The organism is Duganella sp. Dugasp78 (genome assembly GCF_059491455.1).
In genome coordinates this window covers 6,716,022-6,770,134 of record NZ_CP168506.1, presented here as the reverse complement: position 1 = coordinate 6,770,134, position 54,113 = coordinate 6,716,022, and the positions used below count along the sequence as shown (strand labels likewise).

Genomic DNA, 54,113 nt, shown 5'->3' with positions numbered 1-54,113 from the left:
TGGCTGGTGGCGCCGCCCGAGCATTAGAAAACGTTCTCTAGTTTTGCCGACTACAATAAAATACCGGCAACGCAAACTCGGGACGTTCACATGGTAAAGAAGTTGAAGGGCAATGAAGACCAGCAAACCGCCGACGTGGTCCGCATGTCCTCGCAGGAGATCTGGCAGGCCGGCCTGAGCGCCTTCGCCAAGGCGCAGGAAGAGGAGGGCAAGTTCTTTTCCATGCAGCTGTTCGAGGAGCGCGTGCTGCGCGCGCTGAGCTCGATCGGCGTGCCGACCGCCGCCGAGGTCGCGGCGCTGAACCGGCGTATCGATGAACTGACCCTGCAGGTGGCCGCGCTGCGTGCGGCGGAAAAGCTGAAGAATAGCCGGCGTTAGGCCGGTTTGGCCGTATCTTGCGGCATCAGCCCGGCATGTGCGCGTAAAAGCACGCACGGATGTTTCTAAGATTGTCTCATCGGTGTTATGCTTGCAGGAGAATAAACAGAGGTCTCCTTGCTATGCTACAAAAAGCACCCCGCCGTACCCGCGAACGCATACTCGAACTATCGCTGCGCTTGTTTAACGAATTCGGCGAACCCAACATCACCACCACGGTGATCGCCGAGGAGATGAATATCTCGCCGGGGAATCTGTACTACCATTTTCGTAACAAGGACGACATCGTCAACTCGATCTTCGTACAGTTCGAGGCCGAGATCGAGCGCATCCTGACCGTGCCCAACGGCCGCCGCTCGAACATCGAGGACGTCTGGCTGTACCTGCACCTGATGTTCGAACTGATCTGGCGCTACCGCTTTTTCTACCGTGACCTCAACGACCTGCTGTCGCGCAACCGCAAGCTGGAGCTGCACTTCAAGCAGATCCTGGCGCACAAGATCAAGGTCGCCAAGCAGCTGTGCGAAGACCTGCGCAGCGAAAAATCGCTGGAAGCCTCCGACACCGCCATCGACGCCATGGCCACCAATATGGTGGTGGTGGCCACGTATTGGCTGTCCTACGAATACGTGCGCAATCCGCGCAAATACAGCGAGCAGCAATCGATGGCCGACGCCCTGGCGCGCGGCTGCTACCAGGTGCTGTCGCAGATCGGTCCGTACCTGCGCAACGAAACCAGTTTGCTGTTCCAGAAACTGTCCGAAGAATATCTGAAAAAGCTCAAGTAGGCTGACGGAGACTGCCATGGCGTGGAACCCCTTTCCCTACCCTGATCCCGCATACCAGTACACGCCGGCCAGCCTGGAAGCAGCCTGGCCGGTGCTGCATGGCGGTGACCAGGAGCCGTTCCCGGCCCATCCCCTGCTGGTGCAGGCCTGGATCGCCTTCCACGCCGGCGAGTTCGAGCGGGCCGCGCGGCTGGGCCTGGACGTGGGCGTGAACGGCTACTCGGTGGCGCACAAGGCCATCTGCATCTACGCGCATTACCTGGAGCGCAGCCCGCAGAAAAAGCTGGCCACCTTCGAGTGCGTGGCCGAGCGCTGCGAACGCCAGCAGCTGGAGCAACCCGGCAACCCGTCCGGCTACTACTGGCATGCGTACGCGCTGGGCCAGTATTCGCAAGGGATCTCGGTGGTCAAGGCGCTGGCGCAGGGACTGGGCGCCAAGGTGCGCAACAGCCTGGACACGGCGATCCGCCTGGCGCCGCAGCGCGCCGACGCGCACATCGCGCTGGGCGTCTACCACGCCGAGATCCTCGACAAGGTGGGCGCCATGATCGGCGGCCTGACCTATGGCGTGAAAAAGGACGAATGTTATAAACAGTTTCAGCTCGCATTGACGCTGACGCCGGAGTCGGCGATTGCCCGGGTCCGCTATGCGCGTGCGATGATGATGCTGGAAGGTAAACGGAAGCAGGCCGAAGCACAGAGCCTGTGTGAGCAAGCAGCCCGCTGCCCCGTCCACGATGCGATGGAGCGGCTCGACTTGGACGCGGCCAAACGAGAACTGGAAGAGGAAAAACAGTAGTGAAAGCTATTTGCGTGTATTGCGGCGCCAACGCCGGTGTCAATCCTGTGTATGCCGAAGCGGCCCGCGCCCTGGGCCGGGCCCTGGTGGCGAACAACCTGTCGCTGGTCTACGGCGGCGGCAATGTGGGCCTGATGGGCACCATCGCCGATGAAGTGCTGCGCATGGGCGGCGAGGTGACGGGCGTGATCCCGACCGCGCTGGTGGAGCGGGAAGTGGGTCACACCGGCCTGACGCGCCAGTTCATCGTCAAGGACATGCATGAGCGCAAGGCCATGATGGCCGAGCTGGCCGACGGCTTCATCGCCATGCCGGGCGGCATGGGCACGCTGGAGGAGCTGTTTGAAATGCTGACCTGGTCGCAGCTGGGCATCCATGCCAAGCCGGTCGGGCTGCTGAACGTCGATGGCTTCTATGACGGCTTGACCGGGTTCATCCAGCACGCCAGCGCGCAGGGCTTCATCCGTCCGCAGCATGCGGCCCTGATGATGTCCGCGCCGGAGCCCGAGGCCTTGCTGCAGCTGCTGAAGGCGTAAGCCCGCGCGGAAAGATAAATATTTTTCCGGGACCGATCCGTTTTGTCGCGGTTCGTCGTCTTACAGAGTACAGGCCCGATTGGCGGGCCTGCCCAAGCTGAGAGACGAACCATGACTACCTTGATGATCCCCCTGACCGTCGACCCCGCCAACCAGAGCCAGGTGTTGGACATGTTGCGGGACAATATACACACCGTGATCCGCACGCTGGACGGCTGGATTTCCACCGACCTGGTCGCGAGCGCGGATGGCGCGCGCATCGTCATCCATTCCCAATGGCGCGACCCGGCCGCGGTCGCGGCGATGCGGGCCGACCCGCGCATGGTGGCCTACTATCCAAAACTCGCTGCCTTTGCTACGATCGACGCGATCATGGGCGACGTCGTCCATGCGGCCAAGGCTTAGACAGGCGCACCAGCTATGGACGATGTAGTGCTTGAAAAACTGCTCGGCGAAATGCGGCCCAGGCTGCATCGCTATTGCGCCCGCATGAGCGGGTCGGTGATGGACGTCGAGGACATCGTCCAGGATGCGCTGGCGAAGGCCTTTGCTGCCCGGGCATCCTTCGGCGGGCTGGAAAATCCCCAGGCCTGGCTGTACCGGATCGCCCACAACGCCGCACTGGATTTCCTGCGGCACCGCGCGCGCATCCCGCCGATGGAGGATGAAGAGGAACTCGCCGCCTTGTCATCGCCCGAAGCGCCCGACCCGGAGATCGCCGCGAGCTGCCTGCGCAGCTTCATGCGGCTGCCGCCGTTGCAGCGCAGCGCGGAGATATTGAAGGACGTGCTGGGCCACACACTGGAGGAGGCTGCTGCCATCGCCGGCTCCAGCGAGCCTGCCGTCAAGTCGGCGCTGCAGCGCGGGCGCGAACGGCTGCGCGCCGTTGCCGGCGAGCCCGCCTTGCCCGGCATCGATGACGCCACCGGCGCGCGTCTGCTGGCCTACGTGGATGGTTTCAAGACCGGCGACTTCGACACGGTGCGCGCAATGCTGGCCGAAGATGTGCAGCTGGAGCTGGTGACCAAGCTGCGCCGCAGCGGCAAGCACGACGTCGGCGACTACTTTGGCGCCTATGCCGCGGCCGTGCGCTGGGTGTTTGCCGCGGCCCTAGTGGAGGGCCGCGCCGGGATGCTGGTGTTCGACCGCGAGGTGGCGCTCGATACGCCGGCTTATTTCGTGGCGCTGGAATTCGCGGGCGGCCAGGTCGCCGGCATCCGCGACTTCCTGTATGCGCGCTACGCGATGGACGGGCTGGAGATTACGCCGCTTGACTCCAGAGACGATTGCCCGACTGGTCCAGCTCGGTGAGATAGAGGCGCAGGTCGAATTCGTATTGGTGGTAATTCGGCTCCATGTACGTGCACAGCTTGTAGAAGGCCTTGTCGTGCTGCTTCTCCTTGATGTGGGCCAGCTCGTGGACCGCTATCATGCGCAGAAACTCAATCGGCACTTCCTTGAACAGCGTCGCCACGCGGATCTCGTGCTTGGCCTTGAGCTTGCCGCCCTGGACCCGCGAGATGGAGGTGTGCAAGCCCAGCGCGTGATTGATCACGTGGATCTTGCTGTCGTACTCGACCTTGTTGATCGGCTCGGCGTTGCGCAAATGCTCATTTTTCAAATCCTGCACATACTGGTACAGTGCCTTGTCGGTGCGCAGCTCGTGCGCCTTGCTGTAGCGCTTGAGCAGCACTTCGCCCAGACGGTTCTGGGCCAGTAGTTGCGACACTTGCTGCTGGGTTTGCTCGGAATAGGCGCTGAGGTACTTCAGGGAGGACATGGCGGGGCACGGCGGGAAAGAATCGAGGCGTGACTGTACCACACACACCCGGCGGACCTCCTCATTTGAAAGGGCTAGCTATGCAGGTAACACGTATCGTGACCAATATCGCCACGGTGGACATCGAGGCCGCCAAGGCGTTTTATTCCGGCGTGCTGGGTTTGGCGGTGGTCATGGACCACGGCTGGATCGTGACCCTGGCGGGCGACGGGCAGGCCGCGCCGCAGATCAGCTTTGCGTCCGAAGGCGGGTCGGGCACGCCGGTGCCCGACCTGTCGATCGAGGTGGACGACCTGGAAGAAGTCCACCGGCGCCTCGTCGCCGCGCGCCTTCCGCTCGAATATGGCCCCGTCAGCGAGCCGTGGGGCGTGCGGCGCCTGTTCGTGCGCGATCCGTTTGGACGCTTGCTGAACATCCTCTCGCATGACTAGCCCAGCTGTTCCTCGATGGAGCGGGTCTTCGCGGTAACCGTGGCGCCGGTGTGCAGCGTGGCTTGCTTCTCGATCAGCATGAGCAGGCATTCCTGTTCCGCCACCGGATTGTGGCGCACGCCTTTCGGCACCACGTAGGCCTGACCCTCGGACAGTTCGACCGCGCCGTCGTCCAGCTCGATGCGCAGACTGCCTTTGAGGATGAAGAACAGTTCGTCTTCGGCGTCGTGGCTGTGCCAGGCCAGCGAGCCCAGCACTTTGGCGACCTTGACGTAGCTGTCATCCAGTTCGGCGATCACGCGCGGCGACCAGTGTTCGGTCAGCGCGGCGGCGCTGGCGGCGGGGGATATTGCTGGTTTCATGGCGGCTCCTGTGGGACGGTGGAGTCGCCACTGTAGCGGCTTGGGCGTGGCCGGTCTTGAACGTTTGTGCGCCAGGGAAGGTCATGCGCGCCGGTTCAGCCGCAACCAGCGGCCCGGCGCAATGCCGTAGGCGGCGACGAAATGACGGGTCAGGTGGGGCTGGTCGGCAAAGCCGGCGTGGGCCGCGCAGTCGGCCAGCGGCAGGCCTTGCAGCATGAGCCGGCGCGCCAGTTCAAGCCGGCGCAAGGTCAGGTAGCGGTGCGGGCTGGTGCCGAAAAAACGCCGGAAGTCGCGCGACAGGCTCCAGCGGTCGCGGCCGCTGGCTTGCGCCAGCTGGTCCAGCGTCAGCGGCGAGAGCAGGGCGTCGTGGATGTGTTCGCGGGCGACTTGGGCGGCGCGGAAGTCGCCGCCCGGCAGGTCGGGCTGGCCGGCCAGCTGGCGCAGCGCGGTGGCGATGTCGACCAGCGCATCGTCGCGCTCCAGCGAGCCGGGCGCGGCGTCGAAATTGTCCAGCAACCCGCGCGCCGCCCTGACCAGCCGGCGGTCGCCGGACACGCCGCCGTCGATGAACGGCAGCGGCGCGCCGCCCAGCACTTGTTGCAGCAAGGCCGGCGCCAGGTAGGCGATGCGGTAGTGGAAACCGTCGTCGGTGCCGGCCTGGCCGTCGTGCACTTCGTCGGGATGCAGCACCAGCGCCTGCCCGGACAGGCTGTGGCGCATGGCCGAGCGGTAACGGAAAGATTGTACGCCCGCCATAGTCAGGCCGATGGCGTAGCTGTCATGCCGGTGCGCCCCGTATGCCGCCCCTTGAAAGTAGGCCTCGACCAGGTCGACACCCTCGGATTGGGGCCCGCGCCGCAACCAGTCCGTGCCGTGACGCGGCGAGCCGTCGTTGAAGTACCCCATGTCAATTCCTTCCAAAATCGATGGCCATAGACCGCATAGTCATTTCTGCATAGCGCAGTATGCCCCACATCGCTATATAATCGAGTTTATTACGGATTTGTTGCTTAAAGGGAAGATGATGCGGGCGTTGAAACTTGGGGTGGTGCTGATGCTGGCGGCGACGGCCGCGTCGGCGACGGAGATCACGGTATCGGCCGCGGCCAGCCTGACCAATGCGTTCAAGGAAATCGGCGCGGCCTACGAGAGGGAGCATGCGGGCGACAAGCTGTTGTTCAACTTTGCCGCCTCCGATCCGCTGGTGCAGCAGATCGCCAAGGGGGCGCCGGTCGACGTGTTCGCCTCGGCCGACCAGGACGCGATGGACAAGGCCGACGGCCTGAAGCTGCTGGCCGCCGGCAGCCGCAGGAACTTCGCCCGCAACAGCTTGGTGCTGGTCACGCCGCTGGCCGCCACCTTGCCGATCAAGGGCATCGCCGACCTGCGGCAGGCCGCCGTCACCCGCGTGACGATGGGCAATCCGGCCAGCGTGCCGGTGGGCCGCTACACCCGGCATGCGCTGGAGCAGGCCAGGCTGTGGACGGCCGTCGAACCCAAGGCCATCTTCGGCACCTCGGTGCGCCAGAGCCTGGACTATGTGGCGCGCGGCGAAGTCGATGCCGGCTTCGTCTACGCCACCGACGCCGCCGTGATGAAGGACAAGGTGAGGGTGATCGCCGCCGTGCCGACCGATACCCCGGTCAGCTACCCGATCGCGGTGATCGCCGCCGGCCCGCAAGCGGCCGCCGGCCGCCGCTTCGCCGATTACGTGTTGTCGTCCAGCGGCCAGGCGATCCTGGCCAAGTACGGCTTCGGCCGTCCGTAAGCGGTGGATACGCTGCTTGCCGAACCGGCGTGGATCGCGCTGCGGCTGTCGCTGAAGGTGGCGTGCTGGGCGACCTTGCTGGACCTGGTGCTGGGCGTGGCGCTGGGCTACCTGCTGGCGCGCAAGCGCTTTCCGGGGCGCGAGCTGCTGGACGCGTTGCTGACCTTGCCGATGGTGATGCCGCCCACCGTGCTCGGCTACTACCTGCTGGTGGTGATCGGCCGTCATGGCGTGATCGGCGCGTGGTTGCAGCAGGCCTTTGGCATCAACCTGATTTTCACCTGGCAGGCGGCGGTGATCGCGGCGGCCGTGGTGGCGTTTCCGCTGGTGCTCAAGGGCGCGCGCGCGGCGTTCGAGGCGGTCGACACGCAACTGGAGCAGGCCGCCAGGGTGCTGGGCATTGCGCCGTTCGGCGTGTTCCTGCGCGTGACGCTGCCGCTGGCCTGGCGCGGCGTGCTGGGCGGCACCTTGCTGGCGTTCGCGCGCTCGATGGGCGAGTTCGGCGCGACGCTGATGGTGGCCGGCAGCATTCCCGGCAAGACGCAGACGCTGTCGATCGCCGTGTACGAGGCCGTACAGGCCGGGCAGGACGACAGCGCCAACCTGCTGGTGATCATCACATCCGTGGTCTGCATCGTGGTGCTGGTCGCGGCCAACAAACTGACGCCTAACCGCAATCCACAGGCCTGAACATGCAAATCCATATCGACATCGTCAAGACCCTGCGCTCCGGCGCGCGCACCTTCGAACTGCGTGCAAGGCTGGCATCGGACAGCCGGCGCATCGTCATCCACGGTCCGTCGGGCGCGGGCAAGAGCTTGCTGCTGAGGGCGGTGGCCGGCCTGATGACGCCGGACAGCGGCCGCATCGACGTGGCCGGCCGCAGCCTGTTCGACAGCGGCAAGGGCATCGACCTGCCGCCGCAGCAGCGGCAACTGGCCTATCTGTTCCAGGACTACGCGCTGTTCCCGCACCTGAACGTGCGGCAAAACATCGCCTTCGGCTTGCAGCGCGGCTGGCGCAATCCGCTGGCGCACGCGGATGGCGAGGCGATCCGCCACTGGCTGCAGGCTTTCGAACTGGAGCATGTGGCGCAGCAGTTCCCGCATGAACTGTCCGGTGGCCAGCGGCAGCGGGTGGCGCTGGCGCGCGCGCTGGCGCCGGAGCCGGCGGCGCTGCTGCTGGACGAACCGTTCGCGGCGCTGGACCCCGGCCTGCGCGAACGCATGCGCGGCGAGCTGGACGCGCTGCAGCGCCGCCTCGACATTCCGATGATACTGATCACCCACGATGCCGAAGACGTGCGCGCTTTCGGCGAACATGTGCTGCGCATGGAGGATGGCAACGTGGCCGACGTCAGGGCCCTGGAGCAGGTGGCGCGCAATGAAGACTGAAGCACACGGCATGGCATTGCAGGGCAATGTATGGCTGACCGTCGGCGGCCAGAAGCTGGGCGGGCAGGACCGGATGGCGCTGCTGGCGGCCATCGCGGAGCACGGCTCGATCACGGCGGCGGCCAAGGCGGTCGGCATGAGCTACAAGGGTGCGTGGGACGCCATCGAGGCCATGAACAACCTGGCCGGCGAGCCGCTGCTGGAGCGCGCGGCGGGCGGCAAGGGCGGCGGCGGCACGCGGCTGACGGCGCGCGGCGCGCAGCTGGTGGAAAATTTCCGCAAGATCGACGAGGAGCACCGCAAGTTCGTCGCGCATCTGAGCAGCCAGTCGCACGCGCTGGCCGACGATTTTTTGCTGATACAAAGGATGAAGATGAAGACCAGCGCGCGCAACCAGTTCGGCGGCAGGGTGGTGGCGTTGAAACAGGGCGCCGTGAACGACGAGGTGACGCTGGAGATCGCCGGCGGCGAGCGTATCGTCGCCACCATCACGCGCGACAGCTGCGACAGCCTGGGCCTGGTCATCGGCGCCGAGGCGTTCGCGCTGGTCAAGGCCTCGTCGGTGATCGTGGTGACGGAAATGGGCGAGGCCCGGTTTTCCGCGCGCAACCGCTTGTCCGGCAAGGTCACGCGCGTGGTGGTGGGCGCCGTCAACACCGAGGTCAGCATCGAATTGCCGGGCGGCGCCGCGATTGCCGCCATCGTCACCCGCGACAGCGGCGAAACGCTGACGCTGCAGGCGGGCATGGACGCCACCGCCATTTTCAAGGCGTCCAGCGTCATCCTCGGCACGCCGGCCTGATCAGGTATCGAACTGGGCGAAGCGCGCCGGTGTGAAGCATGTCCACGCACAGCGAGGGCGCCAGATGGACCGTGTGGCCCCCCCGGCTTGAGCGTGTTGCCGTGCGCGATATTGGCCCGATTGCGATACTACTTGTCTGTCGCCAGTTAGTCAGGATGTGAATTTTCTGGCAATCTAGGACTTTAGTCTATAGCAAGGAATTAGCATGACTGCAATCGATACCGAAGAAGTTCTGGCGCTGTTGCGCGAGGCCGGCGCCGATCTGTGCGAGACCTTCTGGCGTGACGAACCCGTGTTGGAGGTGGACGAGATGATGGTGGCGCTGCGCCGCATCGACGGCGCCGCCAACGCGCGGCTGAAACGGGCGCTGGGGCGCTTGTATCCCGCCATCGGCTGGATGGAGGACGAGATGGGCGGCACCGAGGCGGAGGATGCGGAAACCGCCGCCCTGGCCGAGCGCGGCGAGTACTGGATCTGCGCCGCCATCGACGGCGCGGACCAGTTCCTGCGCGCGATGCCGAGCTGGGCCATGTCGCTGACGCTGATGCGCGAAGGCGTGCCGGTGTTCAGCGCCATCTTCGACGCCGTGCATGACGAGATGTTCCATGCGGCCTGGGGCGAGGGCGCCTTCCGCAATGGCGAGCGCCTCCGTGTCAACGGCGGCGCCAGCCACTACCAGGGCATCGTTGCCACCAGCCAGCCGCCGTTTGCCGGCCGCGACCGGCGCGCGGTGCGCCAGGCCGGCGCCGCCTTGCGCGCCATGCTGCCCGATGTGGCGGCGGTGCGCAACCTGGGCGCGACTTCGCTGCAACTGGCGTATGTGGCGTGCGGCCGCCTCGATGGATTCTGGCAATTCGGCGATGACGGTTTCCATTGCATCGGCGGTGCGCTGCTGGTGCGCGAGGCCGGCGGACACGCGACCCAGATCGATGGCAAGCCTTACGAGCTGGGTGCGTTCAGCCTGGCCGCGGCGGCGCCGGCCGCGCATGCCTGCATGCTGCTGCGGTTGCAGGAAGCGCTGGCGGCCTAGGCGGGTGCGTGTCCGCACCCGCCGGCCGCCGGTTGGTTTAGTTCAGTGGTTCAGCGCTCGGCGACCTTGCCGCCTTGCTGGCTGCCTCCCTTGGATGATTGTTCGGACCCGGCGCCACGCGTGCCGTTGGCGGCGTTTTTCTCGGCGTTGGCGCGGGCCGCGGACTGCCGGCTTTCCCCACCTTTGCGGCCGATTTGCGCCATGTGCTCGCGGTCGCGGCTGACCGCTTCGCCGCCTTTCTGGCCGGCCCGGCGCGCTTCTTCCGAATCGAATTCGTGGGCCGTGCCTTTTTGGTGAGCCGCTTGTCCGCCCTTGCTGGCAATGGCGCGTTGGGTTGCTTCGTCCATCGCCGCAAAGCCGCGCTTGGCCGTGCCTTTCGGCTTGCTTTGATCGTTACCTGAATTGCTGGCCATAAGACCTCCTCATGAGTGTTATGAAATTCCGTCAGGGTTCCCCGAGCAGCCAGCCCTGAAGCCGGCTGCTCTGCATGGTTAGAGATTTAACATTGACGAAAGTTCCACAAAGAAGGCGATTAATGGCGCAGTTCGCTGGCCATCTGGTATTTGGACATCTGTTCCGCGGCGCGCGCGGTCTGCTCCGAGGCCTGGTGCATGAATTCCTCGGCCACCTCGTTGGCCGCGCGGCGCACCGCCGGCATGTGGGTGGCGGCCGTTTGCGCCAGGCTGGAGTTGGCGCGGCTGAGGATCTCGACCAGGTGGTGCTGGTAGTTTTGCAGCGACGCCGCGCCCGGGGTCAGCTGCGCGCTGACGGCGGCGCCCAGTTGCGAGGCGTCCTTGCTGGCCATTACCCGTTGGGTGTTGCCGCCGATTTCGGCGATCAGGTCGCGGCCCAGCTGCATGTTCAGTTCGCTCAGGCTTTGCAGGGCCTCCAGCGTGCGCTGGGCCATGTCGGTGTACAGCGTGATCAGGACTTCGATGTGCGATTTGATCGCGGGGGAGATGGTTTGGGGGAACATGGTTCTTCCTCGTCGTGGACCTTCAATAAAAAACGCCGGGCTTGCGGCCCGGCGGTGTGTGCAGCCGAAGGATAGACGCGGCTTGTTCCGAAAAGTTCCCTGAATTTATTCGGTGGCCACTTGCAGCACCAGCTTGCCGAAGTTCTTTCCTTCGAACAGCATGTTGAGCGCCTGCGGGAACTGCTCCAGGCCTTGCACGATGTCTTCCTTGCTCTTGACCTTGCCTTCCTTCATCCACTTGCCCAACGCGGCGACGCCCAGGTGGTAGCGGTCGGCGTAGTCGAACACGACGATGCCTTCCATGCGCGCGCGGTTGACCAGCAGCGCCAGGTAGTTGGCCGGGCCCTTGACCGGCGTGGTGTTGTTGTACTGCGAGATGGCGCCGCAGATGACGATGCGCGCCTTCAGGTTGATGCGGGTGAGCACGGTGTCGAGGATCTCGCCGCCGACGTTGTCGAAGTAGACGTCGACGCCGTTCGGGCAGTGTTCCTTCAGGCCGTCCTTGACCGAGCCGCCCTTGTAGTCGATGCAGGCGTCGAAGCCCAGTTGCTTGACCACGAAGTCGCACTTGTCCTTGCCGCCGGCGATGCCGACCACGCGGCAGCCCAGCTGCCTGGCCACCTGGCCGACCGTCTGGCCCACCGCGCCGGCCGCGCCGGACACCACCACCGTCTCGCCGGCCTTGGGCTGGCCCGATTCGATCAGGCCGAAGTAGGCCGTCATGCCCGGCATGCCCAGCGTGTTGAGGTAGGTGGGCAGCGGCGCCAGCTTGGCGTCGACCTTGTGGAAGCCGTGGCGCTTGTCGCCGGCCGGGCCGACCCAGTAGCGCTGCACGCCGGTGCCGCCCTGCACATGATCGCCCACCGCGAAGTCCGGCGACTTCGACGCCACCACCACGCCCACGCCGCCGGCGCGCATCACCTCGCCGATGCCGACCGGCGCGATGTAGGATTTGCCTTCGTTCATCCAGCCGCGCATGGCCGGATCGAGCGACAGGTACAGCACTTTGACCACGATCTCGCCGTCGGCCGGTTCGCGCACCGGTTCGCTGACCTGCTGCCAGTCGCTGTCCTTGACCATGCCGACCGGACGGGCCGCCAGGCGGAATTGAAGATTGGTCTCGTTGATAGTCATTTTGTCTCCTCAGGTGTGGGGTGTGACGGACAATATATCTTAAATTGAACGATCGTGCTATTTTTACGGTCTGCGCCCAGCCGTGCGACAATACCGGCCTTGTTAGTCCTATAACGATGGTGGATATGAGCAATCCCGAATACATTTTGACACTCTCTTGCCTGGACCAGCGCGGTATCGTGCATCGCGTGTCGGGCTTCCTGGCCGATCACGGCTGCAACATCATCGACTCGGCCCAGTTCGGCGACAGCGAATCGAAGCTGTTCTTCATGCGCGTGCACTTCGCGCTGGAAGACCGCAACGTCAACGACGACCTGCTGCGCGCCGACTTCGGCCTGCTGGGCGCGGAGATGAAGCTGGACTGGGAACTGCGCGACGCCCACTACAAGCCGCGCGTGATGCTGATGGTGTCGAAGATCGGCCACTGCCTCAACGACCTGCTGTTCCGCTACAAGAGCGGTTTGCTGCCGGTGGAAATCCCGGCCATAGTGTCCAACCACATGGACTTCTACCAGCTGGCGGCCAGCTACAATATTCCGTTCCACCACCTGCCGCTGGCGGCCGGCGCGCCTACGGCGTCCAAGCTGGCGCAGGAAGCCAAGATCATCGAGCTGATGAACTCGCACAACATCGACCTGGTGGTGCTGGCGCGCTACATGCAGATCCTGTCGCCGGGGCTGTGCACGGCGCTAAAGGGCAAGGCGATCAATATTCACCATTCCTTCCTGCCGAGCTTCAAGGGCGCCAAGCCGTACGCGCAGGCGCACCACCGCGGCGTCAAGCTGATCGGCGCGACCGCGCACTTCGTCACCGGCGACCTGGACGAAGGTCCGATCATCGAGCAGGACGTCGAGCGTGTCGACCATTCGATGGACGCGGAGACGCTGTCCGCCATCGGCCGCGACGTCGAGTGCGTGGTGCTGGCGCGCGCCGTGAAGTGGTTTGTCGAACACCGCATTTTGCAGAACGGCGACAAGACTGTCGTCTTCAAATAATTAACCTGAGATTCACCGATGGCCCTCAAAGCAACAATTTACAAAGCCGACTTGCAGATCGCGGACATGGACCGCAACTTCTACGAGACCCAGTCGCTGACCTTGGCGCGTCACCCGTCCGAGACCGACGAGCGCATGATGGTGCGCCTGATCGCCTTCGCGATCCACGCCAACGAAGCGCTGACCTTCACCAAGGGCCTGTTCGACGTCGAGGAGCCGGACCTGTGGCAGAAGGACCTGACCGGCGCGATCCAGCTGTGGATCGAAGTGGGGCAGCCGGACGAGAAGGTGATCCTGAAGGCCAGCGGCCGCTCGGAGCACGTCTACGTCTACAGCTACGCCGCGACCAGCCACATCTGGTGGAAGGCGCTGGCCAACAAGGTCGAGCGCTGCAAGAACCTGACCGTGATCAACCTCGACGCCGACGCCACCGAGCAGCTGTCCAAGATGGCCCAGCGCAGCATGCAGCTGCAATGCACGATCCAGGACGGCCAGATCTGGCTGACCGACGGCACCACCACGGTTGAAGTCGGCCGCGAGACCTTCAAGGGCGAGCGTTGATATAAGGTTGTTATAATCCTTCGATGAAAAAAATCCTCTACGCATTGCTGCTGGCCGCGCCGCTGGCTTCGGCCCAGGTCGAAGTGCGCGACGCCTGGATACGCGCCACCGTGCCGGCGGCCAAGTCCACCGGTGTGTTCATGCAGCTCAAGTCGAAGCAGGGCGGGCAGCTGGTGGAAGTGCGCTCCAGCGTGGCGGGCGTGGCGGAAATCCATCATATGGAGATGGATGGCCAGATGATGAAGATGCACGCCGTGCCGTCGCTGGACTTGCCGGCCGGGCAGAGCGTCGACCTGGCCTCCGGCGGCTATCACGTGATGCTGATGGATTTGAAGCGGCAGTTGAAGGAAGGCGAGACCGTGCCGGTCACGCTGGTGATCCGCAAGAAGGGCAAGCAGACCGAGACCGTCGCCATCGATGTGACGGTCAAACCGCTGACGTACACACCACCGAAAGGGCAGTGATGAAAACGACTTCCACCATGCTGGCGCTGGCTTTCTCTGCCGCGATGCTGGCGCCCGCGGCGCAGGCGCACGTGACGCTGGAACAAGGCACCGGCCTGGCCGGCAGTTTCCAGAAGCTGACTTTCCGTGTCGGCCACGGCTGCGAGGGCGCCGCCACCACCGGCCTGGTCGTATCGCTGCCGGAGGGCGCTTCCAGCGCCAAGCCGATGCCCAAGGCCGGTTGGAAGATCAACGTCGGCACCAACGGCGGCGTGCAGGAAATCAGCTGGAAGGGCGGCCCGCTGCCGGACGCTTATTTCGACGAGTTCGTGGTGCAGGTCAAGCTGACCGGGCAGCCGGGCAAGCTGTACTTCCGCGTCGTGCAGCAGTGCGACAAGGTCAACGTGGCCTGGGACGAGATCCCCGGCGACAGCGCCGTCAAGCTGAAGGCGCCGGCACCGGTGCTGGAAGTGCTGCCGGCGCCGACCGGCACGGCGCAGCACCAGCATTGAGCGCTTTTACCCCGCACTGCCAAGCGGGGTCTGACCCCGTACGGGGTCAGACCCCTAAGTGGTGCAGCTGGCGTTGCGCTTAAGCTCGATGGGGTAAGTGCGGGCTACTTGCCGACCACCGCGCCGCCCTTCATCACCCACTGCACGCTTTCCAGCGTCTTCACATCCTTCAACGGCTCGCCGTCGACCGCGATCAGGTCGGCGAACTTGCCGGCCTCGATCGCGCCCACCTTATCGCTCCAGCCCAGCAACTCGCTGGCGTTGAGCGTGGCCGCGCGGATCGCCTGCAGCGGCGTCATGCCCAGCTTGACCAGCGTGCCGAACTCGCGCGCGTTCAGGCCGTGCGGATAAACGCCGGCGTCGGTGCCGAAGGCGACCGGCACGCCGGCCTTGATGGCGCGGGCGATGTTCATGCGCGCGGTCGGCAACACCACCTTGGCTTTTTCCAGCAGCGGCGCGGGCAGCTTGATCGCCTCGGCGTTCTCGATCAGCCAGTCGCCCAGGTACACGGTCGGCACCAGCCAGGTCTTGTGCTCCTTCATCAGCTTGATACCATCGTCGTCGATGTAGGAACCGTGCTCGATTGAATCGATGCCGGCCAGCACCGCCAGCTTGATGCCGTCGCCGCCGTGCGCGTGGGCGGCGGCCTTGCGGCCAAGACGGTGGGCGTCGCCGACGATGGCCTTCAGTTCCTCCAGCGTGTATTGCGAGGTGCGCGGGTCGTCGCCGAAGGACAGCACGCCGCCGGTGGCGCAGATCTTGATGACGTCGGCGCCGTACTTGATGTTGCGGCGCGTGACCTTGAGCGCCTCGTCGACGCCGTCGGCCACGCCGAGCGCGGTCTGCTTGTATTCGGGGGCGTGCATGGTGTCGTCGCAGTGGCCGCCGGTGATGCTCAGCGGTGGGCCGGAGGCGGCCATGCGCGGGCCGGGCACGTCGCCGTCGTTGATGGCGTCGCGCAGGCCGATGTCGGCATAGGCGTCGGCGCCGACGTCGCGCACCGTGGTGAAGCCGGCCTGCAGCGTCAGGCGGGCGTTCTTGGCGCCGGTCAGCGTCAGGCGCGGCACCGATTTGGCGATGATGGAATAGCCGGCGTCTTGCGGATCGCCGGTCAGGTGGGTGTGCATGTCGATCAGGCCGGGCAGCAGGGTCTTGTTGCCGAGGTCGATGACCCGGGCGCCGTCCGGCACCGCCAGCCTGCTGCCGACGGCGGTGATGCGTTCGCCGCTGACCAGCACCACGGCGTTGTCGACCAGCGTGCCGCTGCGCACGTCGAGCAGGTGGGCGGCCTTGATGGCGGTGACGGCGGGCGGGGCGGCCGAAGCGGCGGAGCAGGCCAACAGCAACAGCGGCAGCGCGAAGGCGCGGCGGACGGACATGGCGATAACGTTCAAGCGGATCTCCTTGTGGTGGGTGTCTTATTTGTCTTGTCTGCGCCGGATTGATGCGGGCCAAACCGCGCCCGCCTAGCGTACCCGCGTCTACAAGCGGGCGCTACAATTTTTTGGATGAACTCCCGTAGCGACATGTTGGTCTGACAGGTGGATTGATGGTTTTAGAGAGCTGCTTCGAGGAGGTAAGGACTATGCGGTTCGACAAACAATTTAAAACCGTGGAAGAACTCTGGGACTACGAAGAAAACGAGCGCATTAGGGAAAGCAGCGAAAAGATCGCCAAACAGTTTGGGCTCCAGGATAGGGAACAAAAGATACTGAGCGAGGCGCTGAGGAGTGCCCGGTACAGTGGAATGCATGATGCCTTGTACACTGGCCGGATGAAGGGATACTACGAAGGCTGCCTGGAGGGCCGGCAAGCGTTGGTAGAGGTGCTGTGCGGGCTACTTGAAAAATCCGGCGTAAATCCTTCCCGGGAAACCTATAAAATCATTGCCTTGGCCGAGCTGTCCGAATTGAGTGACTGGGTCCGGCAATTGATGGCTGGCGCCGAACCCAATGAGATATTTGACTGAGCTAAAATGAGCCGCTACTGCGGCGAACCACCCAGCCGCTTGATGGAGCCCGAACCCATCACGCTCTTGGTCAGCTGCGGATCGCCGTAGTAGGTGACGTCGCCGGAGCCGGCCACGCTCAGGTTCAGCGTTTGTTTGGCCCACACCGTCGCCTCGCCCGAGCCGCCGATGCTGACCGTGGCGTCGCGCGCCGCCAGCTGCCCGGCCTGCACCCGCCCCGAACCGCCGATCGACACCTGCAGGCGCTCGGTATTGCCGCTGGCCTTCAGGTTGCCGCTGCCGCCCAGCGCGATCGCCACCGACTCGCTCTCCAGGTTGTGCACATTGATCGAGCCGGAACCGCCGACGTCAAACGTCAGGCTCTGGCCGCGCAGCTTGTCGGCCTCGACCGAGCCCGAGCCGGCCACCGCGATCTTCTCGATCGAACGCGCCTGCACCACGATCTTCATCGTGTGCGATTCCAGGTTGACGTTCTTGCGCATGGTCCGGATGCGCAGGGTGCCGTTGTCGACCACGGTCTCGATCAGCGGCTGCAGGTTGTCGTCGGTCTCGACGCTGATGCCTTCGGTATTGCCGATGCGGATCTCGACGTCGCCGTTGAGGTTGGTCGCCAGCGAAGTGAAATGGCCGATCTCGCGATTCTGCTTGACGATCTTGCCGCTGCCCTGCACGCGCTCGCCATGGAACCAGCTGAGCGGACCGGCCACGGCCACGCCAACCGGCGCGGCGACGGCCAGCAGGCCGGCGGACAGGAACAGGATGCGCAGCGCGCTGCGGATGGATGGATGGGTCATGCTGATCTCCTCGTGATGGTGGATGCCGCTCTTGAGTGTGAATACTACGGACTGGAGGGCGCGCACGAAACCCGCCTGCGACAGAGTGCAGCGAGCGCGGCACAGAATGCAGCAGCCGGGGAGCAGGCCGCGTCCGGCGGCGGGTGGCGCGGCCGGCATGAGGTATCATTCGGGCTATCCCGCAACACCGCACGCTGCAGCGCAGCACACATTGGACTTACATGCTTATCATCACCATCAAACAGGGCAAGGAAAAGAGCCTGCTGGCCGGCGACCCCTGGATTTACGCCTCCGCGGTCGAAAAAGTCGACGGCAAGCCGCAGGAAAAGAACAAGCCCGGCGCCACCGCCACCGTGCAGACCTCGTCGCGCCAGTTCATCGGCCGCGCCGCCTACAACGCCAAGTCGCAGATCTGCGCCCGCATCTGGACCTACAAGGAAGACGAGCCGGTCGACCACGCGCTGATCAAGCGCCGCGTCAAGGCCGCCATCGCCAAGCGCGCCGCCAGCGTGCGCGCGGCTGGTCCCAACGACCTGGTGCCGGTGGTGCGCGGCGACGAGGACGGCCTGTCCGGCCTGCTGGTCGACAGCTGGGGCGGCGTCAAAGGCTACCTGATCTGCCAGTTCCAGTCGGCCGGCGTCGACGCCTGGAAGGTGGCCATCGTGCAAGCGCTGCTGGCGGAAACCGGTTGCCCGAACGTCTACGAACGCTGCGACGACCTGGTCCGCAAGGGCGAGGGCTTGCCGATCTTCTATCGCGCGCTGGCCGGCGAGGAACCGCCCGACCACGTGCTGGTCACCGAAGGCAAGCAACGCTACAGCATGGACCTGCGCACCGGCTTCAAATATCCGAAGGTCCGCAGCTGAAAAAATTTCGATGCTGCAATTTTTCTCTTATAATCTTCCGAGGCGCCATACCGACCCCACGGAGATCAGAGTAGAGATGGAAAATTACCAGTCGTCGCAAATTCGCACCCTGACGTATATCGAGAACGAAGACCACCCGGTCTTCGGCACGCTCGTCGAGCAGATCCTGCACCTGCTCAATTCCAAGCTGATCTTCAGCGACATCCTGATCCACCAGAACAGTCCGCTGTTGCTGCGCCAGCCGAAGGGGCTGGTGGCGGTGACCGATTCGCCGATCACGCGCGAGGAGCTGCAAGAGTTCTTCGAGGTGGTCGAGCCGAACTGGGCCGAGCGCATCCAGGACCGCGCCTTCGACCGCGCGGTGGACCTGCACACGGCGCGCATCCGCGCCAACTGCTTCAGCTTCCAGGGCAAGAAGCGGCTCGGCTGCGTGATCCGCCGCTTCCCCAAGGAGCCGATGGTGCTCAGCCAGCTGGGCCTGCGCCAGGCCGAGCAGAACTTCGCCAAGCTCACCAGCGGGCTGGTGCTGATCATCGGCGACACCTGCCAGGGCAAGTCGACCACCATTGCCGCCATGCTTGACGAGATCAACAAGCACCGCTCCGGCCACATCATCACGATTGAGGATCCGGTGGAGACGCTGATCCCGCAGCGCCAGTGCGTGATCACCCAGCGCGAGGTGGGCTTCGACGGCGACGTCGAGAGCTTCTACCTGGGCGCGCTGGACGCGCTGCGCGAGCGGCCGGACGTGATCGTCATCGGCGAGATCCGCGACGCCCAGACGGCGCAGGAAGCGCTGGCGCTGGCCGAATCCGGGCCGCTGGTGCTGGCCTCGCTGCACGCGCGTTCGACCGAGCTGGGCCTGCAGAAGATGGTGCGTCTGCTGGGCAACGCCGAGCCGCAGTCGCAGGCCCTGGCGCATGCGCTACGCGGCGTGCTGTGCCAGGCGCTGTTGCCGTCGGTGGACGGCGACCGCTACCACTTGGCCACCGAGTGCCTGACCTCGAATCCGGAGGTGGTCAACATGATTGCCAGCGGCCAGATATCGGCGCTGCGCAACTGGATGGAGACCAAGCCGGGCGAGGGCTGCCACACGATGAACGCCTCGCTGCGCGCGCTGCTGGCCGCGGGCAAGGTCAGCGTGGACGACGCCCGCAACGCCACCACCGACCGCATCGGCTTCGCCGAGCACAACTAACCCCACCGCCGGGGTCAAGTCTGACATTCGGACACGGCCCCGGCCGTAGCGCGCGCTACTGCAGCGCTCGTGTCCGAATGTCAGACTTGACCCTCGCTGCTAATCCAGTGGAATCGCGCGGTAGCGGTTGACGTCGTTGCCGTTGACCGGCGGGGCGTTGTTGCCCCACGCGCTGCGCAGGTAGGACACGACTTGCGCCACTTCGGTATCGTTCAACACATGACCGAATGGCGGCATGCCGTAGGGACGCGGATTGCCTTCCGTGCCGGGCGCGAAGCCGCCGTTGAGCACGATGCGGATCGGGTTGACCGCCTGCTCCATCGTCAGGGCGCGGTTGCCGGCCAGCGGCGGGTAGCCCGGCGCTAGTCCGGCGCCGCCAGCGCCGTGGCAATCGGCGCAGTGCTTGTCGTACAGCTTGGCGCCGGCCGATAGGTAGGCCGCCGCCTCGGCGCCTTTGTCGCGCTCGTACTCGGACTTCCGGTCGTCTCCCGGCAGGGCTTTCAAGTAGACCGCCATCGCGTTGATGTCGCCGTCGCTCAGGTATTGCAGGCTTTGCTGCACCACTTCCGCCATCGGCCCGAACACGGTCGCGCGCGGCGCCACGCCGGTCTTCAGCAATTGCGCGATGTGCGGCTGCATCCATTCCCCCAGGCCTGCCTCGGCGCCGGAATTGAGCGAGGGCGCGTACCAGCCCAGCACCGGGATCAGGCCGCCGGACAAGCCTTCGCCATCGCTGGCGCCCAGCGTGTTGCGCGCGCTGTGGCAGGCGCTGCAATGACCCAGGCCCTGCACCAGATAGGCGCCGCGATTCCAGTCCACCGATTGCTTGCTGTCGGCGCGGAACACGGCCGGCTTGAAGTACAGCGCGCGCCAGGCGGCCAGCATGAATTGCTGGTTGTACGGGAAGCGCAGCTGATGCGGCTGGTTGGCCTGCGCCACCGCCGGCACCGACTGCAGATAGGCGTACAGCGCGTCCGCGTCGTCGCGCGTGATGCGGGTGTAGTTGGTGTAGGGGAAGGCCGGGTACAGCAGGCGGCCATCCTTCGATTTGCCGTTGTGTAGCGCATGCCAGAAATCGTCCGCGCTCCAGGCGCCGATGCCGTTGGTCTTGTCGGATGTGATGTTGGGCGAGATGACGCTGCCGAACGGCGTTTGCAGCGCGCGTCCGCCGGCATATTGCGCGCCGCCGCGCGCGGTGTGGCAGGCCATGCAGTCGCCGGCCTTGGCCAGGTAGGCGCCGCGCGCGATCTTCTCCGCCGGCGCCAGCTGCGCGGTGGTGGTGGGCGCCGGTCCGGCGTCATCCGATCCGCCGAACAGCATGAACAGGATGCCGGCCACCAGCAGCGCGATAACGGTATAAATAATTTTCTTCATGGGCCGGTCCTCAAGGTGCTGGCACGCTGCCGCAGTTCAGCGGCAGGGGCATGGCGATGCTGTCGGCGGGCCGCGCGGCGGCGTCCGGCGTTTGCTTGCTGAGCCAGCCGGAGACGGCGGCGACGTCGGCCGCGGACAGCCGGTTGGCGATCTCCGCCATGCAGTCCGGCGCGGCGGCGCGGCGCACCTTGTTCTTCCAGGCGCCGAACTGGGCGTTGACGTAATCGCTGGGCAGGCCGATCAGGCCAGGGATCGCCGGCGCCACGCCGGTCAGCGCGCTGCCGTGGCAGGCCACGCAGGCCGGGATTTTTTTGGCCGGGTCGCCTTGCTGCACCAGCGCCTGGCCGCGTGCCAGGGCACTGCTGTCGGCGCTGGCGCCGCTGCCGGCCTGTGCCGGCGGGTAGGGCGGATGCTGCTGCGAGAAGTAGTCGGCGATTTCGCGCAGGTAGGCGTCCGGCAGGTGGTCGACCATATAGGTCATCATCGGATAGTGGCGCCGGCCTTCGCGGAAATTCACCAGCTGGTTGTACAGGTAGCCGGCCGGCTTGCCGGCGATGCGCGGGAAGAAGGCGTCGCTGCGTTCCTTGACGGCGTGGCAGGCGGTGCAGGCGGCTACGCGTTGTTCCAGCGTGTCGGGCAGGGTGGCAGGGGCGGCGGCCTGCGACGGCAGACTGCCGCCGGCGAAAGCCAGCGCGGCGCACGCGCGCACGACGTAAGAGGTAGACATGCCATTCCTTGAGGTCGTAACTGTCTGGCAAGGATACCAGATCCTCCGCCCCTATAGCGGCTTCGGCGGGCGGGGGAGTTTTACGGCTTTCAACGGCGGCAGCTTGTTGCCGGCGGCGATGTAGTGGCGGTAGACGCGCAAGGCCACCTGGGCGTCGTCGGCGGCGTACAGGATCTGCTTTTCGTTCAGGCGCGGCAGCGCCCAGTTGGTGGTGGAGATCTTCTTGGACTTCTGCAGCTTCTGGCCGAAGAACTTGGCGACGGCGGTCTTGGCGCCGAGGTCGTTGCGCTGTCCCGGCGTGCGCAGCGCCACCGACAGGTCGACCACGCCGGCCGCGCGAATCGCCAGCTTGGCGTGCAGGCGCTTGACGTCGTCGGACAGGCCGAAGCCCACCTTCAGCAGGGCCGGCGTTTCCAGCACCGCGCGCAGCACGTCGAGGAAGGCTGCGGAAGTGCTGCCGCCGATCTGGAACAGATAGGCCTGGTGATCGGTGGCGAACTGGATCAGGTGCGGACCGGTCGAGGTCTCGCCCTTGGTGAAGGTCGGCTTCGATTCGGTGTCGAAGCCGATGGCGTCGGCGGCCAGCAGGGCGTCGCGCGCGGCCACGGCTTGCTCGGCCGTGGTGACCAGCCGGACATCGGCGATGCGTATCCCCACGTAGGGCGGAAGCTCGTCGGCCTCCGCCGGCACCGCAAGCTGCTGGTTATCCAACTGAGCCAACTCAGCCCTTGCGCGAGAACTTCGCGGTCAGCTGGTTCAGCTTGTCGGCGCGCACGCGGGCCGCTTCTTCGGCCGCGGCCGCATCGCGTTCGGCCTTCTTGCGTTCGGCTTCTTTCTTGAAGCGTTCCTGCAGAACCTGGGTGGCGTGGGCGCGGTGGGTGTCGGTCACTTCGGCGCCGGGGGTGCCGTCCAGATCGTGACGCACCTTGGCTTTTTCCATGACCTTCAGGTAGCGCAGCGAGCCGGTATGGATGCCGAGCGCGGTACGCATGGTCTTGCGGTCCAGTTCAGGCATCACGGCGAGGATCTGCTTGTCGATACCGATCGACAAGGGCAGGAAATCGCGGAAGGCCGGGAATTGGGTTTGCAATTGTTTCAGCAAGCTGCGCGGGCTGAGGGCCGCAGGTGCCGCAACGGCGGCGGTGGCTGCGGGCTCGGATGCCGGCGCCTGAGGGGTGAGGCTAGTGTTCATCGACTTCATAGTTTAAGCAAGAGGCGTGAGCATATCATGGGCACTACGGGATTGCAGTGCCTTTTAGGCCATGATGTAAAAAAGACCACGCTGACATCATACGCCAGATGGACGCCAAAGGTGCGTCCGCACGCCAAAACATGTATAATGCGAGACGCACTTTTGCAGGACGGTGCGTTTCAGTTTGGTACAGGATGCGATTTGGACGGTCTGACACGGGTGCGTAGCCCTTGTTATATGGTTTTAAGATGTCGGATATGGGTACTATCAATTATCCTGATGTCGCGCGATACGGCATACTTTGCCCTCTCCCTATTCTTCACTGAAAAGAGAAACAAGCCCGTTGTTGGATGCGGGCTTTTTTTATTCCGCAGATAATCGTCAGCTAAATTACAACATTTCCATCGATGCGCACTGGTAACGGTCGGCGCTGGCTATGGCTTTTTGTATTTTCTGGCGAATACGCATTGAGAGATATTTAATGACAAAAACGCCGAAAACTTTAACGTTGTCCGTCAAGGCCGCCAAGACCACGCGCAGCAGCTCCGCGCCGCTGGTGGTGCCAAAGACGACTCTATCTTATGTGATCGATAATGCGCAAGAGGCAGCGAGCAAAGTAACGGTAGTCAAAAAGAAAACGCGCCTGAGCGCCGCGGCCGAAGCGGCCCAGGCGGAAGCGCAGGTGGCGGTGCAGCACGCCGACGCCTCCGACACGCCGGTCAAGACCGTCAAGGTGGCGCGCAAGAGCGCGGTGGCCCCGGCCGCCGACGCCGAAGCCGGTGCGCCGGCGGTGGTGGTGAAGGCCGCGCCGAAATCCAAACTGGTCAAGGCCGCCAAGGCCGAGCCTGCGCCGGTCGTCATCGTGACCGCCGGCCCGGCCGTCAGCCAGGTGACCGACGCCGCCACGCTGGCCTCGATCGACACCTCCGGCTATCTGCTGCCTAGCGTCAAGGTGCCGGGCCGCCGCGGCCGCAAGCCGTCCGAATTCACGCCGGAAAACGACGAAGTCGCGGCACTGAACGCGGTCGAGCGCGCCGAACTGAAGGCCGTGTCGAAAGCCCGCGAGCGCAAGGCCAAGGGCGGCGCCGCCGACATGCTGGGCGTCGATTCGAAGAGCACAGCTGAAGAGCTGGAACGCCGCCGCACCCAGATCAAGAACCTGATCAACATGGGCAAGGAGCGCGGCTTCCTGACCTACGCCGAGATCAACGACCAACTGCCGGAAAACATTGTCGACCCTGAAGCGATCGAAGGCATCATCGCCACCTTCAACGACATGGGCATCGCCATCTACGAGCGCGCGCCGGAAGCCGATTCGCTGCTGCTGACCGACAGCGTGGCCACCGTGACCTCCGACGACGAAGTGGAAGCGGCCGCCGCGACCGCGCTGTCGACGGTCGACTCCGACTTCGGCCGCACCACCGACCCGGTCCGCATGTACATGCGCGAGATGGGCGCCGTGGCGCTGCTGACGCGCGAAGGCGAGATCGAGATCGCCAAGCGTATCGAAGGCGGCCTGAAGGACATGATCCAGGCCATCTCGGCCTGCCCGACCACGATCGCCGAGATCGTCGCGCTGGCCAGGAAGATCGAGGCCGACGAGCTGAAGGTGGACGAAGTGGTGGACGGCTTCGTCGACCTGAACGAGGCCAACAACACGCCGGCCGTCGCGGCCGCGCCTGCGGTCGCCTCGGACGACGATGAAGAAGAGGAAGAGGAAGTCGAGGAAGAAGACGGCGACGCCAACGGCGGCGCGGCAGGCTTCTCGACCGAGCAGCTGGCGCAGCTGAAGAAAGCCGCGCTGGAAAAGTTCGACGTCATCTCGACCCAGTACGACAAGATGCGCAAGGCCAGCGGCGGCTACGGCTCCAAGGCTTACGTGTCGGCGCAGGAAGCGATCTCGTCCGAGCTGCTGGGCATCCGCTTCACCGCCAAGGTGGTCGAGAAGCTGTGCGACACGCTGCGCGGCCAGATGGAAGAAGTGCGCCACATCGAGCGCGCCGTGCTGGAGCTGTGCGTGAACAAATGCGGCATGCCGCGCGCCCACTTCATCAAGGTCTTCCCGGGCAATGAAACCGACCTGGACTGGGTTGACGGCGAAGTCGACAGCGCCTATCCGTACAGCGCCATCCTGGGCCGCAACGTGCCCGCGGTGAAAGAGCTGCAAAAGAAAATGATCGACCTGCAAGCCCGCGTGGCCTTGCCGCTGGCCGACCTGCGCAAGATTAACAAGCAGATGGCCGCCGGCGAAAAGCGCGCGCGCCAGGCCAAGCGTGAAATGACGGTCGCCAACTTGCGTTTGGTGATTTCGATCGCCAAGAAGTACATCAACCGCGGCCTGCAGTTCCTCGACCTTATCCAGGAAGGCAACATCGGCCTGCTGAAGGCGGTGGACAAGTTCGAATACCGTCGCGGCTACAAGTTCTCGACCTACGCGACCTGGTGGATTCGCCAGGCCATCACCCGTTCGATCGCCGACATGGCCCGCACCATCCGCGTGCCGGTGCACATGATCGAGACGATTAACAAGATGAACCGCATCTCGCGCCAGATCATGCAGGAAACCGGCAGCGAGCCGGACCTGGCGACCCTGGCGGTCAAGATGGAAATGCCGGAAAACAAGGTCCGCGAAATCATGAAGATCGCCAAAGAGCCGATCTCGATGGAAACGCCGATGGGCGAGGACGGCGATTCGCAGCTGGGCGACTTCATCGAAGACAACACCACGCTGGCGCCGCTGGACGCCGCGTTGCACGCCTCGATGCGCAACGTCATCAAGGAAGTGCTGGACTCGCTGACCCCGCGCGAAGCCAAGGTGCTGCGCATGCGCTACGGCGTGGAAATGTCGAACGACCACACGCTGGAAGAAGTGGGCAAGCAGTTCGACGTGACCCGCGAGCGTATCCGCCAGATCGAGGCGAAGGCCATGAGCAAGCTGCGCCAGCCGTCGCGCTCGGACAAGCTGAAGACTTTCCTGACGCAGAACTAAGCGTCGGCGACATAAAAAGAAGGGAGGCCGCGTGCCTCCCTTTTTCTTTTTGGCCGGATTGCAATACACTTGCGGCATCGAAAGACGAAAGAGACGGCATGATCAAATCAGTTTTTCTCAGTCTGGCCCTGGCCGGCGCACCGGTGTTGGCTGGTGCCGAGTCCGTTGATGTGGCGGCCGGCATCCAGCTGGCGCAGGTCGATTTCGATACCTATCACGCGCTGCTGCTTGAGCGCTGCAAGCTGCTGGCGCCGGAGGCGGCCGACACCCTGGCGGCCGCCATGGCGCAATGGAAGGCGCAGAACGCCGATGCGCTGGTGATCCTGCGCCAGCTGTACAAGGCGCAGCTGATCCAGCTGAGGCGCGCGCGGCAGCCCGATGCGACGGACGCCGACATGGACGCGCATGTCGCCGCGGTGCTGGGCATGTTTAACGCGAACTTGAAGGAAAGAGTGGCCGGCGTGCCTGCCGACGAGGCCAGAACGTCCTGCCAGGGCGAGTATGCCAACAACCTGCTGAACCGGCCCGCCATGGACTTCAATGTGTTGCTCAAGCGGATGACGCTGGGGCGTTGACGCTGTCAGCTTGCGTGCAGCCGCCTCAGTAAGATAGCTTCGGATACCAGTCCGTGCCCCGTCCGGCCGGCGTCAGGTCCAGGATATTCCACAGCGGCGTCGGGTCCGGGGCACCGCGCGGATCCTGGCCGGGATCTTCGGTGCCGCCCAGCTCACTTGCCCAGAAGTGGTGGACCTTGCCGTCGCGCTTGACCCAGACGTCCAGCGCCGGCCACTCGCTGCCATCCGGCGCCAGGCCGCGGTAGTCGCGCGGGAAATCGTCGCCCACGCACTGGTAGAAGGCCAGGTTGCGCCAGCCGCGCTCGCGCGCGAAGGCCAGCTGGCGCGACACCGGCGAACGGCCCAGCACCGCCAGCGTCACCCGCTGCGACAGGTCGCGCGACGGAATGTCGATGGCGCCGAGGAAGGCGGTGCACATCGGGCACGGCCGCTCGCGCTGCGGCCCGTACATCCAGAAGTAGGTGACCAGCGTGTCATGCGGACCGAACAGGTCGGCCAGCTTCACCGTCTTGGCGTTCTCGTCGAGGAAGCTGTAGTCGGGCGCCTCGCCGCCAGGCGGCAGGGCGCGACGCTGCGCGGCCACGCGTTCGATGTGCCGCCGTAGTTCTATCTCTTCCGCCAGCAAGGCCGTGCGCGCGGCACGGTAGCCGGCGCTGTCGTTCGGATAGGGCGTGCTTCTGGCAGCCAGTTCAGCTGCCGGCGTCAGCGTGGCCATGGCGACGCTTACTGCATGAACCAGCCGTGGCTGACCACCAGCGACTGCCCGGTCAGCGCGTTGGACGGGAAGCTGGCGAACAGCAGCGCCACCTCGGCCACGTCCTCGACGGTGGTGAACTTGCCGTCCACGGTGTCGGCCAGCATCACCTTCTTGATGACGTCTTCCTCCGAGATGCCCAGGGACTTGGCCTGCTCGGGAATCTGCTTGTCCACCAGCGGCGTGCGCACGAAGCCGGGGCAGATCACATTGGCGCGTACGCCATGCTCCGCGCCTTCCTTCGACACCGCCTTGGCCAGGCCGATCAGGCCGTGCTTGGCCGTCACGTAGGCCGACTTGAGCTTGGACGCTTCCTTCGAATGCACCGAGCCCATGTAGATCACGCTGCCGCTGCCGGCCTTGTACATATGCGGCAGGCAGGCCTTGGTGGTCAGGAAGGCGCCGTCCAGGTGGATGGCCAGCAGCTTCTTCCATTCCTCGTAGGGGAAGTCCTCGACCGGGTGGATGATCTGGATGCCGGCGTTGCTGACCAGTACGTCGATCTGGCCCCAGGCCTCGACCACGCTGGCGATGCCGGCGTTGACCTGGCCTTCGTCGACCACGTTCATGGCGATGGCCATGGCCTGGTGGCCGCTGGCCTTCATTTCATCGACGGTGGCTTGCGCCGCCTCCAGGTTCAGGTCGGCGATGACGATCTTGCCGCCCTCGCGCGCGTACACCAGGGCGATTTCCTTGCCGATGCCGCTGGCGGCGCCGGTGACGATACAGACTTTGTCTTTCAGCTTCATGCAATGTGCTCCTCGATGGTTGGTAATGCAAACGTGGTTGATTACAACAATCCTGCGCCGCGCCGTCTATGCGTTCGCGTACATAGTGGCCAAGTTTAAGGCCAGGCTGAGAAACGCGCCGCCCTGTTCCCGGTTGCCGTACTCCAGCACGGCGCCGATGCGCGCGGCCCGCTCGCGCATGCCGACCAGGCCCCAGTGGCCGCTGCGGCCGCCCTGCGCCAGCGTCTCGGGCGGGATGCCCTTGCCGTTGTCGCGCACCAGCAGCGTCAGCCGCCTGGCGCCGTACTCCAGCTCCACCACGATCTCGCTGGCCTGCGCGTGGCGGAAGGCGTTGCAGATGGCTTCGCGGCCGATGGAGAACACTTCGTCGGCCGCGATGGCGGGCAGGGCGTATGGTGCGCCTGTTTGCTCGAGCCGGAAACTGGCCGAAAGTCCAGTAGCCAGCCGCTGGCCGAAGCGCTCCAGCGATTGCCCCAGCGTCTCGTTCTCGCGCAGCGGCGAGCGCAGGCCGGAGACCTCGTCGCGGCCCTCGATCAGGGCCTGCTCGATGTAGCCGATGCCGCGCTCCATGGCGGCGCGCGCCGGCAGCGCGGGCGGCACCTGCTCCATCGCCAGCTGCATCATCAGGATGGTGCCCTGCGCCTCCTGCAGGAAGGTGTCGTGCAGCGCGCGGGCGATGCGCTCGCGCTCGCCCAGGCGTTCGACGTGGCGCGCCTCGAGCAGGCGCGCCATCTGCGCCAGCCGCCAGCGCCAGGCCAGCACCAGCGCCGCCGCCAGCGCCAGCACGCAGCCCAGTTTGAACCACAGGCTTTGCACCAGGGTCGGCGGGATTGATACCTGCAGCGTGGCGCCATCGGTGTTCCACACGCCGTCCTTGTTGGCGGCAATGACCTGGAAGCGGTACTGGCCCGGCTCCAGGTTGGTGTAGAACGCTTCGCGCCGGCCGCCGGCCTGCTGCCAGCCGCGGTCGACGCCGTCGAGCCGGTAGCGGAAGGCGATCCGCCCCGGCATCGACAGGCCGAGCGCGCTGAAGGTCAGGTGCAGATTGTTCGAGCCCTGCGGCAGCGTCAGCGGCGCGTCGGGCCGATAGGCCTTGCCGTCGCTTTCCACGGCGCGGATTTCCACCAGCGGCGGCGTGGCGTCGCGGCGGATCTGGCCGGGCGCGATCAGCATCACGCCGCTGTGGCTCGACAGCCAGAGCTTGCCGTCGCTGGCTTCCACCATCGACGGGAACGGCCCGGTCGGCTGGACCGCGCCGGTCAGGCCGTCGTCAATGCCCAGCAGCTCATAGTCGACCGCGGCGCCGTCGCGCAGGAAGCGCGCCAGCTGCGCGGCCGGGATGCGGAAGGCGCCGTCATGGCCGTGCAGCCACAGGTCGCCGCCGGCGCTTGCCACCAGGCCGCTGATGCCGCGCAGTTCGTGGCCGTCGGCCAGCCGCAGCGGCACGAAGCGGCCGCCGTCGTACAGCGCGGCGCCCAGTTCGCCCGCCACCCACAGCCGGCCGTCGCGCTCAGTCAGGCTCAGGACATTGCCGATGGCCAGGCCCTGCGCCGCGCCCAGCAGGATGGTCGTCGCGCCGTCGATGACGGCGATGCGGTTGCCCTGGTAGCCGATCCAGACCCGGCCGCGGCGGTCGGCCTGCATCGTCAGCACGCGCGCGGACGGCAGCCGGGGATCGTTGACGCGGCTCCAGCTGCCCTCGTGGTAGCGGTAGATGCCGAGGTTGAGGTAGTTGGCCCACCAGTCGCCGCCGCCGTCCTGGGCCAGGGCACGGATGGTCAGCGCGTCCTTCAGCGCCGCGGCCGGCGCGGCGATCATGCTGCCGCCGCCGGGGCCGGGCAGCCAGATGCCCTGGTTGGTGCCGAGCGCCGGACGGCCGTCGCCGGCGCTGGCGGACGACATGAAGGAGTGGGGCGCATGCTCGGCTTGCCGGCCGTCGGCATCCATCAGCCAGGAGTCGTTGCCGAAGCCGCTGACCCGCACCCTGCCATCGCGGTCGGCCCGCAGCGCCGGCGTGACGATCTCCAGGCTGGTGGGCAGGGGCACCACGCGGTTGCGGCGTAGCTGGTCCAGGCCGTTGACGGTGCCGAACCAGAGGTTGCCGTCGCGGTCCTCAAAAAAGGTTTGCGGGTTCATGCCGCTCAGGCCCTGCTCCAGCGTGATGCGCTGGCGCGGATCGGGAAACACGTCCGGCAGCATGCGCTCGATCCGGTTCTCGCTGAGCAGCCACATGGTGCCGGCGCGGTCGAACCACATGCCGCTGCCGGGCAGGTCGGGCCGGGGCGGCGGGCCGCCGTCCCGCGGCGGATTCTGCGACAGCTTGTAGTTGGCGTCGCTGGCGTCGGAGGCCCAGACGGTGCCGTCCGGCGCGGCCGCCAGCGACGCCAGCCGGACGTTGGCCGGGCTGGCGACGTGGTAGCGGGTCTCGCCCTGGCGGCGGTAGTAGATGGCGCGGTCGCTCGACACCCACTGTGTGCCGGCGCGGTCGAACAGCACTTGCCAGATCGACTTGGGACCGGGGTCGAAGCCGCTGTCGGCGCCGATCTGTTCCCAGCGTCCGCCGTGCAGCCAGGCCAGGCCGTTGGCGGTGGTGACCCACATGGTGCCGTCCGGCGCGCGGCCGAAGCTGTAGGTGGCGCCGGGCGGAAAGCCGTCGGCGGTGCCGTAGTGGCGCACCTGGCCATCCTTGAACACGCTGGCGCCGCCGAAGCGGTAGCCGACCCACAGGGCGCCGTCCGGCGCCGTGTACAGCGGCAGCACGATGGTCGACAGCAGCTGGTGGCCGCCGACCTGGTCGCGCCGTTCGAAGCTCAGGCCGTCAAAGCGGTACAAGCCGGTCGGCGTCGACAGCCACAGCCAGCCGTCGCGGGTTTGGGTGATGGCCTGGATTTGCGCGGGCGCGCCCTGGGCGGCGGTCCAGGCGTGGTGGGAGTAGTCGTTCAGCAGGCGCGCATGGTCGGCTGCTGCGGTCGGGGAGCACAGCGCCAGCAGCAGCGCGGCGGCCAGCAGCCACAGGCTGCGCAGGGTGACGGTCATGGGCGCAGCATAGCACACGGAAGGGACAAGCCGGGCATGCCTAGGGCGGCGAGGGCTGTCCCGGCAAGTTCATGCGCAGCACGGTGCCGGCGCCGGCCAGCTGGGTCAGCGCCAGTTCGCCGCCGAAGTCGGCCAGGCGGGTGCGAATGGCGCCCAGGTCGAGCATGTCGCGCGGCGTCTGTTGCTCGGGCAGGCCGTCGCCGCTGAGGATGATGGTCAGCCGCTCCGGCCGCAGGTCCAGCGTGGCCTGCACGGTGCGTGTGCCCTTCTGGCCGCACAGATAGCACAGCGCCGACAGCGTGACGCGGTAGATGGCGGTGAGCTGGCGCTGGTCCAACGTCGCGCTGTCTGCGATCAGCTCGAGCCGGCAGCGCAGGCCGTAGCGGCGTTCCAGCTGCTGCAGCTGCCATTCGATGGCGGCCGACAGGCCCAGCGCCAGCGTGCTGGGATGGAGTTCATTGATCAGCTCGCGCACGGCGAGCAGGCAGGCGTCCAGCGTGCCGAGCGCATGCGCGGCGCGCCGGTGCAGCAGCTGTTGCCGCTCCCGGGTGCGCTGGTGCAGGGTCGTCACGTCCAGCTTGAGCGCCAGCAGGTTTTGCGCCAGGTCGTCGTGGATGTCCTGGGCAATGCGGCGGCGCTCGCTTTCCTTGGCGGTGTGCTGGTGTTCGGACAGCGTGCGCAGCTCTTGCAGCGACGATTGCAGCAGGTATTCCGAGCGCTTGCGCTCGGTAATGTCGACGCACATGGCGATCATCAGCTTGGGCTGGCCGTGCTGGTCGTAGGTGGGATGCTTGTGGGTTTGCAGCCAGCGGTTCTCACCCAGGCCGGCATGCCACAGCTGCTCTTCGTAGACGATGGTCTTGCCGGTGGAGAAGGCGGCGCGGTCGTGTTGCAGGTAATAGGCGTGTTGATCCGCCGGGAAAAAGGCGGCGCCGTCGGTGTCGCGCAGGTCGGCGAAGGCGACACCCCACAGAGCCTCGCAGGCGGGATTCATCAGCACGATGCGCGATTGCGCATCCTTGATGAACAGGGCCAGCGGCATGATGGCGATGATGTTGTGCAGCTCATCGTTCGTCGCGGACCTGCCGTCGTCGCCGGACTGGAACTGGGCGACCACGTTGTCGATGTGCAGCTGTCCTAGCGATTCGATAAAGCTTTTCATATTGACAGGCAAAATTAATTTATTTGTTATTCTAATGCCAAAATTTTCATTTTGCCTTATTTTTAATAAAATAAAAGAACTTCTGGTATCCCCTCCCGTAATGCCTACCTGGCCGTTGCCTCCAGCCTGGCCTCCAGCGCCTGCCGGTCGAACGCGGTGCCGGTGCGGCTACCGTCGCTGAAGTAGATGGTCGGCGTGCCGGCCACGTGCAGCTTCTTGCCCAGCGCGAGCACTTGTTCGTTGGGGGTGGGGCAGGCGGCCGGCGCGGCCGGCGCCGCCTTGGTGTTGACGATCCAGTCGTGCCATGCCTGCGCGCGGTTGGCGGCGCACCAGATGTCCTTGGACTTGACCGACGAGTCGTCCGACAGGATGTTCAGCAGGAAGGTGTAGATGGTGACGTTGTCTATCCCTTCCAGCGTCTGGTGCAGCTTGCGGCAGTAGGGGCAGTTCGGATCTTCGAACACCGCCATCACGCGCTTGCCGTTGCCCTTGACGGTCTTGATGGCGGTCTCCAGCGGCAGGTCGGAGAAACGGATCGCGGCCAGCTGGTCGGCCCGGGCCCGCGTCAGGTCCTGGTAGTTGTTGGCGGTGTCGACGACTTTGCCGACGAACAGATAGCGCGCGCTTTCATCGGTGTAGAAGATGTCGCCGTTGGTGCTGATTTCATACAGTCCGCCATACGGCGTCCTGGTCACCGAATCGACTTTGATGTTGACGCCCAGGCGGGGCGTGATCAGGGTTTTGATGCGGGCTTCCGCAGGTGTTTCGGCGTTGGCTGCGGGCAGCGTCAGAAGGCTGGCTGCCAGCAGCAGCGCGGTGGTTTGCTTCATGCGGATGTTCCTGTTGGGTGACGTTATTCGATGCCGCTGGCGCGCGCGCGGATGCGCTCGCGCTCGTTGGGGAAGAGCCGTGCCTGCAGTGCTTCCAGCTGGCGCCGGCGCGTGTCGCTGCCGGCTGCAGCGGTCAGCAGGCCGGCATCGGCGCGGTAGCGCAGATAGTGCGCGCGCCATGTGCGCTCCTCGCCGGCGGCGGCTTCATAGCTTTGCGTGGCGCGGGCCAGCAGTTCGCCGGTGTCGCTGTCGCGTGCCGCCGCCCACGTGGCGTCGTGCAGGCGGCGATCGCGCAGGGTATTGGAATCGGACTCGGCCTCGCTGCCGGCGGCGGCGTTGGCATCGGCGCTTGCGCGCGCGCGCAGCTCGCTCACCGCTTGCGCCAGCTCGGCGTCGTCGGCGCCAAACCAGCGAGCGGCGATGGCCGGCCCGAACGTGCTCTGGCGCAGGCGCGCGCGCTGCTGCTGCCACGTCGCCAGTTGTTCCACCTGCGGCGGCGTGGGGATGGCGCCGGCGGCCAGGGCGATGCGCTGGCTTGCCAGCAGCTCGTCATGCGCGCGCACGTAGGCGGCGTAGCGCGCGGCCAGCGCCTTGACCTGCTCGCCGGCAGTGCCGGTGACTTGCCGGTCCAGATGGGCGCGCAGTTGAGCGGCGCGCGCATTGAGGTCGGCGCCTTCGCCGCGCACCAGGAAGAATTCGAACAGCATGCGCAGCGGCGCATCCACCACCAGGTTGCCGGCGGCGTCGGTCGACAGCGAGGAGGGCGCGAGTTGATCGTCGAGCGACAGCTCGGCCGACTGGCGCAGGCCGTTGTCGAGCTTGCCGAGACCGAAGCTGTCGTGCCACGCCGGCGCGGCAGCTGGCGGCGCCGTCGCGGCCGGGGGCGGGGTGTCGCCGGCTGGCCAGCTCCACACCAGCGCCGCGCCGGTCAGGACGGCGGCGCCCAGCCAGTAGCGTTCGCGGTGCAGAAGTGTGGTCATGGCCGGCTTCAGTATTTTTTATTGATGGCCTGCGCAGCCGGCTCGGCGCCCGGCACCGCCTTGCTGGCGCCGTCCACGGTGGCTGCGTAACGGGTCAGCACCTTCCAGCCGCCGTCCACCTGTTTCCAGGTGTCGACCACAAACACCTGGCTGGGCAGCGCACTGTTTTTCGGCGCCGCGATCTTCCACATGAAGCTGACCAACGCCAGCTCGCCATATTCGTGCACCGCCATCTGTTCGATGCGCGACTCCAGCGCCGGCGCGGCAAACACCTGTTGCTGCCATTCGGCGCGCGCGGTGGGGCGGCCGGGAACGGCGGCGCTGCGCAGTTCGAATTCGTCCGCGACGATTTTTTTCAAGGCTTCGGCGTCGCGGTTGTGCACCGCGTCCAGCCAGTCGTTTTCCAAGGTGCTGAACAGCTGCACCGTGCGGGTGACGGTCGGCACCGTGCGCGGTGGCGCGGCGTGGGCCGCGGTCTGTGCCAGGGCCAGCAGCGCCAGCCCGATCAATGATTTTATTTGCATGCACGTTCCAGTGGGAGGGAAGCCGCCGCGATGCACCGCGGCGGCCGGATCAGTTCAGATCGATTGTACTAGCCTGCTCAGGGATAGTGCTGTGCGCACGCCTGGCTAGGCAGCAGCACCCAGTTCTGCTGGATCAGGTACTTCATGGTGCCGAAGGTCTGGTTGTACTTGGCGCCGTTCGAGGCGAGGGCGGTGGTGCCGAAGTTCCAGGCGCACTTGTCGCCGTTTTCCATGCCGCTTTGGGTCGAGTACCAGGCGTTGCCGTCCGGGTCGGTGACCGCTTCTTCCAGTTCATGCGAGAAGATGCTGGCCATGGCGTCCGCGCCCGGCGTGTTGTTCGGGCTCGGCGAGGTGGCGCCGCAGGCCGACGCGCACTGGGTTTCCGGATTGCCCACAAAGGCGTACTTGATGTTCTGGCCGTTGAAGTTGGTGTTGGTGTGCCAGCCGCAGTACTGGGTGCAGAAGCCCGAGGTGGCGGTGGTGTTCTTGTCGGTCATCACGAAGTAGACGGCGTTGGAGTCCAGCGGCAGCGCGCCGGAGCTGATGGCGCTGGTCACCACGGTCTGGATGTTGGCGTCGGTCAGCTTGCTGCCCAGCGTGCCGGAGTTGGTGGTGCTGCCGGCCAGGGTCACCTGGTTCACCACGTGGTTGTTGCTGGCGTTGTAGTAGGTGGTGTTGATGTTGAAGTAAGGCGAGCCGCCGATGTGCGAGGCGATATTGTTCAGCACATTCTGCGATGCGCTGTCCCAGGCCGAGCCGTACCAGATGTAGTAGACCTTGGTTGGCGCCACCATGACCGGGCCGCCCTGGTAGGTCAGGTTGGCGCTGCGTTGCGCTTTCAGCGTGGCGGCGCGTTCGGGATGGCTCATCGAATCCAGGTCGAGTTCGCCCCAGCCCTTGCCGGTCGGTTTGAACAGGGAGTCCTTGTCTTCTTTGATGGCGCCGGCGTGCGCGGCGGTTACACAGGCCAGGCAGGCTGCCAGCATGGTCAGTTTACGGCTGAATGTCATGTCGATTTCTCCAAAAGGTGCGTCATGTGGGTGTGCCATAGGTACGACTTGTTGTATGCGGCGCCACGCATGTCTGCAGCCAGGCGCGGCGCGCACGCTTCCAACGCATGCCATGCGGCATGCGTGAAATCTAAGCCCCGGCCAGTGCCGGGGAGATGAATTCGGGAGGTGTCGGGCTCTAGGGCAAGAGCGCTTGAGGTGACAGGGGAAGGCAGGACGGATGCAGCAGGCTACGGGTACTCGACTTCATGTGAACTCTCCGGGTCAGATTTTGCCGTTCCGCTCCGCGCGGCGCTTCTGGCGCCTGCGGGGATATTATTTATACTATTTTGATTCTTCGATCAGATGCGTTTAATTCTACTGAAATGTTCCGCTTGCTCGGGGATTTTTGTACGGTGTGTCTGAAAATCCATACACTTTTCTCCAAGGATCACAAATAATGCGGCGCTGAAAACCATCGCTATTTGGCAGGTTTGTGACGGGCGGTAGGCTTTTTTCCGTTTTTTAACAAAAGGCGCGCGGACCTGAAAAAAATAACGCCCCGGACCTTGCGGTGCGGGGCGTGGTGTGGGGCGCGACGGTTTAGCCGGTGTTGCGCAGGCCGGCGGCGACGCCGTTGATCGACAGGTGGATGCCGCGATGGACCCGCTCGTCGGCCTTGCCCGGTTCGCTCGACAGCGCGCGGTGGCGCTTGATCAGCTCCACTTGCAAGTGGTTCAGCGGATCGAGGTAGGCAAAGCGGTTCTGGATCGAACGCGCCAGCAGCGGGTTGCCGGCCAGCCGTTCGGTGGCGCCGGTGATGCTTTGCAGGATGGCCAGCGTGTTGGCATGCTCGTCGGTGATGCGCTTGAAGATGCGTCCGCGCAGTTCCTTGTCCTGCACCAGCTCGGCGTAGCGGGAAGCGATTGCCAGGTCGGTCTTGGCCAGCACCATGTCCATATTCGACAGCAGGGTGGCGAAGAACGGCCATTGCTGGAACATCGCCTGCAGCTGGGCCAGACGTTCGGCCGGCTTGCCGTCCGCGATCCAGGCGCCGATGGCGCTGCCGAAGCCGTACCAGCCCGGCAGCAGCAGGCGGCACTGGCCCCACGAGAAGCCCCATGGAATCGCCCGCAGGTCTTCGATGCGCTTGGTCGACTTGCGCGAGGCCGGGCGCGAACCGAGGTTCAGCTCGGCGATCTCGGCGATCGGCGTGGCGGCGAAGAAGTAGTCGGTGAAGCCCGGGGTTTCATAGACCAGGTTGCGGTAGGCCTTGTAGGCGCGGTCGGAGATCTCGGCCATTACGGCTTCGAACTGGCGCAGCTGGGTCAGGTGGGCGCCGTCGGCCGACTGCGGCATCAGGCTGGCCTCCAGCGTGGCGGCCACCAGCAGCTCCAGGTTGCGGCGGCCGATGTCCTTGTTGGAGAACTTGGAGGCGATGATCTCGCCCTGCTCGGTCAGGCGGATCTGGCCGTTGACGGTGCCGTGCGGCTGCGCCAGGATGGCCTCGTACGACGGACCGCCGCCGCGGCCTACCGTGCCGCCGCGGCCGTGGAACAGGCGCAGCTTGACGCCGGCCTTTTCAAACACGGTGACCAGGTGGGTCTCGGCCTTGTACAGCTCCCAGTTGGAGGTCAGGAAGCCGCCGTCCTTGTTGGAGTCCGAATAGCCCAGCATGACTTCCTGGATCTGGCCCTGCTTGGCGATCAGCGCCTTGACCAGCGGGATCGCCATCACCGCTTCCATGATGCCGGCCGCGCGTTGCAGGTCGGGGATGGTTTCGAACAGCGGGATCACCATCAGGTCCAGTTCCTGTTCTGCGATGCGCAGCAGGCCCATTTCCTTTTGCAGCAGCAGCACTTCCAGCAGGTCGGACACGGTCTCGGTGTGCGAGATGATGTAGTTGCGGATGGCGCGCGCGCCGTACAGCGCGCGGATCTGGCGCGCCGCGCGCAGCACGCCCAGCTCGGAGTCGGTCTCGGCGGAGTAGGCGATGTACGGCGAGTACAGCAGGCGAGGCTGCGACAGCTCGCTCAGCAGCAGCTGCACCTTGGCGTCCTCGTCCAGCGAGGCGTAGTCCGGCTGGCCGCCGGCCTTGGCGAACAGTTCGGCCAGCACGCGCTCGTGGATGTCCGACGATTGGCGCATGTCCAGCGAGGCCAGGTGGAAGCCGAAGATGTCGGCCGCACGCTTCAAGGTCGACAGGCGCGGCTGCACCAGCACGGCGCCGTGGTTGGCGTTGAGCGAGTCGACCAGCACCTGCAGGTCGGCCGAGAACTCGGCCGCCGTGGCGTACGGCTCGGCGTGGCCCACTTCCTTGCGCAGGATGTTGGTCGCGCCCAGCGCGCGGGCGGTGCTGGCCAGGCGGGCGTAGATGCCGATCAGGGCGCGGCGGTAGGGCTCGTCGGCGCGGTGGTCGGAGGTGTCGGGCGACTGGTCGGCCAGCGCCTGCAGTTGCGGGCTGCAGGCGATCATCAGCGTCGACACCGACAGTTCGGCGCCCAGCGTGTGGGCTTCCTCCAGGTAGAAGTCGAGGATGGTGGTGGCCTGGCGCGTCAGCGCGTGCTCCATGGTGCCGCCGTTGACGTTGGGGTTGCCGTCGCGGTCGCCGCCGATCCAGCTGCCCATCTGCACGTAGGGCGCGGTGATGGTTTTCGCTTCGCCATAGTGGGCGGCGATGTCGGACTCGATGTCGTCGTACAGGCCCGGCAGCTCGCGCAGGAAGGTGATGCGGTAGTAGGACAGGGCGTTTTCGATCTCGTCGGCCACGGTCAGCTTGGAATAGCGCAGCATGCGGGTCTGCCACAGCGTGGCGATGCGGGCGCGCAGCAGGTGCATATTGGCGGCGTGCTCCTTCGGCGTCAGCGGCAGGTCGCGCTCGGCCAGCAGGCGGGCGATGTCGTGTTCCGCATCAAGTATCGATTTGCGCTGCACTTCGGTCGGGTGGGCCGTCAGCACAGGGGCGATCAGCGCTTCCTGGAAGAAGGTGCTCACGGTTTCCTGGCCGACGCCGGCTTCCTTGAGCTTGCACAGGGCGAAGTTGACGCTGCCCTGCTGCGGCCTGGAGCCGGCCAGCAGGTGGGCGCGGCGGCGGCGGATGTGGTGCTGGTCTTCCGCGATATTGGCCAGGTGCGAGAAGTAGGAGAACGCCCGCACCACGGAAATGGTCTGCTCGCGCGTGAGGATCTTCAGCATGCCGTCCAGTTCCTTGGCGGCGCCGGCGTCGGCCTCGCGCCGGAAGCGCACGGCCGTCTGCCGGATGGTCTCGACCACGGCGTAGACTTCCTCGCCCTCCTGGTCGCGCAGCACGTCGCCCAGCAGGCGGCCTAGCAGGCGGATGTCTTCTTTAAGTGGCGCGTCTTTGTCTGCGCCAGGTTGTTCAGCCGTTTGATCGTTCGTTGCACTAGATTGGTTTGCCATGAGATAAGCCGCAAAGATGTGAAATGTCGGTGCAAAGGCTTGTGGCCCGGTTCTGCAAGAAGGTGAGCGTGATAAAATTTGTGATCTTAAACACGCGCGTGTGACTGGCCTGCGCCGGTTAGCGCCCGCTACAGCGAAAGAACTGGTTTTGAAAATATCGGAATTACTACAAAATCCTCCGTCCACCTTGGTGATCGCGTCGCGTGAAAGTCGGCTTGCCATGTGGCAGGCCGAGCATGTGCGGGCGCGTTTGGCATTATTATATCCTCAGTGCGATATTAAAATTGTAGGAATATCGACAAAAGGCGATCAAATTCTTGATCGCACCCTGTCCAAGGTGGGTGGCAAGGGCCTGTTTGTCAAGGAGCTTGAGGTCGCCATGGCCGAAGGCCGCGCCGACCTGGCCGTGCACTCGCTCAAGGACGTGCCGATGGAGTTGCCGGAAGGATTCGCCCTGGCCGCCGTGCTGGAGCGCGAAGACCCGCGCGACGCCTTCGTCTCCAACGATTACGCCTCGCTGGACGAGCTGCCGGCCGGCGCCGTGGTCGGCACCAGCAGCCTGCGCCGCCAGGCCCTGATCGCGGCGCGTTACCCGCAGCTGGTGATCAAGCCCTTGCGCGGCAACCTCGACACCCGCCTGGGCAAGCTCGACCGCGGCGACTACGCGGCCATCATCCTGGCCGCCGCCGGCCTCAAGCGCCTGGGCCTGCCGCAGCGCATCCGCGCGCTGCTGGACCCGGCGTCCAGCCTGCCGGCCGCCGGCCAGGGCGCGATGGCGATCGAGATTGCCGAGCGCGCCGATGGTGTCGACCTGATGGCGCTGCTGGCGCCGCTGAACCATGAGGCCACCGCCCAGGCCGTCACGGCCGAGCGCAAGGTGTCCAAGGTCTTCGGCGGCAGCTGCCAGGTGCCGCTGGCGGCCTTCGCCACGGTGGCCGATGGCCAGATGCACCTGCGCGCCATGGTGGCCACGCCGGACGGCGCCCGCATGGCCAGCGCCGAGGTGCGCGGCGCGGCCGCCGACCCGGAGGCGCTGGGCCAGCAGGTCGCCGACCTGCTGCGCGCGCAGGACGCGGTCGACATCCTGGCGTCCTGCCTGAGCGAAGCCGCGCAGGCCGAGGCCGACGCCCGCTCGGCCACGCTGGCCGACGGTGCGCCGTCCTCCGCGCCGTCCTCCGGCACCTGACCAGCGGATGACCGGCGCCGTCGTCATCACCCGTCCGCTGGCGCAAGCCCTGCCGTTGGCGGCCCGCGTTACCGCGCTGGGCCGTCAGGTGGAACTGTTGCCGCTGCTGGAAATCGAAGCCTTGCCCGATCCGGCCGCCTTGCTGGCCGCGCTGGCGCGGCTGTGCGCGCCGCAGCCGGGCTACAAGCTGGTGGCCTTCGTCTCGCCCAACGCCATCGACGCCGCCTTCGCCCATATTCAACACTGGCCGGCCGGCGTCCAGCTGGCGGTGCTGGGGGAGGGCAGCCGCGCCGCCCTGGCCGCGCACGGCGTGACGCCGGAGACGGTCGACATCGTCAGCCCGGCCGACAGCGCCCACAGCGATTCCGAACACCTGCTGCAAACGCTGGACCTGGCCGCGCTGCGCGGCCAGCCGGTGCTGATCGTGCGCGGCGAAAGCGGCCGCGAGCTGATGGCCGACGGCTTGCGCGCGGCCGGCGCCGTGGTCGACGTGGTGCCGGCCTACCGCCGCTCGGTGCCGCGCCTGACGCCGCAGCTGGCGGCCACCGTGCGCCGTTTGCTGGCGCAGCAAAACGACTGGATCATCACCAGCTCCGAAGCGCTGCGCGGCCTGTGCGCGCTGCTGGCGCAGCTGGACGCGGAACACCCTGATGCAACGCAGCAGAATGCTGTTGTGGCGATGCAACAGCAGCATTTGATCATTCCGCATGCCCGGATTGCCGAAACGGCAAACAATTTGGGCTTTTCCCGACTGACGCTCACAGGATCAGGCGACGAACGCCTGCTGGCCGCGTTACAATCACGCCTATGAACGATTTGCCTACCTTACCCGATCCTGTCGTCTCCGCCGGCGCCGCCGCCGAGACTCCGCCTGCGGCGCCGCCGCAGCCTGAACCGAGCCTGCTTGAAACCGTGCAACAGCCGCAGATGCTGCTGGTCGGCATCGTCGTGCTGGCCATTTTATTGGCCGGTCAAACCTGGTCGGCGCACAACCAGGTGCGCAACCTGCGCGAGGAAATGGCGCGCCGCCTGCAAAAGGGCGATGCCAGCAACGCCGAAACCGGCACCCTGGCGCGCGCCGTGCAGGAGACCAGCAAGGAGCTGCAAGGCAAGGTCGCGCTGTTGGAAAACAAGCAGCAGGAAGCGCAGAGCCAGCAACTGGCGCTGGAGCAGCTGTACCAGGACCTGTCCAAGAACCGCGACGAGTGGGCGCTGACCGAGATCGAACAAGTGCTGTCGACCGCCAGCCAGCAGCTGCAACTGGCCGGCAACGTGCCGGGCGCGCTGATCGCCCTGCAGAATGCCGACCGCAGCCTGTCGCGCTCGGACAAGCCGCAATTCATCACCATCCGCCGCGCCATCGCCAAGGACACGGAAAAGCTGAAAGCCCTGCCGAGCGTCGACTCGGTGGGCATGGCGCTGCGCCTGGACAACGTGATCGCGCAGGTCGACACGCTGCCGATGCTGGCGGACGAAACGCCGACGCTGCCGGCGCCGCCGGAAAAGAAGGCCAAGGCCAAGCCGGCCGTGGGCAAGGGCGGCAAGCCTGAGCCGGTCGAGCAGACCAGCCCGTGGCTGCAAACCGTGCAGGACGCCTGGAACGGCTGGAGCAGCGAGATGTGGACCGACGTGCGCCAGCTGATCCGCGTGCGCACCGTGACCACGCCGGACGCGCTGATGCTGTCGCCGACCCAGGCTTACTTCCTGCGCGAGAACCTCAAACTGCGCCTGCTGAACGCGCGCATGGCGCTGTTGTCGCGCAACGAGGCGGCCTTCCGCGCCGACCTGATCGCTGCGCAGGAAGCGCTGGTCAAGTATTTCGATGTCCGCGCCAAATCGACGCAGACCGTGCAGATGCTGCTGCGTCAGGTTCAAAGCAGCAATCTGGCGATTGAAATGCCGACCCTGTCGGACAGCCTGAACGCTGTGCGCAACTACAAAGCGAAGCCATAGTCATGCGTTTATTTCTCTGGATAGTCGCTTTGATGGCTGCGGCCATCGGCATCGCCGTGACGGCGCGTTTCAATCCGGGCAATGTGGTGCTGTTCTACCCGCCGCACCGGATCGACCTGTCGCTGAATTTCTTCGTGGTGCTGGAAGTGGCGCTGTTCGCCTTCCTGTATGTCGTGATCCGCGCCTTCCGCGCCACGGTCAAGATGCCGGGCAAGGTGGCGGCCTACCGCCAGCGCAAGCGCGAGCGTGACGGCAACAAGGGCCTGCGCGAAGCGCTGAAGGCCTTGTTTGAAGGCCGCTTCGGCCATGCAGAAAAGGCTGCGATGCGCGCCTCGGAACTGCCGGAAAACGCCGGCGTGGCCGCGCTGATCGGCGCCCGCGCCGCGCACCGCATGCGCCAGGGCGCGCGCCGCGACAACTGGCTGGCCAAGCTCAGCGACGACAACGCAATGAAGACCGCGCGCCTGATGACGATGACCGAACTGCTGGTCGACGACCATCAGCCGGAGCAGGCGCTGGCGGCGGTGCAGGAGCTCAACGCCAGCGGCACCCGCCACATCCACGCGCTGCAATGGTCGTTGAAGGCGCAGCAGCAGGCCAAGAACTGGCCGGAAGTGCTGCGCCTGGTGCGCTCGCTGGACAAGCACCGCGCGCTGCATCCGGCGCTGTCGTCGCGCCTGCGCGAGCTGGCCTATGACGACATGCTGTCCGACAGCAGCCACGATGCGGAATCGCTGCAACGGGTGTGGGCGACCGTGCCGGGCGCTGACCGCATCAAGCCTTACGTGGCCTGCCGCGCCGCCACCGCGCTCAACGCGCGCGGGCTGCACGACGAGGCGCGCCTGGTGGCGGAAGAATCGCTGGCCGCCGACTGGGACGACCGCGTGGTGCGGGCCTACCGCGAAGCGGCGGCGCCGGCCGGTTCGGCGGCCTTGCTGATGCAGATCGAGCACTGCGAAACCTGGATACACAGCCGTCCGACCGACGCCGAACTGGCGCTGACGCTGGGTTCGCTGTGCCTGAAGCAGAAATTGTGGGGCAAGGCGCAGCGCTACCTGGAGCAGGCCCTGTCCGACGCCGCCGACCCGCGCATGGTGCGCGAATCCCACCTGAAGCTGGCGCAGCTGCACGAAGCGCTGGCCCAGCCGGAAGAGGCGGCCAACCACTACCGCCAGTGCGCGCTGGCCACCATCTTGTAAAAAGAACCCGTCCTCGCGACGGGTTTTTTTACGGCGTGTAGAACCGTTTCAGCAGCGCGTTGACGGCGGCGGTCATGCCCAGCATCGCCGCCGCGTGCGTGCCGGACGCCGCCAGCAGCAGCGTCTGCGAGCCCGCCACGGCCACCTCGCGCACGGTGCCGTCGCTGCTGCACAGCGGCACCAGCATCGGCGCCAGCATCAGGCCGGCGCCGTGCACGGCAGCCATCAGGGCGGCCGAGGCGACGTGGCCGGCCGCGATGGGCGCCATGGCCCGTAGCGCCTGGTCATGCCGCCGCATGACAGCACGCGGCCGCAGCCGGCGCGGCCGCGTAACGGTCGTGATGGCGCACCCATGCCATCGAATAGGGCAGATCTTCCTCGTGGCGGCCCAGCGGGGTCAGGTCGAGGAAATTATAGGTGTGCATCATCACCTCCACGCCACGGCCGTAGGTCGAATAGCTGTGGTAGACCACGCCGTCGTCATCCTTGTAGAACACGCTCACGCCGGGCATGTCGGGGTTTTTTATGGGCTGGCGCTGGTAGTTGTAATTGACTTCGCCGCTGGCCAGCTCCTCGGGCCGGAAGCTGACGTGAAAGTCGTAGTTGAAATCGCCGTCCCCCGACGATACCCAGTTGAAGTGCCAGCCCATGCGATGGCGGAAGCGCTCGATGTCGCCCAGCGCCGCGCGCGAGATGGCGACGAACGTCACGTCGCGCTGCGTCAGGTGGGCGAGGGCGCCGTCGGTGTGGTCCGCCATGTAGGAACAGTGGGCGCATCCCTGTTCGGCGCCGGGCGTGAACATGAAGTGCTGCACCACCAGCTGGCGCCGGCCTTCGAACAGGTCGGCCAGCGTGCGCTTGCCCTGCGGCGTGTCGAACACATAGTTTTTTTCAACGCGCACCCAGGGCAGCGCCCGGCGTTCGCGGGCCACCTGGTCGTGCAGGTGCGTCAATTCCTTCTCGCGCGCCAGCAAGGTCTGGCGTCGTCGCAGCCATTCGGCCGGCGAGACGACGGAGTGGTGCAAGGTTTCGGTAGTGGTCATGGTTGCCTCCTGTAGAAGCGCCTCGGATCGGCGCTGCAGGACAACTGTATGCCGTTGGCGGCGCGGCAGGGAGTAACAAGATTGTCGTGAAACCATCGGGGCGAGGCGGTTTTGCAGTGCTGCGCCGCACAAGCGGGCTGTAGTTCGCTATAATTACGCGGTTAAACATTTGCCAGCACTTACGAGGAAACCCCCATGAGCTTGAATAAAGTATCTTCCGGCCGCGATCTGCCGAACGATTTCAACGTCATCATCGAAATCCCGATGAACGCCGATCCGATCAAGTATGAAGTCGACAAGGAATCGGGCGCGATCTTCGTCGATCGTTTCATGGGCACCGCCATGCACTACCCGTGCAACTACGGCTACGTGCCGAACACCCTGTCGGCCGACGGCGACCCGGTCGATGTGCTGGTGATCACCCCGTTCCCGCTGATCCCGGGCGTGGTGGTGCGCTGCCGTCCTGTCGGCGTGCTGAAGATGACCGACGAAGCCGGTGAAGACGCCAAAGTGCTGGCCGTGCCGGTCGACAAAGTACTGTCGATCTACAGCCACTGGCAGAAGCCGGAAGACCTGAACGAACTGCGCCTGCGCCAGATCCAGCACTTCTTCGAGCACTACAAGGACCTGGAAAAAGGCAAATGGGTCAAGATCGACGGCTGGTACGGTCCGGACGAAGCCAAGGCCGAGATCCTGAGCGGCGTCGCCGCCTACAAGAAGGAAAACGGCATCGCGTAATTCACGCTGCCCGTCAGAGAGCCCCGTGTGGCCGTGCGACGCTCAAGATCGTCGCGCGGCCACACGGGGTTTTTTTTATCCGCGCGGCGCGCCGCTGGCCGCTTCGGCCTCGCGCCGCAGGCGCGACATGTACTGCGGCGTGATGCCCAGGTAGGACGCGATCGCGCGCTGCGAGATGCGCGCCTCCAGCCCCGGATACTCTTCGCGGAACGCCGCCAGCCGCTCCTGGGCCGAGGTTTCGCCATTGGTGTAGGCGCGCTGCGCCAGCGTCTGCAGGCCGTGCATGGCGATATTCAGATGGTAATGCTGCATCACCTCGTGCTGCGCGCGCAGTTCGCAGGAATGCTTCCAGTCCAGCGTGAAGCCATGGATCGGCGTTTCCGCGATCAGGAACTGCACCGCCGGCTGGCTGGTTTCACCGCTGATCAGGTCGGTCAGCGTGGTGGCCGATTCGCCCTCGCGGTAGAAGCGCAAGGTCACCTCGATGCCGTCGCGGTTGAAGAAGCCGCTGCGCACCACGCCGCTGCTGATCCAGTGCACCTGCGTGGCCGGCACGCCGGCGCGCTGCAGGTATTCTCCTTTGCGGACGTGGAATGGCTTGGCGATGGCTGCCAATAATTCGGTGACATTGCTGTAGGATTCATCGCTGACGTCGATGCGTTTCATCGTGGCGGCCTTGAACCGCTCACGCTGTCTTATAAAATCTGCATTCATGCTTGGCTTGCCATGTTCCTGATAGTAGGTAACGCTACCATTTTACCTCGATTTCGCGGAACCCTTTGCCCACCACGCCGGTCTGACACCGGTGAGCGACCGTTTACGAGGGGAGGTGAGCATGGATGCGAGGCCGATGGTATTGCGCAGCTGGTGGATGCTGGCGCTGCGGGGCGTGCTGTTGCTGCTGTTTGGCGCGCTGGCGCTGGCGATGCCGGGGCCGACCGTGCTGAGCCTGGTGGCGATCTTCGCCGTCTACGCGCTGCTGGCCGGCGTGGTCTACCTGACCGGCACGGTGCGCAACCGGCGTCACGCCACCGGGTCGCATGCGTTCGACTGGTGGCTGTTGCTGGTGCTGGGGCTGGTGAGCGTCGCCGCCGGCGTGCTGGCCGTCATGCGGCCGCTGCTGGCGGCGCTGGTGCTGGTGATTGTCATCGGCGTCAATGCGATGATCAGCGGGGTGCTCGATGTCATCCTGGCGGTGCGCCTGCGCGGCCATCTGCGCGGCGGCGGCTGGCTGCTGCTGGCCGGCGGCCTGGTGTCGGTCATGTTCGGCACCGTGCTGGTGACCTTGCCGAACATGGGGGTGCTGGCGCTGGTCTGGCTGGTCGGCGCGTATGCCATCGTGGCGGGCGTGCTGTATCTGGTGCTCGCTTATCGCGCCTATGCACCTCTGCCCGCAAAGACGCCTCCGGATCTCCGTACCGAGCGGCGCGTGGCCGAGCGGCGCATGACGCCGGCAGGCCAGCACTGACGCGCGCCGTCAGCCGGCCTCGCGTCAGCCGGCCTTGAACGGCACGTGCTCGGCCAGCTCGTCGATGTAGTCGTTCATGGCGGCGGTTTCTTCGCGCAGGAAATCGGCGATGGCGCCGGCGAAGCGCGGATCGGCCACCCAGTGGGCGGACCAGGTCGGCGTCGGCACCAGCCCGCGCGACATCTTGTGCACGCCCTGGGCGCCGCCTTCGAAGCGGGCGATACCGTGGCGGATGCAGTAGTCGATCGACTGCACGTAGCAGGTCTCGAAGTGCAGGCCGGAGACGAATTCCAGCGTGCCCCAGTAACGGCCGTACATGATGCCGCCGCCCACCAGGTTCAGCGCGGCCGCCACCGGCGCGTCGCCGCGTTTGGCCAGCACCATCATCATGCTGTCCGGCGTCTCGCGCAGGATGCGTTCGAAGAAGGCCAGCGACAGGTACGGCTTGGAATAGTGCGCGTGGTAGGTCGACACGTAGCAGCTGTAGAAGAAGCCCAGCACCTCGGCGGTGATCTGCCCGCCGGCCAGGTGCTCGAAGTGGATGCCCGCGTCCAGCACGCGGCGCCGGTCCTGGCGGATCTTCTTGCGCTTGTCCATCTTCATGCTGGACAGGAAGGCCTCGAAGTCCGCATAGCCGGGATTATCCCAATGGAATTGCACGCCTTCGCGCAGCATGTAGCCGGCTTCGGCCAGCGCCTGCTTGTCTTGCCCGTCGGGGAACAGGACGTGCAGCGACGAGGTGCCCAGCTGGCGCGCCACCTGCAGGGCGGCGCGCGCCAGCAGCTGGCGGTCCTCCTGCGTGCGGGCCAGCAGGCGGCTGCCGGTCACCGGCGTGAACGGCACCGCCGATAGCAGCTTGGGGTAGTAATCGATGCCGTTGCGATGGAAGGCGTCGGCCCAGGCGTGGTCGAACACATATTCGCCCCGGCTGTGATCCTTCAGGTAGAGCGGCATGGCGCCGGCCAGCACGCCGTCGCGGTGCAGCACCAGGTAGCGCGGGCTCCAGCCGGTGTCGGGCGAGGCGCAGCCGGTCTCGTGCAGCGCGTGCAGGAAACTGTGGCTGAGCGTCGGATTGTCGCCGGCCAGCGCCTGCCATTGCGCCGGGTCCACGCCGTCCAGTGAGTCGATGAGGGTAAATACTGCTTCTGACACGCCTGCCTCCGGCCTTTGATGTTGGCGCAAGTCTAGCCTATCTGACGCCGGTCTGTTGGCTGCGGCACGGCTGTCCCCGTGCGATAATTCGATTTTGCATGTCCTTGTGCTCGAGAAAGACACCACATGACCTCGAATTTCCTGAACCTGTACACCCACGATTTCGCCCGCGTCGCCATCGCCGCGCCGGTGTGCCGCATCGCCGACCCCGCCTACAACGCCCTCCAGACCATCGCGTTGGCCGAACAGGCCGCCGCGCAAGGCGCGGCGCTGGTGGCGTTTCCTGAGCTGGGCCTGTCGGCCTACACCTGCGACGACCTGTTCCACCAGCGCGCCTTGCTGGACGGCTGCCTGGACGCGCTCGACAGCATCATCGTCGCCTCGCAGCAATGGAAGATGGCGCTGGTGGTTGGCGTGCCGCTGCGCGTCGAGCACCAGCTGTACAACTGCGCGGTGGTGATCGCCAACGGCCAGATCCAGGGCGTGGTGCCGAAGAGCTACCTGCCCAACTACGGCGAGTTCTACGACGTGCGCCAGTTCAGCAGCGGCGACTACGCGGTCGCCACCGAGATCGACCTGCTGGGCGAGCGCGTGCAGTTCGGCTCCGGCCTGCTGTTCGAGGTGGCCGACATGCCGCTGTTCAAATTCCACGTCGAGATCTGCGAAGACGTGTGGGTGCCGATTCCGCCGTCGTCGTTCGCCGCGCTGGCCGGCGCCACGGTGCTGGTCAACCTGTCGGCCTCGAACGCGCTGGTGGGCAAGGCCGGCTACCGCAACCAGCTGGTGTCGCAGCAATCGGCGCGCTGCATCTCGGCCTACCTGTACACCTCGGCAGGCACCGGCGAATCGACCACCGACCTGGCGTGGGACGGGCAGGGCGTGATCTGCGAGAACGGCGAAATGCTGGCCGAGTCCAAGCGCTTCTGCGACGAAGCCACGCTGACCTTTGCCGACATCGACCTCGAACGCCTGTCGCGCGAGCGCATGCGCATGAACACCTTCGCGCAATCGGTGCAGCGCCACGCGGCCGAAGTGAACAAGTTCCGTACCGTGTTCTTCGAACTGGAGATCGGCCGCGAGGAACCGCTGGCGCTCAAGCGCTGCATCGAGCGCTTCCCCTACGTGCCGTCCGACGCGCGCCGCCGCGACGAGCGCTGCAATGAGGTCTACAACATCCAGGTGCAGGCGCTGGCGCAGCGTCTCACCTCCAGCAACATCAAGAAGATCGTCATCGGCATCTCCGGCGGCCTCGACTCGACCCACGCGCTGTTGGTCTGCGCGCGCGTGATGGACAAGCTGAAACTACCGCGCACCAACATCCTGGCCTACACGATGCCCGGCTTCGCCACCAGCGAACGCACGCTGACGCAGGCGCATGCGCTGATGAAGCTGGTCGGCTGCTCGGCGCAGGAAATCGACATCCGCCCAAGCTGCATCCAGATGCTGAAGGACCTGAACCATCCGTATTCGGAAGGGCAGGCGCAGTACGACATCACGTTTGAAAACGTCCAGGCCGGCGAGCGCACCAACCACCTGTTCCGCCTGGCGAACCACCACAACGCCATCGTTTGCGGCACCGGCGACCTGAGCGAGCTGGCGCTGGGCTGGTGCACCTACGGCGTGGGCGACCATATGTCGCACTACAACGTCAACGCCAGCGTGCCGAAGACGCTGATCTCGCACCTGGTGCGCTGGGTCGCCGAGTCCGGCGTGATCGGCCGCAACGACGCCCAGGTGCTGCTCGACATCCTCGCCACCGAGATCAGCCCCGAGCTGGTGCCCGGCACGGCCGACGGCCAGCCCGAGCAGCGCACCGAAAGCACCATCGGCCCGTACGAGCTGCAGGACTTCAACCTGTACTACGTGCTGCGCTTCGGCTTCCGTCCGTCCAAGGTGGCCTTCCTGTCGCTGAGCGCGTGGCAGGACAAGGAAAAAGGCCGCTGGCCGGACGGCGACCACGTCACCCGCAACCAGTACGGCCTGGGCGCGATCAAGAAGAACCTGGGCATCTTCCTGGACCGCTTCTTCCGCACCAGCCAGTTCAAGCGCAGCTGCGTGCCGAACGCACCGAAAGTGGGCAGCGGCGGTTCGCTGTCGCCACGCGGCGACTGGCGCGCGCCGAGCGATGCGCAAAGCGTTGTATGGCTGGAAGAATTACGCTCCATTCCGGTGCAGGAAGCAGCGAATTGACAGGTATTCGCATACGTTGATGGACAGAGTGGGCGCGTCGATTACAATACAAAGAATCGCGCGCGGTTCGCCCGGCACCAGATTTTCGTTTGAAACAAAATAAGGAGAAGTCATGAAACAGATTACCGCTGTGATCAAGCCGTTCAAATTGGACGAGGTGCGTGAAGCACTGGCTGAGGTCAACGTCACCGGCCTGACGGTTACCGAAGTCAAAGGCTTCGGCCGCCAGAAGGGCCACACCGAACTGTATCGTGGCGCCGAGTACGTGGTCGACTTCCTGCCGAAAGTGAAAGTCGAAGTCGTGGTCGACGACGGCGTGGCCGAGCAGGTGGTGGACGCCATCATCAAGGCCGCCCGCACCGGCAAGATCGGCGACGGCAAGATCTTCGTGCAGAACGTCGAGCAGGTGATCCGCATCCGCACCGGCGAGACCGGCCCCGAAGCCGTCTAATCTCCTCCGCCGACTTGCCTTATTTCTGAATGGCGTAGGTGTAGAAGAAGTCGTCGTCGCGTTCCCAGCCTTCGCCTTCATACAGCGCCTGCGCCGTCGTGTTGGTGAGCGAGGTGGAAAGTCCGAGGCGGATGGCGCCCACCGCGCGCGCGAAATTGGCCGATGCCGACAGCAGCCCGGAGGCGACGCCCTTGCGCCGTCCGCCCTCGTTGACGAACAAGTCGTTCAAGACAAAAATCCGTCCGAGCGAAACGCTGGAAAAACTCGGATACAGCTGGGTGAAGCCGATCGGGTTGGCGCCGTCGTGGGCGATGAACAGCACCGATTCGCCATGCTCGAAACGGTCCAGAAGGAATTGTTTGGCCGCCGCCACGTCGCTCTCGCGGCCGTAGAACTGGCGGTAGCCGTCAAATAAAACGGACAGGGCTTCGATGTCGGCCAACACGGCCTGGCGGATGCTGATGGTGCTCATGCGTTTCTCTTTCGTGAAAAGTTAAAGTTGTTGAGGGCAGTGTGCCCGTTTATTTTGCTGCCGCATCCTTGACGCCCCGGAACCCGATGCCGCCGGAGCGGTCCTTCGACGGTGCCATGAGCAGGTATTTTCCGTGTTCGTTGAGCTTGTAGGCTTGCGGGAAATACCAGTACGAGTCTTGCGGCTGGTAGTAGCTGCCACCGCGCAGGATCGCCGCGCGGGTATGTTCGTCGGCGAACTCGTTAGTCCATTGCCAGACGTGGCCGATCATGTCTTCGACGCCGAAGGGACTGGCGCCTTGCGGGTGTTGCCCGACCGGCTCGGGCGCCGGCAGTTCGCGTCCCTTGGCGGGCGCGGGGACCATGGCGGCATCCCACGCGTTCCCCAGGGGTACAGGCGGCCGTCGCCGCCTTGCGCGGCATACTGCCATTCCCATTCATTCGGCAGGCGCTTGCCCGCCCAGCGCAGGTAGGCGCGCGCGTCCTCCAGCGACACCCAGGTCACCGGGCGGTTTTCGTCGCCGGCTTTCGGGCTGCCATCGACCCAGTGCTTCAGGAAGTTGTGCTCGTCCTTCGGGCGATACGCCGTGGCGCTGATGAAGGCCTTGAACTGGGCGTTGGTCACCGGGTGCTTGTCCATGTAGAACGGCTTGATCGCCAAGCTATGCACATGGCCCCGCCGCGCGCTGGACTCCCATGGATATTGCACGTCCAGCCCCGGTTTGTTTTCGCCTTCGATTTCTATGCCGTGAACCTGGAAGTCGAAAACCGTTCCCGGTATCCTGACCATGCCTACGGGCTGGCTGGTGGCGGGCGAGGTGGCTGCAACCGGTGTCATGGTCTGGGGCAGCGGCTTCCACTCGCTGGAGTACGACTGCAAGGGGCGGGCCGCCTGCCGCGCCAGCCGCTTCAGGGCGGCGTCCAGATTGGCGACGTTCGCGTCGCGATCGATGCGCAGCACGGCGCCGTAGCCGTGCGCCTCCATCGGCATGCTCAGCTCGGCATAGCCATCGCTGACCACCGGCTTGATCTCCTTGCCGTTCCACAGATCGAAGTAGCGCTGGCCGGGGTGGTGCTTTACGCGCATGATGCGCTCGTCCACGCTCCAGTCGGTGCGGTTGATGATGGTCCAGAGCGTGCTTCCCTCCAGCGGGAACTCGCTGGCGTAGACGCCGTAATGCAGCGTCGGCACATGCGGCACCCAGCCGGCGCTGACCAGGTGATCGGGGAAGGCGCGGTAGATGGTGGCGATGCGGCGCATCGCCTCGCCGTCGCGCGCGGTGAACTGGTTCCACCAGCCCCAGACGTTTTCCCAGCTTTCGATGCCAACGCCGTTGAAGAAGGCGTCCTGCAAAATATTGGTGCGGTCGGTGGCCCAGCGGTCGCACACGTGGACCATGTGGCGCGGCTCCATCCACTTCCATTTGCTGACCAGCGGCACCAGCGACGTCGGCCAATAGCCCCAGCTCTGCTGGTTGTAGGCCAGCATGCCGTCGTCCTTGAAGGCGAGCTCCGGCTCCAGCGCGAGCGGATGGCCGGTGGCGTCGGCGGCGGTGCGGTAGGCCAGCGGCAGGCCGTCCATGGTGTCGCCGTTGATGCCGTCCGCGCCGATCTCCGCCATCAGCGCCGCCGTGGCCTGGTGCATGGTCGTGCCGACGTCGCGCGAGCCGGTATCCCACGGCATGGTCGGGAAGAAGACCTTGACGCCGCGCGCGTGGAAATCCCGGATCAGCTGCCGCACGCCGGCGATGCCGCCGGGCAGGTCGCGCACCATGTCCCACTGGTTGCGGTTGTCGACGCCGATGTTGGGATAGACCGGCCACAGCAGCACACTGTCGATGCCGCCGTAGCGCCGCTCAAGGTCGTTCAGGTAGCGGTCGACGGTGTAGCGCCCGGCGGCCGGGTCGTACAGGTAGCGGTCCTCGACCATCGCCTGCGGCTGCACGAAATTGCGTTGGGTCCAGCGCAGCTCGGGGCGGCGGTATTGCGCATCGTCGTATTGGATCCCGGCCAGACGCCCGCTGCGCCAGCTGCGCATCGCGGCCAGCCATTCCGGGTGCTTGCCGTTGGGATCGCGCTTCCAATTGTTGAGGCGGGCAAGCCAGTCCACTTCGCCGAGGTCCTGCTGGTCGGGGCCCAGCAGCTGGCTGCCGCGCACCTCCACCGCGACCGCCGCCGCGGCTGCGTGCGCGACGATGGCGCCCGATAAAAAGGCCGCCAGCGCGGCTGGAATCATCTTCATCAATTCTTATGGTAGTGGAGGTGCAGCTCGAACTTCCAGGTGACCAGCCGCAGCAGGGTGATGCAGGCCGCGCTGGCCCACAGCGCGAAGTCGTCGGAGACGTCGGTGTATTGCAGGCCGATGTACATCCAGCAGCCGAAGAAGGCGCAGATGGCGTAGGGTTTGCCGTCGCGGAAAACCATCGGCACTTCGTTGCAGACGATGTCGCGCAGCACGCCGCCGAAGATGCCGGTGATCACGCCCATCATCGAGGCGATGAACAGCGGCATGTGCGCGGCCTGCGCCTGCGATACGCCGGCCACGGCAAACAGGCCGAGGCCGATGGCGTCGGCGATCACGATCAAACGTTCGGACAGGATCTGGCGCAGCGTGCGCATCAGCGGCGCGGCCACCAGCGCCAGGATGAAGATCAGGATCGCGTATTCCTGGTGCAGCACCCAGAACAGCGGCCGGCGGTCGAGCAGGATGTCGCGCAGCGTGCCGCCGCCGAACGCGGTGATGAAGGCCACCGTGAACACGCCCACCACGTCCATGCGCTTGCGCCGCGCCTCAACAAAGCCGGAAAACGCACCCACCAGAATCGCGACAACTTCGATGACTGTGATCAGGGAAACGTGCGGAACGGGGACGTGCTTCATGTAGGCTACGAACAAGGTTGCAATATTCGTAGGTTAACATGGCAGACAGACTACGTGTAACTTTTAACCCGCCACCATCAGAGGGGTCGGACCCCGTGCGGGGTCTGACCCCGGCGGTTTGCGCAGTGCGGGGTCAGCGCACCGGCCGCAGCGCGGCGCGCAGCAGCACGATCAGCGCGCCTTCGCCGCCTTCGGACGAGCGGGCCTGGCAGAAGGCCACCACTTCTTCCTTCTGCACCAGCCAGCTGTGCACCATGGACTTGAGCACCGGCTCCTGGCTGCGGGAGCCGAAGCCGCGGCCATGGATCACGCACACACAGCGGTGGTTGCGCATGGCCGACTTGCGCAGGAATTCGCCGATGGCGTCGCGCGCATCGTCGCGGCGCAGGCCGTGCAGGTCCAGCTCGTCCTGCACCGGCCAGTGGCCCTTGCGCATCTTTTTCACCACATCCGGGCCGACGCCGGGAGCGGCGTAGTTCAGCGCCGGATCCTCTTCCAGATAGTGATCGACCTCGAACAGGTCGGACAGCGACTCGCGCAGCACGGCCGCGTCGTCCTCGGCCTG

57 protein-coding genes and 1 pseudogene (1 of these 58 only partly in view) are annotated in these 54,113 nt (G+C 65.5%); 29 read left to right on the top strand and 29 right to left on the bottom strand.

Going from position 1 to position 54,113, the window contains the following annotated elements; genetic code table 11:
• The first annotated feature begins 90 nt into the window (after positions 1-90).
• The 6 genes from ACEN9O_RS30080 (at position 91) to ACEN9O_RS30055 (ending at position 3,812) form a co-directional block, all read left to right on the top strand.
• Complete coding sequence (locus ACEN9O_RS30080; protein ID WP_495615437.1) at positions 91-378, top strand: phasin family protein; 288 nt, start codon at positions 91-93, stop codon at positions 376-378.
• A gap of 122 nt (positions 379-500) precedes the next feature.
• On the top strand, positions 501-1,166 hold the full coding sequence (locus ACEN9O_RS30075; protein WP_008446927.1) for a TetR/AcrR family transcriptional regulator: 666 nt from the start codon (positions 501-503) through the stop codon (positions 1,164-1,166).
• Positions 1,167-1,182: 16 nt separating this feature from the next.
• A complete protein-coding gene (locus ACEN9O_RS30070) occupies positions 1,183-1,965 on the top strand; it encodes a hypothetical protein (RefSeq protein WP_495615436.1) in 783 nt (260 codons plus the stop codon).
• Positions 1,965-2,501, top strand: coding sequence for an LOG family protein (locus ACEN9O_RS30065; RefSeq protein ID WP_495615435.1), 537 nt, complete (start codon positions 1,965-1,967; stop codon positions 2,499-2,501). The genes ACEN9O_RS30070 and ACEN9O_RS30065 overlap by 1 nt, the downstream gene beginning before the upstream one ends.
• A 111-nt stretch (positions 2,502-2,612) precedes the next feature.
• The gene (locus ACEN9O_RS30060; protein ID WP_495615434.1) at positions 2,613-2,906 is read left to right on the top strand and encodes an antibiotic biosynthesis monooxygenase; all 294 of its coding nucleotides are present in this window, start codon (positions 2,613-2,615) and stop codon (positions 2,904-2,906) included.
• A gap of 15 nt (positions 2,907-2,921) precedes the next feature.
• A complete protein-coding gene (locus tag ACEN9O_RS30055; RefSeq protein WP_495615433.1) occupies positions 2,922-3,812 on the top strand; it encodes a sigma-70 family RNA polymerase sigma factor in 891 nt (296 codons plus the stop codon).
• On the opposite strand, the gene ACEN9O_RS30050 is transcribed toward ACEN9O_RS30055, so the two are convergent.
• A complete protein-coding gene (locus tag ACEN9O_RS30050) occupies positions 3,763-4,281 on the bottom strand; it encodes a YgjP-like metallopeptidase domain-containing protein (protein ID WP_495615432.1) in 519 nt (172 codons plus the stop codon). The two genes, ACEN9O_RS30055 and ACEN9O_RS30050, sit on opposite strands and share 50 nt — an antisense overlap.
• Positions 4,282-4,361: 80 nt before the next feature.
• Between ACEN9O_RS30050 and ACEN9O_RS30045 the strand changes: the two genes are divergently transcribed.
• Entirely contained in the window at positions 4,362-4,712 is a 351-nt protein-coding gene (locus ACEN9O_RS30045; RefSeq protein ID WP_495615431.1) for a VOC family protein, read from the top strand.
• On the opposite strand, the gene ACEN9O_RS30040 is transcribed toward ACEN9O_RS30045, so the two are convergent.
• Entirely contained in the window at positions 4,709-5,074 is a 366-nt protein-coding gene (locus ACEN9O_RS30040) for a cupin domain-containing protein (RefSeq protein ID WP_495615430.1), read from the bottom strand. The genes ACEN9O_RS30045 and ACEN9O_RS30040 overlap by 4 nt on opposite strands.
• An 81-nt stretch (positions 5,075-5,155) precedes the next feature.
• The gene (locus ACEN9O_RS30035; protein ID WP_495615429.1) at positions 5,156-5,980 is read right to left on the bottom strand and encodes an AraC family transcriptional regulator; all 825 of its coding nucleotides are present in this window, start codon (positions 5,978-5,980) and stop codon (positions 5,156-5,158) included.
• Positions 5,981-6,098: 118 nt separating this feature from the next.
• Between ACEN9O_RS30035 and modA the strand changes: the two genes are divergently transcribed.
• From modA to ACEN9O_RS30010, 5 genes are all read left to right on the top strand, one after another.
• Entirely contained in the window at positions 6,099-6,842 is a 744-nt protein-coding gene (gene modA / locus ACEN9O_RS30030; protein WP_495615428.1) for a molybdate ABC transporter substrate-binding protein, read from the top strand.
• Positions 6,843-6,845: 3 nt separating this feature from the next.
• The gene (gene modB / locus ACEN9O_RS30025) at positions 6,846-7,532 is read left to right on the top strand and encodes a molybdate ABC transporter permease subunit (protein WP_495615427.1); all 687 of its coding nucleotides are present in this window, start codon (positions 6,846-6,848) and stop codon (positions 7,530-7,532) included.
• A 2-nt stretch (positions 7,533-7,534) separates the two neighbouring features.
• Positions 7,535-8,236 (top strand): ABC transporter ATP-binding protein, encoded by a 702-nt coding sequence (locus ACEN9O_RS30020; protein ID WP_495615426.1) that lies wholly within the window; start codon positions 7,535-7,537, stop codon positions 8,234-8,236.
• Positions 8,226-9,038, top strand: coding sequence for a TOBE domain-containing protein (locus ACEN9O_RS30015; protein ID WP_495615425.1), 813 nt, complete (start codon positions 8,226-8,228; stop codon positions 9,036-9,038). The genes ACEN9O_RS30020 and ACEN9O_RS30015 overlap by 11 nt, the downstream gene beginning before the upstream one ends.
• A gap of 205 nt (positions 9,039-9,243) precedes the next feature.
• Positions 9,244-10,068 carry an inositol monophosphatase family protein gene (locus tag ACEN9O_RS30010; protein ID WP_495615424.1) on the top strand — a complete coding sequence of 275 codons (825 nt, stop codon included), beginning with the start codon at positions 9,244-9,246 and terminating at the stop codon, positions 10,066-10,068.
• A gap of 50 nt (positions 10,069-10,118) precedes the next feature.
• Here ACEN9O_RS30010 and ACEN9O_RS30005 read toward each other — a convergent pair whose 3' ends face one another.
• From ACEN9O_RS30005 to ACEN9O_RS29995, 3 genes are all read right to left on the bottom strand, one after another.
• On the bottom strand, positions 10,119-10,481 hold the full coding sequence (locus ACEN9O_RS30005; protein WP_495615423.1) for a KGG domain-containing protein: 363 nt from the start codon (positions 10,479-10,481) through the stop codon (positions 10,119-10,121).
• A 119-nt stretch (positions 10,482-10,600) separates the two neighbouring features.
• On the bottom strand, positions 10,601-11,044 hold the full coding sequence (gene phaP, locus ACEN9O_RS30000) for a TIGR01841 family phasin (protein ID WP_495615422.1): 444 nt from the start codon (positions 11,042-11,044) through the stop codon (positions 10,601-10,603).
• Positions 11,045-11,149: 105 nt separating this feature from the next.
• The gene (locus ACEN9O_RS29995) at positions 11,150-12,178 is read right to left on the bottom strand and encodes an NADP-dependent oxidoreductase (protein WP_495615421.1); all 1,029 of its coding nucleotides are present in this window, start codon (positions 12,176-12,178) and stop codon (positions 11,150-11,152) included.
• Positions 12,179-12,303: 125 nt separating this feature from the next.
• On the opposite strand from ACEN9O_RS29995, the gene purU reads away from it, so the two are divergent.
• Genes purU through ACEN9O_RS29975 form a run of 4 tightly spaced genes read left to right on the top strand, consistent with a single transcriptional unit; the run spans position 12,304 to position 14,689 of the window.
• Positions 12,304-13,173 carry a formyltetrahydrofolate deformylase gene (gene purU / locus ACEN9O_RS29990; protein WP_495615420.1) on the top strand — a complete coding sequence of 290 codons (870 nt, stop codon included), beginning with the start codon at positions 12,304-12,306 and terminating at the stop codon, positions 13,171-13,173.
• Positions 13,174-13,191: 18 nt separating this feature from the next.
• Positions 13,192-13,734: a YaeQ family protein gene (locus tag ACEN9O_RS29985; RefSeq protein ID WP_008446962.1), complete on the top strand. Its 543-nt coding sequence runs from the start codon at positions 13,192-13,194 to the stop codon at positions 13,732-13,734.
• A 23-nt stretch (positions 13,735-13,757) separates the two neighbouring features.
• Positions 13,758-14,198, top strand: a complete 441-nt coding sequence (locus ACEN9O_RS29980; RefSeq protein ID WP_495615419.1) for a copper chaperone PCu(A)C — start codon at positions 13,758-13,760, stop codon at positions 14,196-14,198.
• Complete coding sequence (locus ACEN9O_RS29975; RefSeq protein WP_495615418.1) at positions 14,198-14,689, top strand: YcnI family copper-binding membrane protein; 492 nt, start codon at positions 14,198-14,200, stop codon at positions 14,687-14,689. Before ACEN9O_RS29980 ends, ACEN9O_RS29975 begins: the two co-directional genes overlap by 1 nt.
• Positions 14,690-14,793: 104 nt before the next feature.
• On the opposite strand, the gene ACEN9O_RS29970 is transcribed toward ACEN9O_RS29975, so the two are convergent.
• Positions 14,794-16,083, bottom strand: a complete 1,290-nt coding sequence (locus tag ACEN9O_RS29970; protein WP_495615417.1) for a Xaa-Pro dipeptidase — start codon at positions 16,081-16,083, stop codon at positions 14,794-14,796.
• A 191-nt stretch (positions 16,084-16,274) separates the two neighbouring features.
• On the opposite strand from ACEN9O_RS29970, the gene ACEN9O_RS29965 reads away from it, so the two are divergent.
• Positions 16,275-16,658: a hypothetical protein gene (locus ACEN9O_RS29965; protein WP_495615416.1), complete on the top strand. Its 384-nt coding sequence runs from the start codon at positions 16,275-16,277 to the stop codon at positions 16,656-16,658.
• Positions 16,659-16,672: 14 nt separating this feature from the next.
• Here the strand turns inward: ACEN9O_RS29965 and ACEN9O_RS29960 are convergent, their stop codons facing one another.
• A complete protein-coding gene (locus ACEN9O_RS29960; RefSeq protein ID WP_495615415.1) occupies positions 16,673-17,452 on the bottom strand; it encodes a head GIN domain-containing protein in 780 nt (259 codons plus the stop codon).
• A 221-nt stretch (positions 17,453-17,673) separates the two neighbouring features.
• Between ACEN9O_RS29960 and ACEN9O_RS29955 the strand changes: the two genes are divergently transcribed.
• Positions 17,674-18,318 carry a class I SAM-dependent rRNA methyltransferase gene (locus tag ACEN9O_RS29955; RefSeq protein WP_495615414.1) on the top strand — a complete coding sequence of 215 codons (645 nt, stop codon included), beginning with the start codon at positions 17,674-17,676 and terminating at the stop codon, positions 18,316-18,318.
• Positions 18,319-18,394: 76 nt separating this feature from the next.
• Entirely contained in the window at positions 18,395-19,516 is a 1,122-nt protein-coding gene (locus ACEN9O_RS29950) for a type IV pilus twitching motility protein PilT (protein ID WP_495615413.1), read from the top strand.
• Between the two features lie 99 nt (positions 19,517-19,615).
• Here the strand turns inward: ACEN9O_RS29950 and ACEN9O_RS29945 are convergent, their stop codons facing one another.
• The 4 genes from ACEN9O_RS29945 to ACEN9O_RS29930 form a co-directional block, all read right to left on the bottom strand.
• Positions 19,616-20,890 carry a cytochrome c gene (locus ACEN9O_RS29945; RefSeq protein ID WP_495615412.1) on the bottom strand — a complete coding sequence of 425 codons (1,275 nt, stop codon included), beginning with the start codon at positions 20,888-20,890 and terminating at the stop codon, positions 19,616-19,618.
• Between the two features lie 10 nt (positions 20,891-20,900).
• The gene (locus tag ACEN9O_RS29940; RefSeq protein WP_495615411.1) at positions 20,901-21,617 is read right to left on the bottom strand and encodes a c-type cytochrome; all 717 of its coding nucleotides are present in this window, start codon (positions 21,615-21,617) and stop codon (positions 20,901-20,903) included.
• A 51-nt stretch (positions 21,618-21,668) separates the two neighbouring features.
• Complete coding sequence (locus ACEN9O_RS29935; protein WP_495618557.1) at positions 21,669-22,274, bottom strand: 3'-5' exonuclease; 606 nt, start codon at positions 22,272-22,274, stop codon at positions 21,669-21,671.
• A gap of 64 nt (positions 22,275-22,338) precedes the next feature.
• Positions 22,339-22,818 carry a ProQ/FINO family protein gene (locus ACEN9O_RS29930; protein ID WP_495615410.1) on the bottom strand — a complete coding sequence of 160 codons (480 nt, stop codon included), beginning with the start codon at positions 22,816-22,818 and terminating at the stop codon, positions 22,339-22,341.
• Between the two features lie 472 nt (positions 22,819-23,290).
• Here ACEN9O_RS29930 and rpoD point away from each other — a divergent pair, with 472 nt between their 5' ends.
• Both rpoD and ACEN9O_RS29920 read left to right on the top strand, forming a co-directional pair.
• Positions 23,291-25,798 (top strand): RNA polymerase sigma factor RpoD, encoded by a 2,508-nt coding sequence (gene rpoD, locus ACEN9O_RS29925; RefSeq protein ID WP_495615409.1) that lies wholly within the window; start codon positions 23,291-23,293, stop codon positions 25,796-25,798.
• Positions 25,799-25,896: 98 nt separating this feature from the next.
• On the top strand, positions 25,897-26,373 hold the full coding sequence (locus ACEN9O_RS29920; RefSeq protein WP_495615408.1) for a hypothetical protein: 477 nt from the start codon (positions 25,897-25,899) through the stop codon (positions 26,371-26,373).
• Between the two features lie 25 nt (positions 26,374-26,398).
• On the opposite strand, the gene ACEN9O_RS29915 is transcribed toward ACEN9O_RS29920, so the two are convergent.
• The 9 genes from ACEN9O_RS29915 to ppc form a co-directional block, all read right to left on the bottom strand.
• Positions 26,399-27,088, bottom strand: coding sequence for a DUF899 family protein (locus ACEN9O_RS29915; RefSeq protein ID WP_495615407.1), 690 nt, complete (start codon positions 27,086-27,088; stop codon positions 26,399-26,401).
• 8 nt (positions 27,089-27,096) lie between these two features.
• On the bottom strand, positions 27,097-27,876 hold the full coding sequence (locus ACEN9O_RS29910; protein ID WP_495615406.1) for a 3-hydroxybutyrate dehydrogenase: 780 nt from the start codon (positions 27,874-27,876) through the stop codon (positions 27,097-27,099).
• A gap of 66 nt (positions 27,877-27,942) precedes the next feature.
• Complete coding sequence (locus tag ACEN9O_RS29905; protein WP_495615405.1) at positions 27,943-30,912, bottom strand: sensor histidine kinase; 2,970 nt, start codon at positions 30,910-30,912, stop codon at positions 27,943-27,945.
• A gap of 40 nt (positions 30,913-30,952) precedes the next feature.
• On the bottom strand, positions 30,953-32,074 hold the full coding sequence (locus ACEN9O_RS29900) for a PAS domain-containing sensor histidine kinase (protein ID WP_495615404.1): 1,122 nt from the start codon (positions 32,072-32,074) through the stop codon (positions 30,953-30,955).
• 104 nt (positions 32,075-32,178) lie between these two features.
• Positions 32,179-32,904, bottom strand: coding sequence for a DsbC family protein (locus tag ACEN9O_RS29895; protein WP_495615403.1), 726 nt, complete (start codon positions 32,902-32,904; stop codon positions 32,179-32,181).
• Positions 32,905-32,927: 23 nt separating this feature from the next.
• The gene (locus ACEN9O_RS29890) at positions 32,928-33,884 is read right to left on the bottom strand and encodes a hypothetical protein (RefSeq protein WP_495615402.1); all 957 of its coding nucleotides are present in this window, start codon (positions 33,882-33,884) and stop codon (positions 32,928-32,930) included.
• Positions 33,885-33,892: 8 nt separating this feature from the next.
• A complete protein-coding gene (locus ACEN9O_RS29885) occupies positions 33,893-34,408 on the bottom strand; it encodes a nuclear transport factor 2 family protein (protein ID WP_495615401.1) in 516 nt (171 codons plus the stop codon).
• 77 nt (positions 34,409-34,485) lie between these two features.
• The gene (locus tag ACEN9O_RS29880) at positions 34,486-35,418 is read right to left on the bottom strand and encodes a hypothetical protein (protein ID WP_495615400.1); all 933 of its coding nucleotides are present in this window, start codon (positions 35,416-35,418) and stop codon (positions 34,486-34,488) included.
• A gap of 582 nt (positions 35,419-36,000) precedes the next feature.
• Positions 36,001-38,817, bottom strand: a complete 2,817-nt coding sequence (ppc, locus tag ACEN9O_RS29875; protein WP_495615399.1) for a phosphoenolpyruvate carboxylase — start codon at positions 38,815-38,817, stop codon at positions 36,001-36,003.
• Between the two features lie 148 nt (positions 38,818-38,965).
• Between ppc and hemC the strand changes: the two genes are divergently transcribed.
• The 4 genes from hemC to ACEN9O_RS29855 are packed head-to-tail and all read left to right on the top strand — an operon-like array spanning position 38,966 to position 43,155.
• On the top strand, positions 38,966-40,003 hold the full coding sequence (gene hemC / locus ACEN9O_RS29870; protein WP_495615398.1) for a hydroxymethylbilane synthase: 1,038 nt from the start codon (positions 38,966-38,968) through the stop codon (positions 40,001-40,003).
• Between the two features lie 7 nt (positions 40,004-40,010).
• The gene (locus tag ACEN9O_RS29865) at positions 40,011-40,814 is read left to right on the top strand and encodes a uroporphyrinogen-III synthase (protein ID WP_495615397.1); all 804 of its coding nucleotides are present in this window, start codon (positions 40,011-40,013) and stop codon (positions 40,812-40,814) included.
• Positions 40,811-41,956 carry a uroporphyrinogen-III C-methyltransferase gene (locus ACEN9O_RS29860; RefSeq protein WP_495615396.1) on the top strand — a complete coding sequence of 382 codons (1,146 nt, stop codon included), beginning with the start codon at positions 40,811-40,813 and terminating at the stop codon, positions 41,954-41,956. Before ACEN9O_RS29865 ends, ACEN9O_RS29860 begins: the two co-directional genes overlap by 4 nt.
• A gap of 2 nt (positions 41,957-41,958) precedes the next feature.
• Positions 41,959-43,155, top strand: a complete 1,197-nt coding sequence (locus ACEN9O_RS29855; protein ID WP_495615395.1) for a heme biosynthesis protein HemY — start codon at positions 41,959-41,961, stop codon at positions 43,153-43,155.
• Positions 43,156-43,183: 28 nt separating this feature from the next.
• Here ACEN9O_RS29855 and ACEN9O_RS29850 read toward each other — a convergent pair whose 3' ends face one another.
• Positions 43,184-43,423: a hypothetical protein gene (locus ACEN9O_RS29850; RefSeq protein WP_495615394.1), complete on the bottom strand. Its 240-nt coding sequence runs from the start codon at positions 43,421-43,423 to the stop codon at positions 43,184-43,186.
• 16 nt (positions 43,424-43,439) lie between these two features.
• Positions 43,440-44,198: a DUF899 domain-containing protein gene (locus ACEN9O_RS29845; RefSeq protein WP_495615393.1), complete on the bottom strand. Its 759-nt coding sequence runs from the start codon at positions 44,196-44,198 to the stop codon at positions 43,440-43,442.
• A 195-nt stretch (positions 44,199-44,393) separates the two neighbouring features.
• Between ACEN9O_RS29845 and ppa the strand changes: the two genes are divergently transcribed.
• Positions 44,394-44,936, top strand: coding sequence for an inorganic diphosphatase (ppa, locus tag ACEN9O_RS29840; protein ID WP_020705915.1), 543 nt, complete (start codon positions 44,394-44,396; stop codon positions 44,934-44,936).
• A gap of 75 nt (positions 44,937-45,011) precedes the next feature.
• On the opposite strand, the gene ACEN9O_RS29835 is transcribed toward ppa, so the two are convergent.
• Positions 45,012-45,602 (bottom strand): Crp/Fnr family transcriptional regulator, encoded by a 591-nt coding sequence (locus ACEN9O_RS29835; RefSeq protein ID WP_495615392.1) that lies wholly within the window; start codon positions 45,600-45,602, stop codon positions 45,012-45,014.
• Between the two features lie 169 nt (positions 45,603-45,771).
• Between ACEN9O_RS29835 and ACEN9O_RS29830 the strand changes: the two genes are divergently transcribed.
• On the top strand, positions 45,772-46,404 hold the full coding sequence (locus tag ACEN9O_RS29830; protein ID WP_495615391.1) for an HdeD family acid-resistance protein: 633 nt from the start codon (positions 45,772-45,774) through the stop codon (positions 46,402-46,404).
• 24 nt (positions 46,405-46,428) lie between these two features.
• On the opposite strand, the gene ACEN9O_RS29825 is transcribed toward ACEN9O_RS29830, so the two are convergent.
• On the bottom strand, positions 46,429-47,556 hold the full coding sequence (locus tag ACEN9O_RS29825) for a GNAT family N-acetyltransferase (protein WP_495615390.1): 1,128 nt from the start codon (positions 47,554-47,556) through the stop codon (positions 46,429-46,431).
• Positions 47,557-47,682: 126 nt separating this feature from the next.
• On the opposite strand from ACEN9O_RS29825, the gene ACEN9O_RS29820 reads away from it, so the two are divergent.
• Both ACEN9O_RS29820 and ACEN9O_RS29815 read left to right on the top strand, forming a co-directional pair.
• On the top strand, positions 47,683-49,746 hold the full coding sequence (locus ACEN9O_RS29820; protein WP_495615389.1) for an NAD(+) synthase: 2,064 nt from the start codon (positions 47,683-47,685) through the stop codon (positions 49,744-49,746).
• Between the two features lie 112 nt (positions 49,747-49,858).
• Positions 49,859-50,197: a P-II family nitrogen regulator gene (locus ACEN9O_RS29815; RefSeq protein WP_495615388.1), complete on the top strand. Its 339-nt coding sequence runs from the start codon at positions 49,859-49,861 to the stop codon at positions 50,195-50,197.
• A 19-nt stretch (positions 50,198-50,216) separates the two neighbouring features.
• Here the strand turns inward: ACEN9O_RS29815 and ACEN9O_RS29810 are convergent, their stop codons facing one another.
• The 4 genes and pseudogenes from ACEN9O_RS29810 to ACEN9O_RS29795 form a co-directional block, all read right to left on the bottom strand.
• A complete protein-coding gene (locus ACEN9O_RS29810; protein WP_495615387.1) occupies positions 50,217-50,669 on the bottom strand; it encodes a GNAT family N-acetyltransferase in 453 nt (150 codons plus the stop codon).
• 49 nt (positions 50,670-50,718) lie between these two features.
• Positions 50,719-51,458 (bottom strand): annotated as a pseudogene (locus ACEN9O_RS29805) (formylglycine-generating enzyme family protein).
• 1,451 nt (positions 51,459-52,909) lie between these two features.
• On the bottom strand, positions 52,910-53,548 hold the full coding sequence (locus ACEN9O_RS29800) for a trimeric intracellular cation channel family protein (RefSeq protein ID WP_117009744.1): 639 nt from the start codon (positions 53,546-53,548) through the stop codon (positions 52,910-52,912).
• A gap of 133 nt (positions 53,549-53,681) precedes the next feature.
• On the bottom strand, positions 53,682-54,113 hold the 3' portion of the coding sequence (locus tag ACEN9O_RS29795; protein ID WP_495615386.1) for a Smr/MutS family protein. The gene runs 237 nt beyond the window's last position; the window shows 432 of its 669 coding nt (coding positions 238-669); the start codon falls outside the window, past its right edge; its stop codon occupies positions 53,682-53,684.

Excerpts from the sequence above, each read along its gene's own strand:
- ACEN9O_RS29910 (WP_495615406.1), bottom strand. The coding sequence starts at position 27,876 with ATGAAGCTGAAAGACAAAGTCTGTATCGTCACCGGCGCCGCCAGCGGC.
- ACEN9O_RS29885 (WP_495615401.1), bottom strand. The coding sequence starts at position 34,408 with ATGCAAATAAAATCATTGATCGGGCTGGCGCTGCTGGCCCTGGCACAG.
- ACEN9O_RS29865 (WP_495615397.1), top strand. The coding sequence starts at position 40,011 with ATGACCGGCGCCGTCGTCATCACCCGTCCGCTGGCGCAAGCCCTGCCG.
- ACEN9O_RS29855 (WP_495615395.1), top strand. The coding sequence starts at position 41,959 with ATGCGTTTATTTCTCTGGATAGTCGCTTTGATGGCTGCGGCCATCGGC.
- ACEN9O_RS29830 (WP_495615391.1), top strand. The coding sequence starts at position 45,772 with ATGGATGCGAGGCCGATGGTATTGCGCAGCTGGTGGATGCTGGCGCTG.
- ACEN9O_RS29950 (WP_495615413.1), top strand. The coding sequence starts at position 18,395 with ATGGAAAATTACCAGTCGTCGCAAATTCGCACCCTGACGTATATCGAG.
- ACEN9O_RS29940 (WP_495615411.1), bottom strand. The coding sequence starts at position 21,617 with ATGTCTACCTCTTACGTCGTGCGCGCGTGCGCCGCGCTGGCTTTCGCC.
- ACEN9O_RS29860 (WP_495615396.1), top strand. The coding sequence starts at position 40,811 with ATGAACGATTTGCCTACCTTACCCGATCCTGTCGTCTCCGCCGGCGCC.
- ACEN9O_RS29960 (WP_495615415.1), bottom strand. The coding sequence starts at position 17,452 with ATGACCCATCCATCCATCCGCAGCGCGCTGCGCATCCTGTTCCTGTCC.
- ACEN9O_RS30035 (WP_495615429.1), bottom strand. The coding sequence starts at position 5,980 with ATGGGGTACTTCAACGACGGCTCGCCGCGTCACGGCACGGACTGGTTG.
- ACEN9O_RS30070 (WP_495615436.1), top strand. The coding sequence starts at position 1,183 with ATGGCGTGGAACCCCTTTCCCTACCCTGATCCCGCATACCAGTACACG.
- ppa (WP_020705915.1), top strand. The coding sequence starts at position 44,394 with ATGAGCTTGAATAAAGTATCTTCCGGCCGCGATCTGCCGAACGATTTC.
- ACEN9O_RS30075 (WP_008446927.1), top strand. The coding sequence starts at position 501 with ATGCTACAAAAAGCACCCCGCCGTACCCGCGAACGCATACTCGAACTA.
- ACEN9O_RS30005 (WP_495615423.1), bottom strand. The coding sequence starts at position 10,481 with ATGGCCAGCAATTCAGGTAACGATCAAAGCAAGCCGAAAGGCACGGCC.
- ACEN9O_RS29985 (WP_008446962.1), top strand. The coding sequence starts at position 13,192 with ATGGCCCTCAAAGCAACAATTTACAAAGCCGACTTGCAGATCGCGGAC.
- phaP (WP_495615422.1), bottom strand. The coding sequence starts at position 11,044 with ATGTTCCCCCAAACCATCTCCCCCGCGATCAAATCGCACATCGAAGTC.
- ACEN9O_RS29930 (WP_495615410.1), bottom strand. The coding sequence starts at position 22,818 with ATGAAGTCGATGAACACTAGCCTCACCCCTCAGGCGCCGGCATCCGAG.
- rpoD (WP_495615409.1), top strand. The coding sequence starts at position 23,291 with ATGACAAAAACGCCGAAAACTTTAACGTTGTCCGTCAAGGCCGCCAAG.
- ACEN9O_RS29895 (WP_495615403.1), bottom strand. The coding sequence starts at position 32,904 with ATGAAGCAAACCACCGCGCTGCTGCTGGCAGCCAGCCTTCTGACGCTG.
- ACEN9O_RS30080 (WP_495615437.1), top strand. The coding sequence starts at position 91 with ATGGTAAAGAAGTTGAAGGGCAATGAAGACCAGCAAACCGCCGACGTG.
- ACEN9O_RS29945 (WP_495615412.1), bottom strand. The coding sequence starts at position 20,890 with ATGAAGAAAATTATTTATACCGTTATCGCGCTGCTGGTGGCCGGCATC.
- ACEN9O_RS29915 (WP_495615407.1), bottom strand. The coding sequence starts at position 27,088 with ATGGCCACGCTGACGCCGGCAGCTGAACTGGCTGCCAGAAGCACGCCC.
- ACEN9O_RS30040 (WP_495615430.1), bottom strand. The coding sequence starts at position 5,074 with ATGAAACCAGCAATATCCCCCGCCGCCAGCGCCGCCGCGCTGACCGAA.
- ACEN9O_RS29890 (WP_495615402.1), bottom strand. The coding sequence starts at position 33,884 with ATGACCACACTTCTGCACCGCGAACGCTACTGGCTGGGCGCCGCCGTC.
- ACEN9O_RS30055 (WP_495615433.1), top strand. The coding sequence starts at position 2,922 with ATGGACGATGTAGTGCTTGAAAAACTGCTCGGCGAAATGCGGCCCAGG.
- ACEN9O_RS29880 (WP_495615400.1), bottom strand. The coding sequence starts at position 35,418 with ATGACATTCAGCCGTAAACTGACCATGCTGGCAGCCTGCCTGGCCTGT.
- ACEN9O_RS29995 (WP_495615421.1), bottom strand. The coding sequence starts at position 12,178 with ATGACTATCAACGAGACCAATCTTCAATTCCGCCTGGCGGCCCGTCCG.
- purU (WP_495615420.1), top strand. The coding sequence starts at position 12,304 with ATGAGCAATCCCGAATACATTTTGACACTCTCTTGCCTGGACCAGCGC.
- ACEN9O_RS29965 (WP_495615416.1), top strand. The coding sequence starts at position 16,275 with ATGCGGTTCGACAAACAATTTAAAACCGTGGAAGAACTCTGGGACTAC.
- ACEN9O_RS29980 (WP_495615419.1), top strand. The coding sequence starts at position 13,758 with ATGAAAAAAATCCTCTACGCATTGCTGCTGGCCGCGCCGCTGGCTTCG.
- ACEN9O_RS30015 (WP_495615425.1), top strand. The coding sequence starts at position 8,226 with ATGAAGACTGAAGCACACGGCATGGCATTGCAGGGCAATGTATGGCTG.
- ACEN9O_RS29800 (WP_117009744.1), bottom strand. The coding sequence starts at position 53,548 with ATGAAGCACGTCCCCGTTCCGCACGTTTCCCTGATCACAGTCATCGAA.
- ACEN9O_RS29835 (WP_495615392.1), bottom strand. The coding sequence starts at position 45,602 with ATGAAACGCATCGACGTCAGCGATGAATCCTACAGCAATGTCACCGAA.
- ACEN9O_RS29845 (WP_495615393.1), bottom strand. The coding sequence starts at position 44,198 with ATGACCACTACCGAAACCTTGCACCACTCCGTCGTCTCGCCGGCCGAA.
- ppc (WP_495615399.1), bottom strand. The coding sequence starts at position 38,817 with ATGGCAAACCAATCTAGTGCAACGAACGATCAAACGGCTGAACAACCT.
- ACEN9O_RS30045 (WP_495615431.1), top strand. The coding sequence starts at position 4,362 with ATGCAGGTAACACGTATCGTGACCAATATCGCCACGGTGGACATCGAG.
- ACEN9O_RS29905 (WP_495615405.1), bottom strand. The coding sequence starts at position 30,912 with ATGACCGTCACCCTGCGCAGCCTGTGGCTGCTGGCCGCCGCGCTGCTG.
- ACEN9O_RS30050 (WP_495615432.1), bottom strand. The coding sequence starts at position 4,281 with ATGTCCTCCCTGAAGTACCTCAGCGCCTATTCCGAGCAAACCCAGCAG.
- ACEN9O_RS30010 (WP_495615424.1), top strand. The coding sequence starts at position 9,244 with ATGACTGCAATCGATACCGAAGAAGTTCTGGCGCTGTTGCGCGAGGCC.
- ACEN9O_RS29975 (WP_495615418.1), top strand. The coding sequence starts at position 14,198 with ATGAAAACGACTTCCACCATGCTGGCGCTGGCTTTCTCTGCCGCGATG.
- ACEN9O_RS30060 (WP_495615434.1), top strand. The coding sequence starts at position 2,613 with ATGACTACCTTGATGATCCCCCTGACCGTCGACCCCGCCAACCAGAGC.
- ACEN9O_RS29810 (WP_495615387.1), bottom strand. The coding sequence starts at position 50,669 with ATGAGCACCATCAGCATCCGCCAGGCCGTGTTGGCCGACATCGAAGCC.
- ACEN9O_RS29900 (WP_495615404.1), bottom strand. The coding sequence starts at position 32,074 with ATGAAAAGCTTTATCGAATCGCTAGGACAGCTGCACATCGACAACGTG.
- ACEN9O_RS29920 (WP_495615408.1), top strand. The coding sequence starts at position 25,897 with ATGATCAAATCAGTTTTTCTCAGTCTGGCCCTGGCCGGCGCACCGGTG.
- ACEN9O_RS29815 (WP_495615388.1), top strand. The coding sequence starts at position 49,859 with ATGAAACAGATTACCGCTGTGATCAAGCCGTTCAAATTGGACGAGGTG.
- ACEN9O_RS29850 (WP_495615394.1), bottom strand. The coding sequence starts at position 43,423 with ATGGCGCCCATCGCGGCCGGCCACGTCGCCTCGGCCGCCCTGATGGCT.
- ACEN9O_RS30020 (WP_495615426.1), top strand. The coding sequence starts at position 7,535 with ATGCAAATCCATATCGACATCGTCAAGACCCTGCGCTCCGGCGCGCGC.
- ACEN9O_RS29955 (WP_495615414.1), top strand. The coding sequence starts at position 17,674 with ATGCTTATCATCACCATCAAACAGGGCAAGGAAAAGAGCCTGCTGGCC.
- modA (WP_495615428.1), top strand. The coding sequence starts at position 6,099 with ATGCGGGCGTTGAAACTTGGGGTGGTGCTGATGCTGGCGGCGACGGCC.
- ACEN9O_RS29820 (WP_495615389.1), top strand. The coding sequence starts at position 47,683 with ATGACCTCGAATTTCCTGAACCTGTACACCCACGATTTCGCCCGCGTC.